This is a genomic window from Nostoc sp. NOS(2021), assembly GCF_017115025.1.
GTDB lineage: Bacteria > Cyanobacteriota > Cyanobacteriia > Cyanobacteriales > Nostocaceae > Nostoc.
The window spans coordinates 1-56,511 of record NZ_JABXKM010000053.1; the positions used below are offsets into that span (position 1 = coordinate 1).

General features: G+C 42.5%; 61 protein-coding genes (1 of these 61 only partly in view). 40 read left to right on the top strand and 21 right to left on the bottom strand.

Annotation, left to right across the window (positions count from 1 at the left end; all coding sequences use genetic code 11):
• Positions 1-128 precede the first annotated feature (128 nt).
• The 3 genes from glp to HWQ41_RS06055 form a co-directional block, all read right to left on the bottom strand.
• Positions 129-1,370, bottom strand: coding sequence for a gephyrin-like molybdotransferase Glp (glp, locus tag HWQ41_RS06045; RefSeq protein ID WP_292760684.1), 1,242 nt, complete (start codon positions 1,368-1,370; stop codon positions 129-131).
• A gap of 166 nt (positions 1,371-1,536) precedes the next feature.
• Positions 1,537-1,857, bottom strand: coding sequence for a hypothetical protein (locus HWQ41_RS06050; RefSeq protein ID WP_292760686.1), 321 nt, complete (start codon positions 1,855-1,857; stop codon positions 1,537-1,539).
• A 174-nt stretch (positions 1,858-2,031) separates the two neighbouring features.
• Positions 2,032-4,494 carry a diguanylate cyclase gene (locus HWQ41_RS06055; protein WP_292760687.1) on the bottom strand — a complete coding sequence of 821 codons (2,463 nt, stop codon included), beginning with the start codon at positions 4,492-4,494 and terminating at the stop codon, positions 2,032-2,034.
• Positions 4,495-4,716: 222 nt separating this feature from the next.
• Here HWQ41_RS06055 and HWQ41_RS06060 point away from each other — a divergent pair, with 222 nt between their 5' ends.
• The 8 genes from HWQ41_RS06060 (at position 4,717) to HWQ41_RS06095 (ending at position 9,072) form a co-directional block, all read left to right on the top strand.
• Positions 4,717-4,866, top strand: a complete 150-nt coding sequence (locus HWQ41_RS06060) for a hypothetical protein (protein ID WP_292760689.1) — start codon at positions 4,717-4,719, stop codon at positions 4,864-4,866.
• A 136-nt stretch (positions 4,867-5,002) separates the two neighbouring features.
• The gene (locus HWQ41_RS06065) at positions 5,003-5,560 is read left to right on the top strand and encodes an RDD family protein (RefSeq protein WP_292760691.1); all 558 of its coding nucleotides are present in this window, start codon (positions 5,003-5,005) and stop codon (positions 5,558-5,560) included.
• Positions 5,561-5,603: 43 nt separating this feature from the next.
• Positions 5,604-5,798 (top strand): 50S ribosomal protein L33, encoded by a 195-nt coding sequence (gene rpmG / locus HWQ41_RS06070; protein WP_196524501.1) that lies wholly within the window; start codon positions 5,604-5,606, stop codon positions 5,796-5,798.
• Between the two features lie 2 nt (positions 5,799-5,800).
• A complete protein-coding gene (gene rpsR, locus HWQ41_RS06075; RefSeq protein WP_012411240.1) occupies positions 5,801-6,016 on the top strand; it encodes a 30S ribosomal protein S18 in 216 nt (71 codons plus the stop codon).
• A gap of 170 nt (positions 6,017-6,186) precedes the next feature.
• Positions 6,187-6,342: a hypothetical protein gene (locus HWQ41_RS06080; RefSeq protein ID WP_292760692.1), complete on the top strand. Its 156-nt coding sequence runs from the start codon at positions 6,187-6,189 to the stop codon at positions 6,340-6,342.
• A gap of 21 nt (positions 6,343-6,363) precedes the next feature.
• Positions 6,364-8,424, top strand: coding sequence for a ribonuclease catalytic domain-containing protein (locus HWQ41_RS06085; protein WP_292760693.1), 2,061 nt, complete (start codon positions 6,364-6,366; stop codon positions 8,422-8,424).
• Between the two features lie 68 nt (positions 8,425-8,492).
• A complete protein-coding gene (locus HWQ41_RS06090) occupies positions 8,493-8,786 on the top strand; it encodes a type II toxin-antitoxin system ParD family antitoxin (protein WP_292760694.1) in 294 nt (97 codons plus the stop codon).
• A gap of 124 nt (positions 8,787-8,910) precedes the next feature.
• Entirely contained in the window at positions 8,911-9,072 is a 162-nt protein-coding gene (locus tag HWQ41_RS06095; protein WP_292760695.1) for a type II toxin-antitoxin system RelE/ParE family toxin, read from the top strand.
• A 31-nt stretch (positions 9,073-9,103) separates the two neighbouring features.
• On the opposite strand, the gene HWQ41_RS06100 is transcribed toward HWQ41_RS06095, so the two are convergent.
• Entirely contained in the window at positions 9,104-9,637 is a 534-nt protein-coding gene (locus HWQ41_RS06100) for a GrpB family protein (protein WP_292760697.1), read from the bottom strand.
• Positions 9,638-9,752: 115 nt separating this feature from the next.
• Between HWQ41_RS06100 and rpmI the strand changes: the two genes are divergently transcribed.
• The 5 genes from rpmI (at position 9,753) to HWQ41_RS06125 (ending at position 14,052) form a co-directional block, all read left to right on the top strand.
• Entirely contained in the window at positions 9,753-9,950 is a 198-nt protein-coding gene (gene rpmI / locus HWQ41_RS06105; protein ID WP_292760699.1) for a 50S ribosomal protein L35, read from the top strand.
• 20 nt (positions 9,951-9,970) lie between these two features.
• Positions 9,971-10,327: a 50S ribosomal protein L20 gene (gene rplT / locus HWQ41_RS06110; protein ID WP_229545555.1), complete on the top strand. Its 357-nt coding sequence runs from the start codon at positions 9,971-9,973 to the stop codon at positions 10,325-10,327.
• A gap of 93 nt (positions 10,328-10,420) precedes the next feature.
• Complete coding sequence (locus HWQ41_RS06115) at positions 10,421-11,260, top strand: transporter substrate-binding domain-containing protein (protein ID WP_292760765.1); 840 nt, start codon at positions 10,421-10,423, stop codon at positions 11,258-11,260.
• 107 nt (positions 11,261-11,367) lie between these two features.
• Positions 11,368-11,892, top strand: a complete 525-nt coding sequence (locus HWQ41_RS06120; RefSeq protein WP_292760700.1) for a tetratricopeptide repeat protein — start codon at positions 11,368-11,370, stop codon at positions 11,890-11,892.
• 153 nt (positions 11,893-12,045) lie between these two features.
• A complete protein-coding gene (locus HWQ41_RS06125; RefSeq protein WP_292760701.1) occupies positions 12,046-14,052 on the top strand; it encodes a primary-amine oxidase in 2,007 nt (668 codons plus the stop codon).
• A 326-nt stretch (positions 14,053-14,378) separates the two neighbouring features.
• On the opposite strand, the gene HWQ41_RS34260 is transcribed toward HWQ41_RS06125, so the two are convergent.
• Both HWQ41_RS34260 and HWQ41_RS06130 read right to left on the bottom strand, forming a co-directional pair.
• Positions 14,379-14,480, bottom strand: coding sequence for a DpnII family type II restriction endonuclease (locus HWQ41_RS34260; RefSeq protein WP_366931639.1), 102 nt, complete (start codon positions 14,478-14,480; stop codon positions 14,379-14,381).
• Positions 14,462-15,517, bottom strand: a complete 1,056-nt coding sequence (locus HWQ41_RS06130) for a DNA adenine methylase (protein WP_366931638.1) — start codon at positions 15,515-15,517, stop codon at positions 14,462-14,464. Before HWQ41_RS06130 ends, HWQ41_RS34260 begins: the two co-directional genes overlap by 19 nt.
• A 72-nt stretch (positions 15,518-15,589) precedes the next feature.
• On the opposite strand from HWQ41_RS06130, the gene HWQ41_RS06135 reads away from it, so the two are divergent.
• Positions 15,590-15,733 (top strand): hypothetical protein, encoded by a 144-nt coding sequence (locus HWQ41_RS06135; protein ID WP_292760702.1) that lies wholly within the window; start codon positions 15,590-15,592, stop codon positions 15,731-15,733.
• 40 nt (positions 15,734-15,773) lie between these two features.
• Here HWQ41_RS06135 and HWQ41_RS06140 read toward each other — a convergent pair whose 3' ends face one another.
• The gene (locus HWQ41_RS06140; protein WP_292760704.1) at positions 15,774-16,463 is read right to left on the bottom strand and encodes a Uma2 family endonuclease; all 690 of its coding nucleotides are present in this window, start codon (positions 16,461-16,463) and stop codon (positions 15,774-15,776) included.
• 456 nt (positions 16,464-16,919) lie between these two features.
• Here HWQ41_RS06140 and bchB point away from each other — a divergent pair, with 456 nt between their 5' ends.
• The 6 genes from bchB to HWQ41_RS06170 all read left to right on the top strand — a co-directional run bounded on the left by bchB (position 16,920) and on the right by HWQ41_RS06170 (position 21,170).
• Positions 16,920-18,446, top strand: coding sequence for a ferredoxin:protochlorophyllide reductase (ATP-dependent) subunit B (bchB, locus tag HWQ41_RS06145; protein WP_292760706.1), 1,527 nt, complete (start codon positions 16,920-16,922; stop codon positions 18,444-18,446).
• 109 nt (positions 18,447-18,555) lie between these two features.
• Positions 18,556-18,801: a hypothetical protein gene (locus HWQ41_RS06150; protein WP_292760708.1), complete on the top strand. Its 246-nt coding sequence runs from the start codon at positions 18,556-18,558 to the stop codon at positions 18,799-18,801.
• A 379-nt stretch (positions 18,802-19,180) separates the two neighbouring features.
• Positions 19,181-19,555, top strand: a complete 375-nt coding sequence (locus HWQ41_RS06155) for a hypothetical protein (protein ID WP_292760709.1) — start codon at positions 19,181-19,183, stop codon at positions 19,553-19,555.
• A 15-nt stretch (positions 19,556-19,570) separates the two neighbouring features.
• Positions 19,571-19,927, top strand: a complete 357-nt coding sequence (locus HWQ41_RS06160) for a hypothetical protein (protein ID WP_292760710.1) — start codon at positions 19,571-19,573, stop codon at positions 19,925-19,927.
• A 26-nt stretch (positions 19,928-19,953) separates the two neighbouring features.
• Complete coding sequence (locus HWQ41_RS06165; protein ID WP_292760712.1) at positions 19,954-20,184, top strand: hypothetical protein; 231 nt, start codon at positions 19,954-19,956, stop codon at positions 20,182-20,184.
• A 155-nt stretch (positions 20,185-20,339) separates the two neighbouring features.
• A complete protein-coding gene (locus tag HWQ41_RS06170; protein WP_292760713.1) occupies positions 20,340-21,170 on the top strand; it encodes a DUF3825 domain-containing protein in 831 nt (276 codons plus the stop codon).
• 79 nt (positions 21,171-21,249) lie between these two features.
• Here the strand turns inward: HWQ41_RS06170 and HWQ41_RS06175 are convergent, their stop codons facing one another.
• Both HWQ41_RS06175 and HWQ41_RS06180 read right to left on the bottom strand, forming a co-directional pair.
• Positions 21,250-21,624 carry a type II toxin-antitoxin system PemK/MazF family toxin gene (locus HWQ41_RS06175; RefSeq protein WP_292760715.1) on the bottom strand — a complete coding sequence of 125 codons (375 nt, stop codon included), beginning with the start codon at positions 21,622-21,624 and terminating at the stop codon, positions 21,250-21,252.
• Positions 21,621-21,917, bottom strand: a complete 297-nt coding sequence (locus HWQ41_RS06180; protein WP_292760716.1) for a DUF2281 domain-containing protein — start codon at positions 21,915-21,917, stop codon at positions 21,621-21,623. Before HWQ41_RS06180 ends, HWQ41_RS06175 begins: the two co-directional genes overlap by 4 nt.
• 401 nt (positions 21,918-22,318) lie before the next feature.
• On the opposite strand from HWQ41_RS06180, the gene HWQ41_RS06185 reads away from it, so the two are divergent.
• Together HWQ41_RS06185 and HWQ41_RS06190 are read left to right on the top strand one after the other, a co-directional pair.
• Entirely contained in the window at positions 22,319-25,462 is a 3,144-nt protein-coding gene (locus HWQ41_RS06185) for a plasmid replication protein, CyRepA1 family (protein WP_292760717.1), read from the top strand.
• 475 nt (positions 25,463-25,937) lie between these two features.
• Positions 25,938-26,693 carry a metallophosphoesterase family protein gene (locus HWQ41_RS06190; RefSeq protein WP_292760718.1) on the top strand — a complete coding sequence of 252 codons (756 nt, stop codon included), beginning with the start codon at positions 25,938-25,940 and terminating at the stop codon, positions 26,691-26,693.
• Positions 26,694-26,985: 292 nt separating this feature from the next.
• Here HWQ41_RS06190 and HWQ41_RS06195 read toward each other — a convergent pair whose 3' ends face one another.
• A complete protein-coding gene (locus HWQ41_RS06195) occupies positions 26,986-27,849 on the bottom strand; it encodes a M48 family metallopeptidase (protein WP_292760719.1) in 864 nt (287 codons plus the stop codon).
• Between the two features lie 380 nt (positions 27,850-28,229).
• On the opposite strand from HWQ41_RS06195, the gene HWQ41_RS06200 reads away from it, so the two are divergent.
• Positions 28,230-28,760, top strand: coding sequence for a DUF4330 domain-containing protein (locus HWQ41_RS06200; RefSeq protein WP_292760720.1), 531 nt, complete (start codon positions 28,230-28,232; stop codon positions 28,758-28,760).
• Positions 28,761-28,892: 132 nt separating this feature from the next.
• On the opposite strand, the gene HWQ41_RS06205 is transcribed toward HWQ41_RS06200, so the two are convergent.
• Positions 28,893-29,885 carry a zinc ABC transporter substrate-binding protein gene (locus HWQ41_RS06205; RefSeq protein WP_292760722.1) on the bottom strand — a complete coding sequence of 331 codons (993 nt, stop codon included), beginning with the start codon at positions 29,883-29,885 and terminating at the stop codon, positions 28,893-28,895.
• A 730-nt stretch (positions 29,886-30,615) separates the two neighbouring features.
• Here HWQ41_RS06205 and HWQ41_RS06210 point away from each other — a divergent pair.
• The 7 genes from HWQ41_RS06210 to HWQ41_RS06240 all read left to right on the top strand — a co-directional run bounded on the left by HWQ41_RS06210 (position 30,616) and on the right by HWQ41_RS06240 (position 35,498).
• Positions 30,616-30,951: a hypothetical protein gene (locus HWQ41_RS06210; protein ID WP_292760724.1), complete on the top strand. Its 336-nt coding sequence runs from the start codon at positions 30,616-30,618 to the stop codon at positions 30,949-30,951.
• A gap of 308 nt (positions 30,952-31,259) precedes the next feature.
• A complete protein-coding gene (locus tag HWQ41_RS06215) occupies positions 31,260-31,610 on the top strand; it encodes a YtxH domain-containing protein (protein ID WP_292760725.1) in 351 nt (116 codons plus the stop codon).
• Positions 31,611-31,621: 11 nt separating this feature from the next.
• Positions 31,622-32,161, top strand: coding sequence for a DUF948 domain-containing protein (locus tag HWQ41_RS06220; protein WP_292760726.1), 540 nt, complete (start codon positions 31,622-31,624; stop codon positions 32,159-32,161).
• A gap of 288 nt (positions 32,162-32,449) precedes the next feature.
• The gene (locus HWQ41_RS06225) at positions 32,450-33,259 is read left to right on the top strand and encodes a TPM domain-containing protein (RefSeq protein ID WP_292760727.1); all 810 of its coding nucleotides are present in this window, start codon (positions 32,450-32,452) and stop codon (positions 33,257-33,259) included.
• Between the two features lie 138 nt (positions 33,260-33,397).
• Positions 33,398-34,024 carry a precorrin-8X methylmutase gene (locus HWQ41_RS06230; protein WP_292760729.1) on the top strand — a complete coding sequence of 209 codons (627 nt, stop codon included), beginning with the start codon at positions 33,398-33,400 and terminating at the stop codon, positions 34,022-34,024.
• A 563-nt stretch (positions 34,025-34,587) separates the two neighbouring features.
• The gene (locus HWQ41_RS06235) at positions 34,588-34,665 is read left to right on the top strand and encodes an HNH endonuclease signature motif containing protein (RefSeq protein ID WP_292760768.1); all 78 of its coding nucleotides are present in this window, start codon (positions 34,588-34,590) and stop codon (positions 34,663-34,665) included.
• A gap of 221 nt (positions 34,666-34,886) precedes the next feature.
• On the top strand, positions 34,887-35,498 hold the full coding sequence (locus HWQ41_RS06240) for a hypothetical protein (RefSeq protein ID WP_292760770.1): 612 nt from the start codon (positions 34,887-34,889) through the stop codon (positions 35,496-35,498).
• Between the two features lie 286 nt (positions 35,499-35,784).
• On the opposite strand, the gene HWQ41_RS06245 is transcribed toward HWQ41_RS06240, so the two are convergent.
• A complete protein-coding gene (locus tag HWQ41_RS06245; protein ID WP_292760731.1) occupies positions 35,785-36,153 on the bottom strand; it encodes a Dethiobiotin synthetase in 369 nt (122 codons plus the stop codon).
• Between the two features lie 205 nt (positions 36,154-36,358).
• On the opposite strand from HWQ41_RS06245, the gene HWQ41_RS06250 reads away from it, so the two are divergent.
• From HWQ41_RS06250 to HWQ41_RS06270, 5 genes are all read left to right on the top strand, one after another.
• Entirely contained in the window at positions 36,359-36,598 is a 240-nt protein-coding gene (locus tag HWQ41_RS06250; protein ID WP_292760733.1) for a hypothetical protein, read from the top strand.
• 681 nt (positions 36,599-37,279) lie between these two features.
• Positions 37,280-37,525 carry a photosystem I iron-sulfur center protein PsaC gene (gene psaC, locus HWQ41_RS06255; protein ID WP_012411495.1) on the top strand — a complete coding sequence of 82 codons (246 nt, stop codon included), beginning with the start codon at positions 37,280-37,282 and terminating at the stop codon, positions 37,523-37,525.
• A 586-nt stretch (positions 37,526-38,111) separates the two neighbouring features.
• Positions 38,112-39,992, top strand: a complete 1,881-nt coding sequence (gene glmS, locus HWQ41_RS06260; protein ID WP_292760735.1) for a glutamine--fructose-6-phosphate transaminase (isomerizing) — start codon at positions 38,112-38,114, stop codon at positions 39,990-39,992.
• Positions 39,993-40,078: 86 nt separating this feature from the next.
• Positions 40,079-40,699: a Uma2 family endonuclease gene (locus HWQ41_RS06265; RefSeq protein ID WP_292760737.1), complete on the top strand. Its 621-nt coding sequence runs from the start codon at positions 40,079-40,081 to the stop codon at positions 40,697-40,699.
• A 12-nt stretch (positions 40,700-40,711) separates the two neighbouring features.
• Entirely contained in the window at positions 40,712-40,924 is a 213-nt protein-coding gene (locus HWQ41_RS06270; protein ID WP_292760739.1) for a hypothetical protein, read from the top strand.
• 322 nt (positions 40,925-41,246) lie between these two features.
• Here HWQ41_RS06270 and HWQ41_RS06275 read toward each other — a convergent pair whose 3' ends face one another.
• From HWQ41_RS06275 to HWQ41_RS06290, 4 genes are all read right to left on the bottom strand, one after another.
• The gene (locus HWQ41_RS06275; protein ID WP_292760741.1) at positions 41,247-41,555 is read right to left on the bottom strand and encodes a hypothetical protein; all 309 of its coding nucleotides are present in this window, start codon (positions 41,553-41,555) and stop codon (positions 41,247-41,249) included.
• Positions 41,556-41,863: 308 nt separating this feature from the next.
• A complete protein-coding gene (locus tag HWQ41_RS06280; RefSeq protein WP_292760743.1) occupies positions 41,864-42,622 on the bottom strand; it encodes a YebC/PmpR family DNA-binding transcriptional regulator in 759 nt (252 codons plus the stop codon).
• A gap of 123 nt (positions 42,623-42,745) precedes the next feature.
• Entirely contained in the window at positions 42,746-42,967 is a 222-nt protein-coding gene (locus tag HWQ41_RS06285; protein WP_292760745.1) for a hypothetical protein, read from the bottom strand.
• 22 nt (positions 42,968-42,989) lie between these two features.
• On the bottom strand, positions 42,990-43,112 hold the full coding sequence (locus tag HWQ41_RS06290; protein ID WP_292760746.1) for a hypothetical protein: 123 nt from the start codon (positions 43,110-43,112) through the stop codon (positions 42,990-42,992).
• A gap of 150 nt (positions 43,113-43,262) precedes the next feature.
• Here HWQ41_RS06290 and HWQ41_RS06295 point away from each other — a divergent pair, with 150 nt between their 5' ends.
• Positions 43,263-44,609, top strand: a complete 1,347-nt coding sequence (locus HWQ41_RS06295) for an ABC transporter substrate-binding protein (protein ID WP_292760748.1) — start codon at positions 43,263-43,265, stop codon at positions 44,607-44,609.
• Between the two features lie 36 nt (positions 44,610-44,645).
• Here HWQ41_RS06295 and HWQ41_RS06300 read toward each other — a convergent pair whose 3' ends face one another.
• From HWQ41_RS06300 to HWQ41_RS06310, 3 genes are all read right to left on the bottom strand, one after another.
• Complete coding sequence (locus HWQ41_RS06300) at positions 44,646-45,344, bottom strand: DevA family ABC transporter ATP-binding protein (RefSeq protein WP_292760749.1); 699 nt, start codon at positions 45,342-45,344, stop codon at positions 44,646-44,648.
• 102 nt (positions 45,345-45,446) lie between these two features.
• The gene (devC, locus tag HWQ41_RS06305) at positions 45,447-46,622 is read right to left on the bottom strand and encodes an ABC transporter permease DevC (RefSeq protein ID WP_292760751.1); all 1,176 of its coding nucleotides are present in this window, start codon (positions 46,620-46,622) and stop codon (positions 45,447-45,449) included.
• A complete protein-coding gene (locus HWQ41_RS06310) occupies positions 46,619-47,926 on the bottom strand; it encodes an ABC exporter membrane fusion protein (protein ID WP_292760752.1) in 1,308 nt (435 codons plus the stop codon). The genes devC and HWQ41_RS06310 overlap by 4 nt, the downstream gene beginning before the upstream one ends.
• A 413-nt stretch (positions 47,927-48,339) precedes the next feature.
• On the opposite strand from HWQ41_RS06310, the gene HWQ41_RS06315 reads away from it, so the two are divergent.
• Positions 48,340-48,957 (top strand): TetR/AcrR family transcriptional regulator, encoded by a 618-nt coding sequence (locus HWQ41_RS06315; RefSeq protein ID WP_292760754.1) that lies wholly within the window; start codon positions 48,340-48,342, stop codon positions 48,955-48,957.
• Between the two features lie 206 nt (positions 48,958-49,163).
• Here HWQ41_RS06315 and infC read toward each other — a convergent pair whose 3' ends face one another.
• On the bottom strand, positions 49,164-49,655 hold the full coding sequence (gene infC, locus HWQ41_RS06320) for a translation initiation factor IF-3 (protein ID WP_292760771.1): 492 nt from the start codon (positions 49,653-49,655) through the stop codon (positions 49,164-49,166).
• Positions 49,656-49,898: 243 nt separating this feature from the next.
• On the opposite strand from infC, the gene HWQ41_RS06325 reads away from it, so the two are divergent.
• Positions 49,899-51,239 (top strand): DEAD/DEAH box helicase, encoded by a 1,341-nt coding sequence (locus tag HWQ41_RS06325; RefSeq protein ID WP_292760756.1) that lies wholly within the window; start codon positions 49,899-49,901, stop codon positions 51,237-51,239.
• A 375-nt stretch (positions 51,240-51,614) separates the two neighbouring features.
• On the opposite strand, the gene dnaG is transcribed toward HWQ41_RS06325, so the two are convergent.
• Complete coding sequence (gene dnaG, locus HWQ41_RS06330; protein WP_292760757.1) at positions 51,615-53,531, bottom strand: DNA primase; 1,917 nt, start codon at positions 53,529-53,531, stop codon at positions 51,615-51,617.
• Between the two features lie 165 nt (positions 53,532-53,696).
• Between dnaG and HWQ41_RS06335 the strand changes: the two genes are divergently transcribed.
• Both HWQ41_RS06335 and HWQ41_RS06340 read left to right on the top strand, forming a co-directional pair.
• On the top strand, positions 53,697-55,049 hold the full coding sequence (locus tag HWQ41_RS06335) for an N-acetylmuramoyl-L-alanine amidase (RefSeq protein WP_292760759.1): 1,353 nt from the start codon (positions 53,697-53,699) through the stop codon (positions 55,047-55,049).
• 944 nt (positions 55,050-55,993) lie between these two features.
• Positions 55,994-56,511, top strand: partial view of an iron uptake porin gene (locus HWQ41_RS06340; RefSeq protein WP_292760761.1) — the start only. The gene runs 1,291 nt beyond the window's last position; the window shows 518 of its 1,809 coding nt (coding positions 1-518); it begins with the start codon at positions 55,994-55,996; its stop codon lies beyond the right edge, outside the window.

Sequence of the window (56,511 nt, forward strand, 5' to 3'; positions counted from 1 at the left end):
GGGCATTGGGCATTGGGCATTGGGCATTGGGCATTGGGCATTGGGCATTGGGCATAAGGGAGAAACTTGTTCAATAATTCTCCCTCATCTCCCTCATCTCCCTCATCTCCCTCACTCCCCACTCCCCATTACCCGTTAACAAGCGGCAAAACTTGCACCTCTTCTTGTGGGGAAATTAATGTTTTACCCATCGGTAGAACAGCTAAGGCATTGGTTTGAGCTAAATTAATTAAATTGCCGGAACTGTGACTACCACCAGCTTTGTGAAATTCGTAAACACCATCAATTAAATGCAATTTACCCCAAAGGTAAGTTTCATTCTTGCCGTCCGATCGCAATTCATCATGCGATCGGACTTTCAAAAACACTGGTTCCCAACTTTCAGTAATTCCCGAAAGTTTCTTGATTGCTGGTAGCACAAATCGCCAAAATGTCACCAAGACAGCACCAGGGTTTCCTGGTAAACCAAAGTAGAGTGGGGAGTGGGGAGTGGGGAAGGTGGCGACAGTGAGGGGTTTTCCTGGCTTTATCTGTACAGCCCGAATGTGGATTTTTGCTCTTAGGGAGTCTAGAATTTTGTCAACATAATCATAATCTCCCACTGAGACACCACCAGAAGAGAGAACTATATCAGCGATCGCAACGGCGTGGGCAATGACTTTCTCCAGAGCAACTGGATCATCTTTCACAATGCCTAAAATTAACGGTTCTGCGCCACTTTGTCTTACTAAAGCTGCGATCGCATACTGATTAGAATCCACTATCTGCCCTGGTTGCAACGGTTGATCAACTGATACCAACTCATCACCAGTGGAAAAAATTGCCACACGCGGACGGCGGTAAACACTTAATTGTGGACATTGTGCTGCTGCCAATACGGCAATTTCTGGGGCATTTAACTTAATTCCTGCTGGTAGTAGTTGTCTTCCAGCTTGGTAAAAAGATGCTTTGTGTCTGACAAATTCTTGCGGCTTTGACGCAGCCAGGATAAATACGCGGTTTTCCTCCCGACGTGTCTTCTCTTGCATGACTATAGTATCTGCACCTGCTGGCATCACTGCACCCGTGAAAATCCGCGCGGCTTGCCCTGGTTGAATCGTAGACTTGGGCTGATACCCAGCCGGAATCTCTTCAACAATTTCTAAAATTGCTGGTTGTTCGGCGCTAGAGTGCTGTACATCTTCGTAGCGAACTGCGTAACCATCCATTGCCGAATTATCCCAATGGGGAAAATCTAGCGGGCTGGTGACAGGCACTGCCAAAATGCGACTATCGGCTGTCAATAAATCTACAACTTCTGTATCCCGTTGATCAGCCAACGGTTGTACTAAATTTAAAATAATTGCTTCTGCATCGCTGACTGATAACATAGCGATCGCCTCCGACTTTTTACATTTATTCCTGTAAAGTAACACTGACCACTCAATCAAGAAAGCATTTTGTTCTAATGATTCTAAGTTTTTGAAAGCTGCTTAATTTTATTGCTTGATTTTGGAGGTTGTTTTTTTGTCTTCTCTATACCCCTAAACGCTTACGTCAAGAGTAATTTGGCTCATCTCTACCAATACCTAATTCTCTTAGCTTGGCTTTGATACTTGCCCAGTCTTGACCACAGTAGTAGTATTTTTTCTCTCGTAAGTTTACCAAATAGTATCCTACCTTCCCGCCATTAATCCGAAATAATTCAATAACAACTTTCTGTTTAGTTGTACCGAACATGAATTCTATATCACCCTCATTTGGTAGATTCAGTGGGTTATAAAAGGTTTTACCTTTAATAAAATGCCAATAAGATAATTCTTTTGTAATTTTACGTTCGATAATTCGGTATTTAATAGGATGAATTATTTTTTCCATAGAAACTTCTTAAGAGTTAAACTGTAATAATAAGAAAAGCCCCTTCCTTATATCACCTCGTCGGTCAGGGACTGCAAATTTTTCGTAGCTCCCAAACCTGCTTCAGAAATGTGATCCTACTAGACACGTTTCATTCAAAAAGCGAATTTTATACCTCATTTATAGTGGGCTGTACTAAAAAGAAAGCCTATTCACAAATGAACGATTACGCCCTTGTGCTTTTGCTTGGTAGAGAGCTTGATCGGCTGCTTTGATTAAATCAAGAGTAACCAAATCAGTAACAGGTATTACTGTCACAATTCCTATACTCAGCGTGATACATTGCTTTACAGTCGATGCAGTATGCGAAATATTCATCTGTTGGATAGCTTCATGAATTTGTTGGGCAATATGAATAGCTCCATCCCTGTCAGTATCTGGTAAGATGACAGCAAATTCTTCTCCTCCGTAACGAGCAACCAAATCTGTCGAACGTTTAACAGTTCGTTTGATAGCTTGGGCAACGAGGGTTAAACAAGTATCTCCAGCAGCATGACCATAAGTATCGTTATATTGTTTGAAATAATCAATATCACATAAGAGTAATGAGATAAAATCTTTTTTCCGTAGGAGATCATGCCAGATGTGATTCAGGTAGATATCGAAAACTCGTCGATTGCCAACCTGAGTTAATTGATCAACCATTGCGAGGTTTTCCAACTGCTGATTGGCAAGCTGTAACTGTTCACAAAGTTGTGATTGCTGGATAGTGATCGCCACTTGTGTTGCTAATTGCTTAAGTAGTTCACTTTCCCAAAGTTGCCACTCACGAGGAGCGCGGCAATGATGTACAATTAACAAACCCCAAAGACTATCGCCTTGTAAAATTGGTACAACCAACTTGGCTCTCACTTGCAACTGTTTCAATAGCTCTAGATGACAAGCAGTTAATCCGGCGGTGTAGATGTCTGGAGTAACTTTGATCATACCCTGTTGATAGGATTGTCGTCCCTGCGTCTCCACAAAGTAGGTGTCTGTAATTTCCATATTCAGGATTGTCTTCCAGCCTTCTGCCACAGACTCCGTGACAACTATACCACTCCAATCGGCATTCATGCGGTAAATAATCACGCGATCAGTTTGCAAAAAATGTCGCACCTCGGCAACAGTTGTATTCAAAATTTCATCTAAATCTAACGACTGGCGGATGTGTTGAGTGATCGCAAAAACCATACGTTCTCGTTGTGTCTGGTTTTGCAGTGCAAGTTCAATCTGTTTCCGTGCTGTGATATCTGTAAATGAGGCAACCACTGCATAGGGTTTTAATTCATTGAGTCGAAACAATGGTTGAGAATTAATGGAAATCCAAGTTAAGCTGCCATCAGGTTTGTAAACCCCCATGACAACATTAAATTGTGGTTGTCCGGTGTGTAAAGTAACGATGGCGGGATGGGTTTCTCCTGGAAAAGGAGTACCATCTTCATGAATGGCTTTCCATAGCGGATCGATGGAAGTTCGCCCCATCATTTGCTCAGTAGTTAGCCCCAAAATTTTTTCTGCACTTTCGTTACAGGCGGTAATGCGTCCATCAGTTTGTTGCAGTACGATACCTTCTGCCATTGCTGTAATGACAGAACGATAACGTTCTTCGCTTTCTCTGAGTGCGATTTCTGTACGTAAGCGATTGCTGATGTCTTCAAAAATATATAACCTGCCAAAGTACTGATCTCGACTATCCCGAAGCTGGCTGGAGAAACGCCGAATTGTGCGCCCATCTACAAATAGAATTTCATTCTCAACTGTGGAACGATTCTGTTCAGACTGCAACGGTTTACAAGATTCAGCAAATGCTGTTAAATCTGCAATTAATGGTAGACAATCAGGAATGATGTCATTGTTTTTCAGTTCACAAATTCGCATCTGGGTTTTCAAGTGTTCAATACCCCAAATTTCACAGAAGCGATCATTAAAATAAAGAATTTTGTCTGTACGGTTGTCAACAACATAGAATCCTAACAAAGAAGTGTATGTCATGGAGCGCAGCAAAGCTTGTTGCCAGCGCAACTCGTCTTCCGCACGCTGGCGTTCTTTGAGAGCAGATTGCTGAAGGACGATTCCAAGTTGTGTTGCTACCAGTTGTACAAACTCAATTTCTAAACAACTCCATTGGCGGGGACTACCGCACTGGTGAGTAATTAGTAAACCCCACAATTGAGGAGATGAACTAGAAATTCCATACATCTCCTGATTATTTACTAAAATTGGCACTACTAAATTAGCTCGAATCTGCAACTTGGTTAATAGTTCTTTGTAACAGGGAACAAGTAGTTTAGTATCAATATCTTCAATCACACCAATTCGTCCCTGTTGATATTGCTCTACCCATTGGGCATTAAAGCAAGGATCGTAAATTAATTGCCCCTGAATCGGCATCCATTCTGGGCTGACAGATTCTTCAGCTACTACTCCATTTCCATCAGGTAGGAAGCGATAAATAATGGTGCGATCGCTCTCTAAAGTTTTCCTGACTTCTGTGACGATGATGTGGAGAATTTCAATCAATTCAAATGGCTGATTAATTTGCACAGTCAGCTTTCTAATTTGATGAAGGATTTGCTCTAAACTAATTTCAGCATCCGATAGACGATTAAAGGACATGGCAGTATGAAAATATTAACAAACAATACAAGTTAAATAATTTTCTATAATTAAAAAATTATTTAAAATTACCCATTTAACTAATTAATTCCAACATACTCGAAGCATAAATTAAATATGACTAAATTTTTGAAGATTTGCAGTAACTTTAAGATGTGGCATTATCCGATTGCTCACAAAGATAGAAAAAAGAGATTTCAGACATTTTGAAGCATTCAATTTATGACATTTGGGAATGCTTTCGGAAATACCACCAACATCACTGGTAGCGATCGCAATACTCAACTCAAAATGCTAGAGTCGTTAAATACCAACAGTTATCGCCGTCCTGAACCGAAAGGGCAGCTTTGGAAAAACCACTATCACCACTAATCTTTCTTGCTCATGCACAGCAAGCCAAATGGTTACTTTTCCATATCCCTTGAAAAGTTAACTCAATCCTCACCTTAAGATTAAAAACAGGAGCAATCATTATTCCCCAACCCCTAAATAAAAATACCTACTTTGTATGACTATCGAACGAGTTCCCCCAAAACACTATCCCAAAGCTGAAATTGGGCGGCGAGGTATGGCATTAGGACTAGATTTCCTTGGTGTCTGGTTAGTCAGTTCCCTACTCGGAAGCGCCAATATCGGTATTCAATTTGTTGAAATCTTCGTTTTCGTAATACTTTGGCTGGTTTTGCGGGTGCTGGTGCCATATAACAATCAAGGGCAAAGTTTAGGGCGTTGGGCGTTCGATTTAAAGGTATTGGAAGTCGAAGATGGGCAAGTAATGGGCAGAATTCCAGATTTGCTCTCATTGGTGAAGCGAGAGGCGATCATCGGCTTGGGTGCCCTTTTCGTGTCAATTGCCCTGAGCAATATTAGAGCCAATCCCACTGCTATACTGCTAATACTTCCCCTAGCAATTGATTGTGGGACTGCCTTCTCTGATACCCAGATGCAGCAGGCTTTACACGATCGCTATTGTGGAACTTTCATCGTTTCGTCGCGTCGTGGCTACTCGCTTGATATAAAAATCAAAAGATTAATTGAAAATATGCGGCGGAATGTGAGAAGATAGTCATTTGTGTTAATTCTCTTCAGGCTTCACTGTTTGTAAGATTATGGCTAAGAGTAAAGGTGCCCGCATAATTGTGACACTAGAGTGTACCGAGTGTCGGACAAATTCAAACAAGCGTTCTGCTGGTGTTTCACGTTATACCAGTACCAAGAATCGCCGCAACACCACTAACCGGCTAGAACTGAAAAAGTTCTGCACCCACTGCAATAAACATACCGTTCACAAGGAAATTAAGTAAAAATGAGTTATTTCCGTCGTCGTCTTTCTCCGATCAAGCCAGGAGAACCAATTGATTATAAAGATGTTGATTTATTGCGTAAGTTTGTCACCGAGCGGGGTAAAATACTGCCACGTCGGATTACTGGGCTGACGTCTCAGCAACAGCGAGAGTTGACATTAGCAATTAAACGTTCGCGGATTGTGGCTTTGTTGCCATTCATCAATGCGGAAGGCTAGAGCAAATTTGGATTTGGGATTTTGCGGAAAGTCTGAGCGGAGGTTTCCTCCGATCAGAGCTTTGCAAGACGGATTTTGGATTATATAAGAGAAGCTGTATCTAAAGAAATGTTGAGCTTTGTCTATGTGAGTTCAAAATCTCAAATCTGAATCAGAGAGTGTAAAATAGATTGCTGAATGAAAAACGGTTGGATTTAGGATTTAATACCAGTTATGAAATCCCTTCGGGTTCAGCAGTGGCTCATGGGGGAAACCCCCAAGACCTCGCTGCTTCACCAAAATCCAAGTTGCGCTTCCAGCGCACCAAAGGTGTGACTAAAATCTAAAATTATTAGAGTGCGAGAGTTGTGGAGAAGGGGACGCTAGTTGAATTTAGGGTTCAAGGCGATCGCCGTCTGGGCATCGTAGAACGTCCAGACGGTAAAACTCGCTGGTTTGTGGTAGACGAACGTGGTCAATCCCACAGCCTCGCGCCTAGACAAATAACCTATACATTTATCGGACAGACTTACAAGCCATCTGAGATTGCCAGCTTTTTGGAGCAGGTCAAGCCTTATTTAGACCCATCTAGCTTGGAAGTAGCTTGGGAATTACTGGTTGAAGATGGGGAAACAGTCACCCCAGACCAAATGGCGAATCTGCTATTTTCAGAATCAGCCGCGCCTTATTGTTACGCCGCCTATTGCTTGTTATCAGACGACAAACTTTATTTCAAGCAAAAAGGAGACGCTTACGAAGCCAGAACTGCTGCTCAAGTGGCAGAACGCAAACACCAACTGGAAGTAGAGGCACTAAAAGCTAAGGGACAGCAGGAATTTTTAACTCGCGTAGAGCAGGCGCTCAAAGGTGAAGTAATAGAGTGGGGGCGTCACGATCGCCAGCGCTTAGAAGGACTAGAAAAATACGCAGCACTGCTTGCTGACACCGTGCGGACAGGGGTCAATTATGACTCCTTGGCTCGCGCTTATCCGCCAAGCGCTCCAGTATTAGAAACTATGACCATGCTGGGACGGCCCACAACACCCCAAGGGGCCTTTCAACTGTTGGTAGATTTGGGTTGCTGGAGTCCTAATGAAAACTTGTTCCTGCGTCGTTCTTCAATTCCAATTCAATTTCCTAATAAGGTATTAGAAGTGGCGCAACAGCGTTTGGATTTCCCGCCGATTGACTCAGATACCAACCGCCTGGATCTGACTCACCTAAAGGTCTACACCATTGATGATGAAACTACCACAGAGATCGACGATGGTCTGAGTTGGGAAGTACTCGCCGATGGACGGGAACGCCTGTGGGTGCATATCGCCGATCCCACTCGATGGTTAGTGCCGGAAGATGAATTAGATTTGGAAGCGAGAAAACGGGGTAGTACAGTCTATTTACCTACGGGGATGATTCCCATGTTTCCAGAAGTATTGGCAACTGGGCCAATGAGTCTGATACAAGGAAGGGTTTGTTGCGCCCTCAGTTTCGGGATTGTTTTAGGTACAACTGGGGTAGTAGAAGATTACAGCATTCATACCAGCTTGATTAAGCCGACTTATCGCCTCACCTACGAAGATGTAGATGAAATGCTGCAATTACGGGTACAAGCAGAACCTGAAATTGCTGCGATCGCTACTTGGGCAAAGAGGCGCAAAGCTTGGCGTTACGATCAAGGGGCAATTAGCATCACTATGCCCGAAGCGATGATCAAAGTCAAAGGTGATGAGATCCACATTGACATTTTGGACGATTCCCCATCGCGGCAAGTGGTAGCAGAAATGATGATTCTTGCCGGTGAAGTTGCGGCTCGTTATGGTAAAGCTCATAATATACCTTTGCCCTTTCGCGGTCAACCGCAACCAGAATTACCTCCAGATGAAGAATTGCTTCTACTTCCGGCTGGATTCGTTCGCGCTTGCGCCATGCGTCGTTGTATGCCCAAGAGTGAAATGAGCATTACGCCTTTGCGTCATGCTGGTTTGGGTTTGGATACCTATACTCAAGCAACCTCTCCCATCCGTCGCTACAGTGACTTACTCACCCACTTTCAACTTAAAGCCCATTTGCGGGGTGAAGTTTTACCATTTTCCGCAGAACAACTTAAAGAAGTAATGATCACTGTCACCAGCATTACCCAAGAGGTGACGATGGTAGAACGGCAAACTAATAGATATTACGCTCTAGAGTATTTACGCCGTCATCCAGAGGAAACTTGGGATGTGACAGTGTTGATGTGGCTGCGGGAAGACAGCAACTTGGCACTAATTTTGTTAGAAGATTTGGGCTTGCAGTTACCAATGGTTTTCAAACGTTCTGTGAACTTGGGCGAACAGATATTGGTGAAAGTTAGCCACGCCGATCCCCAAAAAGATATGATCCAGTTTCAAGAAATAATTTATCAAGAAGCTCAAACAGCCGCGAATTAACCTTGCTCCAACCCCTTTCGGTTAACATATAAAGTAAATCGAATGAGGTAATAGTTATCAATATATCTTTGACTCCAGAACTAGAGCAGTTGGTTAAGGATAAGGTTAATACTGGTCGATATCACTCAGTGAGTGAAGTGATGGGTGAAGCATTGAGATTGCTAGATGAACGCGATGCCTGCGGCGGGCTACGCCAACGCATTCGAGAGCAGCGTCTCGCAGAATTGAAAGCTAAAATTCAAGTTGGTATTGAAGAACTCGAACGTGGCGAAGGAATTGATGGCGAAGAGGTATTTGCTGAAATTGAGGAAGATATCCGACGCGCTGAAGCCCAAATGCAACAAGTAGAGGCTGCTAAATAATGAGTAGGTGTATTTTAGCGCCTTCAGCTAGATTAGATTTGAAAGAAATTAGCAGCTATATTACCCGCTTTAATCCTGATGCGGCTCGAAGACTCAACAAAAAATTATACAGCAATGTAAACTGTTGGCTGATTTTCCTAATATGGGGCAAAGTTCCGATAATTTTGGCAACGGTTTACGGAGTTTCCCGGTAGAAGATTACTTGGTATTTTATCGTCCCATTGATGGTGGTGTGGAAGTTGCAGGTATTATCAGTGGTTATCGGGATTTAGAGACAGTTTTCTGAAGTGAGGATATTCCTTAAAATTGCATTTGATCTAAACGATTTTCCCCATCTCCTCACACCGTGCTTTTGACATCACAGCCTGGATATAGTCATTTTTACCATTGGTATAAGCCTCGCGATCGCTCCGAAAACTTGCTGCCAAATCGCGTTTTAAAGCTTCATATCGTTTCGCCTCTTCAGGATGCCTTCTTAGATAGTCGCAAAATAGCTTGCGTTCCCAAAATTCGCTCTTCACCTCGACTATGTGAACATGATGAGTACGTTGCTTTCCGTATGGTGGCATTCCTTTCACAAAAAACATCCGTCCAGGATGCGGGTTTTCACGCCAATAAACGTATCCCAAAGATTCTAATATCGGAACAGCAGATTTCGCATCTACTAAGGAACGTACTCCTACCATGATGTCAATAACTGGTTTGGCTGCCATTCCTGGTACTGCCGTACTGCCAATATGTTCAACTTCCACAACTAAGTCATTGCCTAGTGCCTGCCAAATATCTGCTGCTTCTTGTGCAAACAAAGTCTGCCAATGTGGGTCATATTCGACTATATTGACTTCATCCATCGGTGAAATTAATTTGATCTACAGCGATCGTGGTTAGTTAAATCGTTTATTTAGTTGCCATTGGAGCAATTTTAATAGTATATAATAATGGATCGTGTCGAATTAAAGTTAGACTATGCCTAAACTAAAGACTCGTAAAGCCGCAGCGAAGCGATTCCGTGCCACCGGCACCGGCAAAATCGTCCGTCGGAAAGCGTTCAAAAGCCACCTTTTAGAGCACAAATCTTCCAACAAGAAGCGTAGCCTGCGCCAGAGTACACTTGTACATGAACGCGATGAACTTAACGTGCGCTTGATGCTCCCATATTTGTAAGTATTTCAGGATAATAAGTTATGACACGGGTAAAACGCGGTAATGTAGCTCGGAAGCGCCGCAATAAAATTCTCAAACTAGCTAAAGGTTTTCGCGGTTCCCACTCAACTCTGTTTAGAACCGCCAACCAACAAGTGATGAAGGCACTACGGAGTGCCTACCGCGATCGCAAAAAGAAAAAGCGCGATTTCCGTCGCCTCTGGATCACCCGCATCAACGCTGCTGCAAGGCAACACGGCTTGAGTTACAGCCAGTTGATCGGTAATCTGAAAAAAGCTGATATCCTACTAAATCGCAAGATGTTGGCGCAATTGGCAGTCCTCGATCCAGCTAGCTTCGGCAAAGTTGCGGAATTGGCAAATCAAGCTAAAGGATAAAGGTGGCGACGGATGTATATAGCGGTTCTCGCTTGAGTGAGGTACAAGAACCCCACCCCCAACCCCCTCCCCGCAAGCGAGGAGGGGACTATGATGTACCTTATTATGATTAGGAAACGCTATAACGGATGTAGCAGATGGAAAGTAATTACTCGGTTACATCTGGTATTATCCGCCACTATTTTTTGGATTTTTTGCTTTTCCATAGTAGGGACGGGATTAACTGTATCTGCTGCCGAAATGCCAGAAATTCAGCAGCGAGGCTATCTAACTGTTGCCGTTAAGGATAACTTGCGTCCCTTGGGATTTAGAGATGCTAGTGGCAATTTGCAAGGCTTAGAAATTGACTTGGCCCAGCGTTTGGCAGTTGATTTGGTTGGTAAAGCCGAAGCTGTCAAATTTAAACCAGTAGCGAATCGCGATCGCCTGTCTGTAGTCTTAGACAAGAAAGTTGATTTTGCGATCGCTAGGGTGACAGCAACTGAATCTCGCAGCCGCATAGTTAGTTTCAGTGTTCCCTACTATTTGGATAGCACTGTATTAGTTACAAAAGATGCCTCTGTGCAGCAGTTGAGTGATTTGGCAAAGCGCAAAATTGCCGTACTCAACAACTCCAGCACCATTGCGAAAGTGCGGTACTATGTGCCAAATGCCGAGTTGGTAGGAGTGAATTCCTATGACGAAGCGCGAGAGGAAATAGAAAATAATGCCGCAGTAGCCTTTGCCGCAGATGCTAGCGTTCTGAGCGGTTGGGTGCAACAATATCCCCAATATCGGCTACTGCCAACCAAGCTATCAACTGAACCCTTATCTGTAGTCATGCCCAAGGGATTGCAGTACGATGAGTTAAGACGAAATGTGAATGGAGCGATCGCTCGTTACTTAGAAGAAGGTTGGCTCCAGCAACGCTCTCAATATTGGGGTTTACCGTAAGTTTGTCATTAGTCATTAGTCATTAGTGAATAACAAAGGACAAAGGACAAATGACAATAGGCTGATAATAGATACAGAAACAACTTTTAATATTTGTATTTGCAGCAATGGATAACAGTCTAGCCGTTGTTTATCTCTCAATTTTGGTAGGTTTGCTCACACTTGCAGCCGTGGGTGTTTTTCGCCAGATTTTCAAAACTCGCAAGATTGAAGGCTCCTTTGCAAGGTTGCGAAAGAAGTTAGAGAAAGAAAAGGGTACGACTCAAGAATATTATGAGTTAGGCAGTATTTATTCAGAAAAAAAAATGTATTCCCAAGCGATCGCGCTGTTTCAAAAAGCTCTTAAAGCTGCCGAAGACGAGGGAGAAGAAAATATCGCCCCCATTTACAACGGGCTAGGCTATGTTTATTTTACCCAAGAGCAATATGACTTAGCAATTCGTCAGTATAAAGAAGCCCTGAAATCTAAACCAGACTACGTGACAGGGTTGAATAATCTCGGTCACGCCTACGAGAAGAAAAAATTAACTACTCAGGCATTACAAACTTACGAAGAAGCACTAAAACTTGCTCCAAATAACTCTATCGCTAAACGTCGTGCTGAATCTTTACGCCGTTTAGTTTCTGCATAAATAGCGCATTGCGTATGGGGTATTGCTTATTTATTCCTCATCCCGACTCCCCAACTATTAATAAATTAATTTGGCTTTAGTCTCTTAATTTATCGGTTTTCAATCTTAGGCTTGGAAATAGATAACTATAAGTCTTTTGTAAAAATGTAAAAGATGACTAAGCGGCTAAAGCGTTTTTTGTGGCTAGCTATTCCCATCATTGTCGTCATTTCTATCTCACTCGGATTAATGGAAATATTGACGGCTCAACAGCCTTCGATTTCCCATCCACTCACTTCGCTAACAGAGGGAGAAATTAGTACAGCTGTTTCGGTCATCAAAAGAGAAAAAACTTTGAGCGAAATCGCAGCTTTTCCAATTATTGCTTTACAAGAACCAGATAAAGAAGAAGTTCTGAAATTTATACCTGGTAAAGCTTTCCAGCGAAAAGTTTTTTTGGTAATTTATGAGCGATCGCTAAATAAAACCTATGAGGGAATTGTTGATCTGACAAGCAAAACCTTAAGTTCTTGGAAAGAAATACCGTCTGTACAACCTGCGATCGTCAATTCAGAATATGAACTGGCAATTCAGATAGTCAAAGCCGATCCACGATGGCAAAAAGCGATGCAAAGGCGGGGAATTACCGATTTCGATCAAGTCAAAATCAGTTCGTGGGCACCCGGAATCCTCAGTCAACAGGAAGAAGCAACAGGTAATCGTTTTTGTCGGAGCTTATCTTACTATAAAGGCAAAGCCTGGAACTATTACGGTAGTCCGATTGAAGGAGTAGTAGCAACGGTCAACTTGAACACAGGTAAAATTGCCAGTTTTGTTGACAGAGGAAACGTACCTTTCTCTCAAGAAAACTGGAACTACGATATCAAATCTTTGGGCAAATTACTTTCACCACTTAAAGCATTAAAGATTCTGCAACCAAATGGTGCAAGTTTCCAGATCAAAAACAATGAAATTAGCTGGCAAGGTTGGAAGTTTCGCTATTTAATGCATCCTCGTAATGGATTAATGCTATACCAAGTGACGCACAAGGACGGGGAAAATATTCGATCAGTTTTATACCGCGCTAGCCTATCAGAAATGGTAGTACCTTATGGCGATCCTGAGCCTACTTGGTCATTTAGGAATGCCTTTGATGTTGGAGAATATAACCTTGGTTTGTTAGCAAATACGATGGAGTTAGGTAAGGAAATTCCTGAAAACGGCCTGTTGCTAAATGCTGTATTTGCTAATGAGCAGGGAGAACCTTATGTAATGCCAGGGGTTATCGGTATCTACGAGCGCGATAACGGAATGCTGTGGAAGCACTATGAGTATAATACTCAGCGCAATGATGTCCGTCGCAGTCGAGAATTAGTAATGACGATGACTGCGGCAGTTGACAACTATGATTACAGCATCAATTGGATCTTTCACCAGGATGGGACTTTGGAAGTCCAAAATGAATTAACGGGTATCGTACTGGCGCAGGGAACGGCTGCCCAAAAGCAATCTGAGGATGATTCCTATGGTCGGTTAATTGCTAAGAATATCTTTGGAGTAAATCACCAGCACTTTTTCAACTACCGCCTAGATTTCGATGTAGATGGTCAAGCAAATTCCGTGATGGAAATGAATGTGAAAGCTTTGCCGATGGATGAGAAAAATCCTTTAGGAAATGCGATCGCAGTTGCAGAAACCCCACTAACAAAAGAAACTACTGCTGTGCGCGATTTGGATATCAAACACAGTCGAGAATGGATGATTGTTAGTGCAGACAAAAAGAATGCTTTAGGGGCTGCACCTGGATATATGCTGATGCCTGGTGGAAACTCGATATTTTTCCCTGTGGAAGGCTCAAAAATCCGTCAACGGGCAGAATTTGCGACTCACCACGTCTGGGTAACAAAATATAAACCTGCTGAACTCTATGCTGGGGGAGATTATCCCAACCAGACTCAACCTGGACAGGGTTTGTCAAAATATATTGCAGACGATGAGTCCTTGATGGGTGAAGATATCGTACTGTGGTACACAATGGGCATAACTCATATTCCGCGATCGGAAGATTGGCCTGTGATGCCTGTTCACCGAGTTGGCTTTAAGCTAGTCCCTAGAGGATTCTTTAGTCGTAATCCCGCTATCAATTTGCCTGAGTCGATACATACAGCGTATTTCAGGTAAATGAAGTACACGGGTAGGGGCACAACATGTTGTGCCCCTACGATTATCTGTACCTCATTAAGTTGCAATCTGCTGTAATAACTAACGTAAGAAAACCTAAATACCTGTTACTTGTTGCCAGGTTAAGCCTGGTAACACATTCCTTTGATATCGCATTATTTTCTGTTTTCAGCCTTTGCAAAAAATGTACCTGCTGCAAATTACTTCTACTACTCTGCTGCTTGAATAAAGAAAAAAAATTATAGATTTTGTGTTATCAGTTCCGCAAGTAATCCCCTGACAACCATATTGAGATTTAAAGTGTAATCAATATATCTAAAAGTCTCTTATAAAGGGCGTAAAGTGGTTTTCCAACCAAGCCCATCCGTTACCCAAATAAATTTATGCCCTTGTCTTGATATAAAGTTATCTAATAATTCATAATTAATAGTTCATTTATTGAGTTTCGCTTTAACGCATTGCTATTTATATTTCGTGTGGCTCTAACCCTCTCTATTTGGTAACCAGCATAAGCATTTTCAAAAAAATGATCATTTATATTTTCATTTTTAGGGTCGGAGTTACTAATCATGATTAATGCGCCTTTATTATCTAGTTTTTTAAAATAATCTCGTAACTTTAATTGTTCAGAATCATTAAATGGCAGTTGTGAATAAGATGTAAAGTTAGATGTATTACTAATTGGTCTATAGGGTGGGTCAAAATAGACGAATGTTTTCTCATCAACAAATCTTTCACATTCAGTAAAATCTCCATGATAAATTTGAGTATTTTGTAGAATTTGAGCAACAGATTTCAAGTTGTCTGGATTGTAAATACTCGGTTTTTTATATTTGCCTGCTGGAACATTAAAATCACCTTTAGAATTGACACGAAAAAGTCCATTAAAACAAGTTTTGTTCAAAAAAATAAGTTGGGCAGTTCTTTCTATCCATTCAAAATGGTAATTATCCAAGTTTATGTGTTTTCTTCGGCTGTTAAATTGTGTTCTCATTTGATAGAAATATTTGCTTTTATCACTTTCATCAAAAGACAAATATTTAGTTCTAATTTCAGATAAAATTTTAATTAAATCATCTACATTCTCTTGAATTGTCTTGTATGCTATGACTAATTCTGCATTTATATCAGAAATAAATAATTCTTGAATATCATATTTATGTGCGATGTAGAAAAAGACTGCACCACCTCCTATAAAAGGTTCGATGTACCTTTTGATTGAGCCGTTAAATAATTCATTTGGAAAAAAATTGTTTATTTGCTCGATTAACTGGCTTTTACCACCAGCCCATTTCAAAAAAGGCTTTGGAACTGTTGGAATCGTTGAGAGAGTTAGAACCATTAGCTTAACCTGTACAGATGTAGCAAACTCTTTTAATATTAGTTCATGCGTACTAAAATTTTGTTTAATTAACATAGCACAAATTAAAGCAATTAGTAGAAATAATTGAGACCAAGCGCCCAATTCTCAGATTTGTCTGTATTTTTAGGGACAAAAAGCAATGACAGAATCACAATTAACAATGACTTGATAGGTATGCTTACTGCTATAGCTAACCGAGACTATTTGAGGTTCCAAGAACTAGAAAAAGCTTTTGTCTGCCAACAAGGTGAGGAAGTTTGGCAAGAAGTTTTTAATTTTCGTGTTCTACCAGCATTGAATAAGCCAGTTAGTCAGTAGCCATGTTGTTAAAATCAGAAGCTAGATCCCTAGTTGCGGGTTAATCACTACCTAATTTGTTGATAAAATCCTCATGTTCAGCAGACTGCAAACCTGCTTGTAAAACCTTCAAAACACCCTGCATATTACCTGCTAATAACTCCGTCGCCGCTAACCACAACCCTGGAAATACCCGACTTCGCAAAACGCCTTCATTGTCAGGTACTAATTCCAGATATTCACCCTGTTCAAGAGAAAACCAAGTCAATTTTTGGTCTAAAACTTGCCAAACAATATATTCTTTGACACCGTTGCGACGATAAGCCTGTTTTTTGCCATGAAGATCAATAGCAGCACTACTAGCAGCAATTTCCACAACTAACTCTGGCGCACCTTCAATATAATCATCTTCACTCAGCCGCGTTTGACCACCTGCTTCCGGTTGAATCAGGAGAACAGCATCGGGTTGAGGTTCGTTATCTAAGTCTAAGCGGACGGTAGGTTCAACTCCCAACGCTACACCAGGAGTTGCAACTTCGTAAGTACCAAGCCATGTCAAAATCCAACCATGCGGTTGACCGTGACTTCGGAAACGCAGAGCAGCAGGCATAATATAGACAATCCCTTCGGTTAATTCAGCTTTTTTCAGGTTAGGGGTGGCATTATAGCGACGCTCAAATTCGTAGCGGGTGAGTTTGTCGCCATTTTCCAGAGGAGGAATTGTCGAAGGCTGGGAGGGTGTTTTCACCATAATTTTTGTACTGAAAATGAGCTTGTGTATATCCTAGCGAATTAGGTAAAAACGCAACCGACTAGGGAGTGAGAGATTAATAAACAAATTTACCCGAACATTAAGATTTTTTTACAAAAACAACAGGCATATTGTTTAAATAGATAGCCGCATCCCAAGCATTAACTAGGTTTCAGCCATATCGCCTCCCCTACAACCCGCAACAAACCTTATTTTTTATCAGCCAGCAGGTTTGAGAAAATCAGAAACGATTTAATAATCAAGGACTTATAAGTAGATGGGCTGAATTAAATATAAAACCTCTCCTCTTGCAAGGGGAGAGGCTTTAATCCTACTCCCCTTCTCTGTCAACGGCACGCTGCGCGATCGCACCGAAGGGGTTGATGGTAAGCTCTATCTTATATTTTTTTACGCCCACTTACTTAGTTATTTGAGTTGAAAAGGGAGAACACAAGCATGAAATTAGCTTACTGGATGTATGCAGGCCCAGCCCACATCGGCACTCTGCGAATCGCTAGTTCTTTTAAAAATGTTCATGCGATCATGCACGCCCCAATTGGCGATGACTACTTTAACGTCATGCGCTCCATGCTATCGCGGGAGAGGGATTTTACCCCAGTGACAACCAGTGTCGTCGATCGCAACGTTTTGGCACGCGGTTCTCAAGAGAAGGTGGTAGATAACATCATCCGCAAGGATGCCGAAGAACACCCAGATTTGATTGTGTTAACTCCCACCTGCACCTCTAGCATTTTGCAAGAGGATTTGCACAACTTTGTGGAGCGATCGCAGTTGGAAGCGAAAGGGGATGTAATGCTGGCGGATGTGAACCACTACCGCTACAACGAACTGCAAGCCGCCGATCGCACTTTGGATCAAATCGTTCAATACTACATTGAAAAAGCTCGGAAGCGGGGCGAATTACCAGAGGGCAAAACTGCAAAGCCCTCAGTTAACATTATCGGTACTACTACCCTTGGTTTCCACAATAATCACGACTGCACCGAACTGAAACGGCTAATGGCTGACTTGGGAATTGAGGTAAATACCTTAATTCCCGAAGGTGCTTCGGTGAATGACTTGAAAAAGATGTCCCAAGCCTGGTTTAACCTGGTGCCTTACCGTGAACTCGGTTTAACCACCGCCCGTTACCTGGAAGAACAATTTGGCACACCTTATATAGACATTACTCCAATGGGTGTAGTGGAAACTGCCCGTTGTATTCGCAAGATTCAGCAGGTAATTAATGCTCAAGGTGCAGAAGTTGACTACGAAAACTTCATCAATGAGCAAACCTTGCATGTATCTCAGGCTGCTTGGTTCTCCCGTTCGATTGACTGTCAAAACTTGACTGGCAAAAAAGCTGTGGTCTTTGGTGACAACACCCACGCCGCCGCCATTACCAAGATTCTGGCGCGAGAGATGGGGATTCATGTTGTTTGGGCTGGAACCTACTGTAAATATGATGCAGACTGGTTCCGCGAACAGGTGAGCGAGTATTGCGATGAAGTGCTAATCTCCGAAGATCATGGTGCAATTGGGGATGCGATCGCTCGTGTCGAACCCTCCGCCATTTTCGGCACCCAAATGGAACGCCATGTTGGTAAGCGTTTGGATATTCCCTGCGGCGTAATTGCTGCACCAATCCACGTCCAAAACTTCCCCATTGGTTACAAACCATTTATGGGTTACGAAGGCACGAATCAGATTACAGATCTGATCTACAATTCCTTCACTTTGGGAATGGAAGATCACCTGTTAGAAATCTTCGGTGGTCATGATACCAAAGAAGTAATTACTAGGGGAATTTCTGCTGATTCTGATTTGAATTGGACAAAAGATGGTCAAGCAGAATTGAATAAGATTCCGGGATTTGTGCGCGGTAAAGTGAAGCGTAATACTGAAAAATTTGCCCGCGATCGCGGTTTCAAGGAAATCAATGCTGAGGTCTTGTACGCCGCAAAGGAAGCTGTCGGGGCGTAGATTAGCGGTTAATCGAGAAGATTGAGGGGGTGAGGATATGTATACTCTTTACCCCCATTTTTTTGCTTTAGTGATAAAAATTAAATACCATAATTCTACCTGAATATCTATGGCAGTAAAGATAAAACTAATGGCTGATTATGGGTGCGATCCTTTATGGTGGGCAGATGCTGATAAAGTTGGTAATATCGATCCAGCCAGACTGCCCCTCAGTCAAGAAACCATTAGCCATTTGAGAAAATGGGCGGCTAATTATAATGCAATATTAAATTGGCAAGATCCTGCTAACTCACCAGATTTGAGTGAAGAAGCTGAAGCGGCTTTTGAAGAAGAAGGAATTAGTCTGTGGAAGTAACTACAAACAGAACTTGCACCTAATTATCAAGTTGTTTATTTCAGCGAACCATTAGGCAAGGTTTTAACTGATCCTAGTGAATTAGAAGTTTTACGTGCTATTCAACAATGATTTCACGTAACAGAATATAAATCTAGTGCAGCACCAAGAAAATTAATTGCGATCGCGGTTTCAAGGAAATCAATGCTGAGGTATTGTGCGCCGCGAAGGAGTCGGTTGGAGCGTAGATTTGAAGGTTAATTAAGAAGATTAAGGGGTAAAGATTTGTTGAGGATCTTTACCCTCATTTTTATTAACTAAAAGGCTTGACAAGCAGCTTGAATCTGAGATATTATTAAATTAATTATATAAATTATTATTTAAAATAACCAAATTAAATATGAATCAAGATACAGCGGCATTACTTGCGGCGCTCCTTGATGCTGGCGTTAACCACAGTCCTGAGAAAATTGTGCGGATTGCCAAGCAAACTGATGGCAAAATCATATTTTTAGAAAAGGGAAATCCTGAAGCAGGACTGCAACACATATTGGAAGAACATTCTTTAGAGTTTGCAGATAAGGGAATCGAGCCAAACCAGATACCAGATGCAATTATCACCGCAGTAACCCAAGGTAAAATAATTGGTTATCAAGGAAGAAAAAAAACTCGCCCTATTTATGAAGTTAATTTTAATGGCAAAACCCAATACATCAGTGTGACTGTAAGCGATAATGGATATATAGTGGGTGCTAATCCCAGAACTTCCTCATAATTCGCTGAAGTGACTATGGCAGAAAAAATCAAACTTATGGCTGATTATGGATGCTACCCGCTATGGTGGGCTAGTTCCGATAAAGCTGGAGATATTGATCCAGAGATAATGCCATTAAGTCAAGAAACTATTAGCCGTTTGGAAAAATGGGCAGAAGTTTATGATGCAAAGTTAAACTGGGAAGATCCTAATTCTTCAGGTTTTCCCAGTTTAGAGGCTAAAACGGCTTTTGAAGCAGAAGGAATTAGCTTGTGGAAGCGACTGCAAAAAGAACTTGCAGCCAACTATGAAGTTTTCTATTTCAGTGAAACATTACGTAAAGTTGTAACTGATACTAATGAATTAGACTCTTTGCGTACTATCTATGCTTAACTGATAGTCCACGAAAAAATTAAGCAATGACAACAGCTAGCTTATTTCAGTGGGTAGAACTGAAGCAGGATGTTCCTAACAGTCCTGTAAAAGCTGGTAATAGGGGGGTTGTATTGGATCATCTACGTCCTACTAAAACTCAGCAAGAGTCAGGATATATTTTAGAAATCTTTAAAGACGGTGAAACTCTAGATGTAGTTTCTGTGCCTATTTCCTGGGTCAACCCTCTACCTGAAACCTGGGGAAGTTTCAAATAAATCAATGCTGAAGTGTTGTACGCCGCGAAGGAAACTGTCGGGGCGTAGATTTAGGAGTTAGCGATTAAAAAATTTAGGGGCATTCCTTGAAAATACCTTTTAGCTATGTCTATTATTGAAGAGTATTTAGTAATACTAGTAATTTAGGTAATTTTATGCATTCAAAAGAAGATTTGTTAGAACAGTACGGTTCAGTCAGAACAAGCCGTGTCTTACAACAGCTTTATAATTTTGCATTTATTACTCCAACTGCCATCGATAACCTCAACAGGCAAGCCTTAGATGAGGCCTGGGGAAGGGAACTAAATGTTTTAAAAAAATACATAGCAATAACTCTGTATTGGAGCATAGAACAAGGTAGATTTATAGAAGTTACAGATGGCTTTATTGTGACTGCGGGCTTACTGAGAAATAGGTATAGCGTACCAATCTATCTGAAGTTTGAACAAAATAAAAATACCCGTTCGATAAATCAACCGTGGGCATTGACCTTTGCAGGTTTAGGACACGATATTGATGATGTATCTGAGTTTCCAGCAGCTCCAGAGGTTCCTAAATCACCAGAAATTGCTATTGGTAATGAGATAGTTGTCAGGGATGAGCATATATTAGGAGAACGTTCTGAGAGAGTACCTTTTCTCCAAGGTATAGGAACTGTAGCTCAAATTTGTGCTTTAACTGGTGCTATCCAATGGTCAATTTATAGAGGGCTTCAACAACCGTGCTGGTACTTTGGAAAAGTACAATATTACGTTCCTATTTACCTTCAGAATCAAGAAAATATTACAGCTACTCCTGATTTAGTAGTACCTATTGAAATTGGTCAAGATAACCTACCTATATTTGTTCGTACTGCATTAAACCCTGAAAGTCAGACTACCTACTACAGCAATATACGACCAGTTGTAGCAAGAGCTGATCAGCTTAAACCTTGGGTAGTTAGTAGCTGGGCTGCAAAAGTAGTATCAGTCGATGAGGTCGAGTAATGGAAGTTTCAGAGTGTTGGGTTAAAAATACTTATAGAGTATGAAGCAAAAGTAAATAAGCGATCGCCCTATTCTAAAATCAAGGATTAATCATACGCTGAAGTCCAATCAAAATAGGCTCATACTCGTCAGGTGTCAAACTCCCTCGATAATCAACAAGACGGTTAACATCTAAAACCCTAACCTGATCTAATAAAGCAATAGATGGCGAACTTAATCCACCAACTCCTGCTGCAAAACGTGGATATAAATCTGGTGAAGCGATTGCCCACATTTGCCCTCTATCAGTAGTCATGGGAATTACAACTATTAACGAAAAGCGAGGTATCCCCAAGCGGTTTGGGAACCCGACAACAATTGCAGGTCTATAACATTCTTGCTCACGACCTTGAGGGTTTTGTTGAGGAAAACGTGCTGTTACAACATCCCCAAACTGTAAAGAACGAGTAGTCATTGCTCAACAATGACTACTCCCATTCCAGGAACATACTTAACAGGCAAACCCTTATCTAGTTCACCGGGTTGCCAATCATAAGGTTCATAGCTACCCAAATTCGATAAGTCAGTCTCTAGCCATCCTGCATCAGATTCTTCACTGACTACAGATAACTGAGATTCTTGACGATTCTCCTTTCGCCACTCTAGAAACTGTAAGAAATCTAGAACTTCCTGCTGTGCATTTTCTGGAAGGCGTTCTAGTTTCTCCAAAATCTTTTCTTTGAGAGAATCCATGTTTACAGACACCATCTTTGCTTAATAGTGTAACTCATTGCTTCTAGCCAGAATAATAGGCTTTTATCCCAAAAGTAATATCTGACGACAACCTACTGTGCATCTATGAATCCTGACAAAGCTTGTCTTGCAAAATGTTACCCTATAGCGATCGCTGCTGCAACCCCTCTAGCGATCGCATTCCTTAACCAATAAATCTACTGATAAATAAAAATTAATAGCGAACAAATATCACAATACAAAATTATTACTTCGGGGATCTAATAGGCAGAATAACCCACTAAAGTCTTAACCGATGTGTCTCCTGTAACGAAGTAAAAAAAGCATCATTAAAGCCTCGCAATATCTCTTATAGAAAAAAAGCAGATGCGTGTTAATGTTTTAATCTCATTGACTTTCCCTTAGCGTCTTTCCCTATGCATCTGCACTATTTACACCCCCAACACCTTGAAGAATTAGTCAAGAGCAGTGGTATAGACTTACACTTAGTGCAACTGAATTTTAGGTCACTCCAAGGCGTAACAGCTTATGAGTACTTATTGATTTCTGAGCTACTCCCCCGCACCAATACCGGAATGGTGAAAAGTAGTTGGTTGCAGCGTTATGCTCATATCACTGAAGGTGGTTGGTGGTGTTCGGGGCTAGACCCTTTGAATAATTGGCAAATGATGGAATGGGGATGCTTTAAGCCAAGCCAACCCCGACAGAATCACAATGGTAAGTCCATCAAATACGAGCATCCGCCCAGCACTCCAACGCGGGTATTTTGTTTGCGGGTAACGCTGCAAGTGTGGCAGCAAGTCGCTGGACGTTACAATCTGGTCATGCCTGACAATATCACCATTACTTCTGATGGTGAAGCTGAAGGCTTTTGGCAATGGGTGATGCAACAGAACATTCCCCTCGTTATCTGCGAGGGTGTGAAGAAAGCAGCCACACTGTTGACGCAAGGATATGTAGCTATTGCCATTCCCGGAATTACCAGTGGTTATCGAGTTGTTAAAGATGAATTTGGCAAAGTTACTCGTCGTCAGCTAATTCCCGATTTAGGCGCGTTTGCGATTACAAAGCGCAGCTTTTACATTTGCTTTGATTTTGAAACTCAACCCAAGACAATTGCTGCTGTAAATAATGCTATTTCTCAACTTGGTTGTTTATTTCAGCAAAAAAATTGCACTGTTAAAGTCATTGAACTTCCAGGAATCGAAAAAGGAGTTGATGAGTTTATTACTGCTAAAGGTGCAAGTAGTTTTGATAAAGTTTATCGCCAAAGTGTTGATTTAGAAATTTATCTTGCTCAAACTAAACCCCACACTGAGTTAAGCATTCCGGCTGCACTCACATTCAACCGTCCTTACATAGGTGAAATACCTTTCCCCACTTCTGGATTAGTAGGAGTAAAGTCAGCAAAAGGAACAGGAAAAACTACAGCACTGCAAGGCGTTGTTCAACAAGCGAAAAGTAGAAATCAACCCGTTTTGTTAATTACTCACAGAATCTTGCTAGGACGATTTTTGTGTGAAAAAATTGGTATTCAATGGGGAACACATAAAGAAGATGGGGAGAAAAGGATTGATAAAACACTTACCCCGGCTCCTCCCATCCTCCGCTCTCTCTTTCCTCAATACTCCCTTGGATTGTGTGTTGATTCGATTTGGAAACTGAACCCGGAAAATTGGCGGGGAGCAATAGTAATTTTAGATGAAGTCGAGCAATCTTTGTGGCATCTATTAAACAGTAATACTTGTAAACACAAGCGTGTAAAAATATTAAAATTATTCCAGCAACTAATTTCCACAGTTTTAACAACTGGAGGGTTAGTAATTGCCCAAGATGCTGATTTATCAGATGTGTCACTTGAATATTTACAGGGATTAGTAGGAATTAAATTAACACCTTGGGTAGTTCTCAACCAGTGGAAACCTCAGCATGGTTGGGACGTAACTTTTTATGATTCGCCGAACCCAACACCGCTAATTCACCAACTTGAATTGGATTTACTTGCTGGACGTAAATGTTACGTTACTACCGATAGTCGCGCTGGGCGTTATAGTTGTGAAACCATTGAACGTTATCTGAAAGAGCGGTTACAAAAATTCCGACGGCAATTTCCTAAAACCTTGGTAGTTAGTAGCCACACTACAAACACACCTGGACACGAAGCGGTTGATTTTATCGCCGCTATCAATCAAAAAATCTCTGAATATGACGGCGTTTTTGTTACCCCTAGCCTTGGTACAGGAATTAGTATTGATGTCCAGCATTTCGACCGAGTTTATGGCATTTTTCAAGGGGTAATTCCTGACTCGGAAGCAAGACAAGCATTAGCGAGAGTGCGGGATGATGTTCCGCGTGTTGTCTGGTGCGCTAAACGAGGTATTGGCTTAATTGGTAGTGGTAGTACAAATTATCGCTTGCTATCTGATTGGTATCAAGAAAATCAAAAAGAAAATTTAGCTTTGCTTAGTCCACTACATAAAATAGATGTAGATTTACCTTTAGTTCATGACCCGATTCATTTGCGAACTTGGGCTAAATTATCTGCACGGGTAAATGCTTCTATCCGCCTATACCGTCAATCGATGCAAGATGGTTTGATTGCTGATGGTCATCAAATTCAGTTGCGGAGTAATGCTGTTCACAATAATATTATTCGAGATTTACGCCTGGCCTTTTTGGCAACTGATGCTGATGATTTAGCTACTCGCAGAAGATTAGTTTTAGAAATTGTTAAAGTTCAAAAAGATTGGACGCAAAGCCGTCAAAAAGCTAAAGAGATTAAACGCAAAATTAAAGATATTAAGCAGCAAAATCAACTATCGCTAGCAACTGCTGTCGCTAATGCTCAAGATATCGATTATGTAGAATATGAGCAGCTATTAGTGAAGCATTCCCTGACTGATGGAGAGCGCAACCAAATCAATAAATATGTTCTCAGACAAAGGTATGTTGTAGAAATTACTCCTTGGCTAAAATTGCAGGATGACCACGGATATTATCGTCAACTGTTAATTCATTATTATCTAACTCACGAAAGCGAGTATTTTCACGTCAGAGACCAGCAAGAATGGCATCAGCAATTGTCTTGGGGTGAAGGGAAAGTTTTTCTACCAGATTTAAAAACTTACACGCTGAAAGTTGAGGCGATGAGAGCCTTGGGAATGCTTCAGTTTCTCGAAGCAGAACGAGAATTTACCGAGAGTCATACAGATTTGATATTGCTTAAAAATATTGTTTTTCAGCATAGTAAGCATATTAAAAGAGCGCTTGGTATTAACTTAGTCGGGGAGAAAGAGCAGGTTTCGGCAATAAAAATACTCAGCCGACTGTTAAATTTGTTGGGCTTGAAACTAAAGCGAGTAAATGAGGTTTATCAAATCGACCTAGAAACGCTTTATGATGGCAGGGAGAGAATATTTGCAGTTTGGCATCAACGGGATGAGTTGATGTTGGCTCATGTTAAGAGTGTTGGCTATGAGTTGCCTGATTATTCTTCAGACTGGAAGCTTGAAATTATCCAAACCAAGCCTTATGCCGCAGTGGTTAATATCATACCCTAATATCTAAGTAGATAGGCGTGAGGAATTAAAGGTTTGTAGTGAGGGACTCACCCCGATTTTAAGGGCTGGAGCCTTTACTATGAGCAAATTTAATTAATTTTAGATTGTATAAAATCCCACATTCCGCACTTCAAAATGTCATACTTTAATGCTTCAAAAAATCTTAATTATTAAGTATTAACACTGATATTTACTAGGCTTTTGGCGTAGGCGTAGCCCGTCGTAGACATCGCTATTCAACTACCATTAGCCCAAAATTTGTAATATCAGCATATTAGAAAAGGAAGTGCGGAATGTGGGTTTTAGCACTCAAAACTATACATTCTACCCCATTGTCATCATAGATTAATTTTATTACTGGGAGAATAATTAAATTAAAATAAAACTTGTTCAGTATTTTTACCTTTAATTGCGGAAACCAGAAAGCTTAAACTGTAGCAGAAGTATTAGCCAAAACTATTGAAGCTAAGAGACAATGAGCGAAATTAGCCCCAGACGAATTGTAATTGGGGATGTGCATGGTCACTATGAAGGTTTGATGACATTGTTGGAGGCGATCGCCCCCACCTCAGAGGATCAAGTCTATTTTCTGGGAGACTTAATTGATCGCGGGCCTCATAGTGCACAAGTAGTTAATTTTGTCAAGCGAAATAACTACCCATGTTTGCTGGGAAATCATGAGCAGATGTTATTAAACATTCTGACCAATGAAAGAACCTCCTCCCCGACGATGCAAGCATGGCTGTATGGTGGAGGACAAGCTACCGTGGACAGTTACCACCAAGACACAATCCCTGATGACCATCTGGATTGGTTCAAGAGTTTGCCTACATATCTCGACTTAGGGGATATTTGGTTAACTCATGCTGGTGTTGACCCTTCCAAGTCGGTGGCAGAACAAACTGCCGATCAACTGTGTTGGATACGAGAGGAATTTCATAGTATTGAAAAACCCTACTTCCCAGATAAGCAAATTATCATCGGTCACACCATTACTTTTACTCTGCCGGGTGTTTCTCCTGGTAAACTGGCACAAGGACAGGGATGGCTAGACATAGATACTGGTGCTTATCATCCCAAGAGTGGCTGGTTAACTGGACTAGATGTCACGAATAACTTAGTTTATCAAGTTAACATCTTTAAAAACTATCTCCGTGTCCTGCCCTTAGAAGATGTAGTGATCAGAGTTGATCCAGCCAAAATCAAAGTCGATCGCCGCAATAAGAATTGAGCAATATTCGAGATGAAAGGGAGTGGGGAGAAATCAATTCAAAATTCAAAATGACGCTCTCTACGAGACGCTAAAAGCGAACGTGGACTCGCTCTAAGCGTTCGCGTAGCGTCTCGTAGAGAAGCTATGCCGAAGGCGTTGCCTCTCGAACGCGAGTGCATCTCCCCTTGGGAGAAGAGAAGGCTTTACGCTGCGCTAACAAAATTCAAAATTGAAGAAAAAGACTGAGGGAGATGTAGCTTTAGCTTCCCGCAGGGTGGGAGATAAGGGTAATAACCAATGCCCAATACCCTCAAGACTTCGCTAATGGTCGAATATTAGCTTTATAACTAGCTTTATCCAAGCCATAATCTCCATTACTAGGTTGAGAGTTAATTGCAAGTCTGAGGGCATCAATGCGATCGCTGGTTCCGGGGTGCGTACTCAAAAATGTCGGAGCAGAACCACCCTTTTTCAGCAGCTTTTGCATAAAGGAAACCATTGCAGACTGAGCATAACCAGTACGTGTCAAAGTTCTTAATCCTCTTTGATCAGCCTCAAATTCATTTTTACGACTGCGTGGCAAGTCTCGCGCTAACTGTACACCAATTTGCACCGCCGTACTCCGGTCTAAGCCAGCAGCTGTTAATAGGCCACTTTCGAGCGCTTTTTGCTGCATCTGTTTGACTACGTGTTTCCCGCCAATGTGACCAATTTCATGGGCGAGTACACTTGCTAGTTGCGCCTCATTGTCTGCGGTTTTCAGCAAACCCGTGTGGACATATACATAGCCGCCCAAGGTAGCAAAAGCATTAATAGTGTCATCCTGAACTACTTGGAAGGTATAGGGGAGATCGGGGCGATCGCTATTAGCTGCTAAACGCCGACCAACTTGTTGCACATAACGATTAACTTCGGGATTGCGGTTAAGCCGGACTTGACTGCCGACTAATTCCTGATTAATCTGCTTACCAAGATCAACTTCTTGGTTAGGGGATATATTAGAAAGCTGAAATGCCTGAAATCCTTGGAGTAGAAGAGGCAAGAAGTCTAAAGTTCTTCCAGGCAAGGGTGTACTCAGACACAGACTCAGGGCGACTACCACCGAAATTAAAGGATAAAACCAGCGACGCGGCCACACACGGTAATTTGCAACAAAACTTTTCCAATTCAACATAATCTGCACTGAAGATAATTTTCGGAGAACATAAAATGATGGGACAAATTATGAGACGGTTTTAGATCATTCTAAGTTGCATTCTTAACTCAAGACCAAAGGGGTTGTTATACAGCCAATGCTTACGCAAATCTACCGAATTGTGGGGGGCTAGGGATAGGCTTAAACACTAGATTTTACCTTCTGGGTGCGTCAGTCTTAACAGGCAAAAGTTTGAGAGTCATCTGCCGCCACTCCGAACTTACGAACTCGTGATAAACTGTCGCATAACTGCAACGCCCAGCCGGTTTGAGTTATTACTAAATAGGGAAAATTGCTATTCCCATCGAAAACCTTCTTGCTACAATCAATTACTTTGCTATTACCTCGGAAAACTTCTTATGGCTATTTTAGATTCAAAAGGTCGTTTGTTCGGCAAAATCAACCTCTTAGATTTAGGTGCTGCGCTGGTAATTCTGCTAGTTATATTTGGCATCTTTGTCTTCCCTGGCACTTCTGGTTCTGTTGCCCAAGTCGGTGCGAAAACAGTACCCATAGAAGTAGACTTAATAGTTCGTGGTTTGAATGTACGTGATCCTGAGCAATTGTTTGACAACGGCTTAAAAAAAGGCGGAAAAACTAATGTAATTATCCGCAATCAACCCTATGGAGAAATAGGGATTAAATCCATTCAACAGCTACCTAGAACAGTCAATGTTTTCCAACCTGATGGCACTGTTAAAGAATTGCCAGATCCAAAGACTAATAATTTTAGTACAGATATGGTTTTAACCTTAGAAGGTAAAGCCCAACGCACTGAAAGCGGACTAGTTCTAGGTAGCAGTAAAGTGAAAATTGGTATGCCATTTGAGTTGGAAGGCTTTAACTACAACTTCAATGCAACTGTTATTGATATCAGATTTGAGAAATAGCATTCACATTTTCTTTGATATATTTCCCCGTCTCTGACAGGATAAGCAATAAAGAGGCTGATAAATCGAGTTTTCTGTAATCTAGAAAAACTCGGTTTATCAGATTAATTAATTGATGTTATTTGCGTTTACCTACTTAGCAGCTTTCGCTTCAAACATTAAATACGTCCCTCCTAACCCTTCTACAATTGTGCGTGTATTGGCAATCATCATTTTCTGATAAGTGTCCCCCTCGCTTCCTGGTTCACCAAGCCCCTTAGCATATAACTTCCTGTCAGAAATTTTCACTTCAGATTCTCTAGCTACAGATTGAAGCAAATTAGGGTTAATTGTCGCCTCAGTAAAAATTGTTGACACTTTAGCCCGTTTAATATTTGTCACCAAATTTTTCATTCGTGCATCTGTTAGGTTTTCGTCAGTACTAATACCTTGCAATCCCCCTGCTAATGAAAGACCGTATGCTTTGGCGTAATAACTCAGCGCATCAGAGGTTGTAACTAACTTGCGTTCTTTGGGAGGAATACTGACAATTCTTGACTTAATCCAGTTATCTAGTTGAGTGAGTTCATTTGTGATTTTTTTGGTATTGCTGGTATAAACCTCGGCATCACTAGATTCTAATTTTCTCAGGTTACTATTAATTACCTCCACCATCCTGATAGCATTTTTGGTATTGTGCCAAAGATGAGGGTCAGTTACATTTTTACTACCTTTCTGAAATTTTTGTGGTTTAGACACCGCAAGTTGTCCGACGGCTATTTTCGGTGCAGTGTTTTTAGTCGCTTTAATTAACTTGATCAGATTTGGTTCTAAATTATAGCCACTATAAAGAATAAGATTAGCTTGCTCAATGGCTTTACGATCTTCTGGTTTTGGTTTATAAAATTGGGGGTCGGCTGTAGGGGAAATTAAGCAGGTGAGGTTAACTGTATTCCCGGCAACCTGTCTGGTTAAGTCACACAGTACGCTTGTAGTCGCTACGACTTGGGGAAGATTCTCATTTATCTGAGTGGTAGTCTGAGTGAATGCGGTTCTTGCAGCTTGATTTGCACACCCAACAAATCCAATCGTCAAGGCAACAAGAATAGCTCGGAAGGAATTATTTGATGGTAACTTTTTTGACATCCTCAACTCCTACTGGATGTATTGAAAAAATAATCATTATCAGTAACGGATTAGTGAAATACCAGGGGGAAGCCTTCGGCTGGGAAAAGTGTAAAAGTTAAGGGAAGAGGAATTAATAGACTCTCTCCTTTCCCACTCTCTCCAGCCCACATCCAGCAATTTTTGCTTGGTGAACCACTAGTGAGGTTTTTGCAGGCAAAATGTTAGTTAACTTCACGCGACAGACTCGAAAACTGGTAGAGGTAGAAGCACAATAATAAAGGCGATGCTGGGGAGCCTCCGGTAAGGAGTGTAGTGTAGTTCTCTCATCGTCTGTTGAAGGGGCTATGCCATTGTGCTTACATGCCACAAAGGTCGCAAATTGACTAGGGTTATCAGGTTAAGGAGTGGAACTTAGCCATGCTGGGGCTTATTGAGCATACGGGTTGATTTCGCAAACCTAGTCGTGAATCTAAGGCAATTGTAGCTGTGGTTTTGCGAGGTGTGGGCATATGGTTGTGACAAAATTGGCGAGTTGGCGATTTTTTAGCCATCAGCCTTTGTTACACTAATTTTCATCTAGTAAAGCCTTTCAATAGCGCTCAGAGCATCATCTAACTGCTCTATATTGCCATAATCCCGGCTGTACTTTGTGTCATAAATTTTATCCTTTAGTTTCTTCATCATTAAATAAGAGCCAAGTCAAGTATATAGAACAATTCCTCAAAGCTGATATTGGTGAAGATAAACAATGGTAATTTTAGTTATCCTCGTTAACATCCTGATTTCGCTGATACTACTCTATGTGGCTTGGCGGGTGTGGCAACTCAAGCAGCAGCTAGCATACATAGCAGATAGGTTAACCGTCTATGAAAGTTGTACCCATGCAGCACTGAATAAAGCACCCGAAAATATTTATCTCAGTCAGGAGAATATTTATAAGTTACGGCAGAAAAATCAAGTGCTACAAATGCAAATCCAACAAATCCGGCAAATTATCAGTCTACTTTTGTTAGGACGGCAAATCTGGCAGCGTTATTTTCGGAGGCTAGAGTTAACATCTGGGAAAAGAACTGTTCCAAAATGATTTATGTCAGGTTTATGAACATTTATAATCAGGGCTGATGCGAGGACACCGGGATGTGGTGACACAAAGAGAAGTCTAAACGCCGATTTGGGACTTAGAAGCCCGCGAGAAGGCTTACCGGAGGCATAAAAACTTTGACAGACACGGGGAGTTTTGAATTATAAGTAATTAATAGTTTTGATATTTAATGAATAAAAGCAACTTTTCTGGCTGATATTTTGTCACGATAGATTAACTGAATAAAATCGGTGGAGTCTTACAAGGAGAGAAAACCCACCTAAAATGGGTGTAAGGAGAGAAACAACAAGATGTCTAATAACCGTTCTGGAGTATTTATTGGCGGTTTTATGCTGGGAGCTACCATCGGTGCTTTGACCGGTTTGCTCGTGGCTCCGCGCACAGGGCGCGAAACGCGTAAAATTTTGAAAAAATCTGCCAATGCTATCCCAGAGTTGGCAGAAGATTTATCAACGAGTGTGCAAATCCAGGCAGATCGTCTCTCTGCCAGCGCACTGCGAAACTGGGATGATACTTTAGATAGATTACGGGAAGCGATCGCAGCAGGTGTAGATGCCAGTCAGCGGGAAAGCCAAGTCTTAAAGCGGCAAACATCTGTTGAAGACTCAGATTCTCTTCCCCAGCAATTAGAACGCTCATAAATGACATAACCGTGATTGACCCCCTGTTTTGGTTGGGACTTTCCTTACTCTTAGTCGCCACAAGTTTGACTGCGGTTTTAGTGGCGGCAATACCGGCTTTGCAGGAGTTAGCACGCGCGGCTCGCAGTGCAGAAAAGCTATTTGATACCCTCTCACGGGAGTTACCGCCGACTCTAGAAGCTATCCGCGTGACTGGTTTGGAAATCACTGACTTAACTGATGATGTCAGTGAAGGTGTAAAAAGTGCCAGTCAAGTCGTGAAACAAGTTGACCAAAGTCTTGATAGTGCCAGAATTCAGGCTCAAAATTTGCAAGTAGGTACACGCAGCATCTTTGTTGGCGCGAAAGCCGCTTGGAGAAACTTCACGCGCCAAAAACCCACGAGGCGAACAGGCGATCGCTTACCAAGCAATGAAAAACCACCTCTAACGTTGCGAGAACGAGAAGTGCTCAGGCAAGAAAATCGTCGGAGCAAAGCAGAGGTATACCGCCTTAATGACGGTTATAACGATGCCACTAGCTGGGAAAACAATTTTGATGAGGAAGATTGAATTAGGGCATGGGGCATTGGGCATTGGTTATTTCTCTTCATCTGTTTCACTCCCCAACTCACCCTGCGTGAAGCTAAAGCTACATTTTTCCTAGTCTTTTTGTTCAATTTTGAATTTTGAATTTTGAATTTTGAATTTTGAATTGATTTCTCCCCACTCCCCAAAAACGCTTTGCTTTGATCCCTTAGATTAGAGTAAAGTAAACAAGTGTAAAGAACTATCACTTTTCCAGTACTCTTTTAAAACAACTTGTTGATTTCTACCGTTGATATTTATATAAAAACGTCCATGCAATCTTGTTTTTGGCGACGAATTCTGCTATCTATTGCAGTATTTTTCCTGGTTGGGTCAATTTGGGTCATGCATTCTCCCCCAGCACTGGCTTATGACAATCCTGAGTTACTCCCTGACACCTTTACCCCAGTTGTAGACTTAGCAAAATCTCTTCCTGTGCTGCAAGAAGAAAAGCTTGTCAAAGAATTAGAGCAGTTTGAAGCCGATACGGGCTGGAAACTGCGAGTATTGACGCAGTATGACCGCACCCCAGGTCGGGCAGTCATAAAATATTGGGGTTTGGATGACAAAAGCATTCTACTAGTTGCTGATTCTCGTGGCGGTAACATCCTCAGTTTTAGCGTCGGCGATGCTGTTTATGAACTTTTACCCCGGACTTTCTGGATAGAACTGCAAACCCGCTTCGGTAATTTGTACTTTGTCCGCGAACAAGGCGAAGACCAAGCCATTCTGCAAGCCTTAGAATCGGTTAAAGGGTGTTTACTTAAGGGTGGTTGCAATGTTGTCCCCGGATTGCCACGAGAGCAATGGATTCTCACCTTGATTTCCTCAGTTATTGGTGGGGTGATTTGTGGATTTGCAGCTCAACCCCGCGATAAAGGACAAGTTTTCGCTTGGCAATGGGCTTTAATTTTCTCACCTTTGTGGGGAATCTTGTTTATTGCCTTTGGTATTGGGCCAGTGGTGACACGCACAAGCGACTGGTTACCTCTAGTTCGCAATATCTCTGGGTTTCTCATTGGCGTCTTGGTTGCCTACTTATCTCCTGTTTTCAGTCGGCCTTCTTCTAGTAATGAGTTATGAGTACCGAAGATTTGAGCGGCCCAAACAGCCGCTCAAACTTCTCGCTGAGTTATGAGTTAATTAAAAACTTATAACTCCTAACTCCTAACTCTCTGAAGCTGATAAGCTGAAAGCTAATATTTGAGAAGCTCAACAAAAATGGAATGGCACGTAACTGATGCTCAAAGTTTAGCAATCATTGATAGTGAAATTGACAATCATATCTTTTCACCCGCAGAGTATGAGATTGTGCGTCGGGTAATATACTCTACAGCTGACTTTGAGTATAAGTCTTTGATTCGTTTCTCTGAGCGTGCCTTGCAAGCTGGAGCAGCAGCACTAGCCGCGCGTACCACGATTGTGGTAGATGTGCCGATGGTACAAGTAGGTATTGCCTACGAGATTCAAAACACCTTTGCCAATCCGGTGTATTGCAGCATGGAAGCTCTGACACGCCCTCAAAAAGAAAAAACTCGGGCAGCATGGGGAATAGAAACCTTAGCAAAGCGTTATCCAGAGGGCATTTTTGTGGTGGGTCAAGCGCAAACAGCACTAACAGCACTGGTGGATTTAATTGAAGCTGAGGAAATTAGACCTGCTTTAATAATTGCGACTCCAGTGGGATTTGTTGTTGATGAAGCGAAGGGGCGCTTACAAGACTCTCTAGTGCCTCACATTACAATTGACAGTCGCAAAGGTAATGCAGTTGTAGCAGCTGCGATCGTCGATGGATTGGTAGATTTGGCTTGGCAAGCCTATGGACAAGATGGAAATTGGGGAAGTTGAAAATAGTGAAAACTAAACCTAAATCTCGCTTACAAGCTCGAACACGGGTTGTTGCTACATGATATTAGATACCTACAGATAACCTTTCTGTACTTCTAAGTAAGTCGGCAAGAAAATTTCAATGTATGTAAACAAATATAAATTAACGTCGGGTGTGTTAGACGAGAGTAGGGCATCATCCATAATTCAAGGTGCCGTACTTTCCGCTCTAACGCACCCTACTTTTTGCTCTGTGATTCGTTGGTCATCCTTGAGTATAAATACTCAAGGATGACCGCAAGGATTAACAATTCAAAATTCAAAATTCTTGCATTAAAGACATTTTCAGACGGGGATTTAAACCCCGACTGAAACTGATCGGAGGCGGAGTGGCTCCGACTCCGCGCTACCTGTAGAGCTAGGGGTCTTAAACCCTTTGATTTACGATAAAGAAGGGATTATTTCCAACTGAACCCTGACAACTTGACAACCATGAGGTTCAAGGGTTGCAAAACTCTTGAAAAAGCAAAAAGGAAAATGCACTCACTGCGAATTGTTCTTTAAAAAATGGAGATTTACTGGAGATAGATCACAAAAAACCGCGTTCAAAAGGCGGGAAGAATACACAAGATAATCTCCAATTACTTCATCAACACTGTTAAATCTACCTGTTGCTAGTACAACTTGAATTATTTGTTCTTGCTCTGGGCTGAACGTAATGCTCATAAGATTCTATCCTTGGCTTTTTCTATGATAGAGCGTTTATGAGTAAGATCCTTAATGTCTTAAGTTGGGTTGACGCTTGAAGTAATCTTCCTGAAAACGGGAAAACTATGGTTACTCCACTAATGGGGAAATTTCCATGAAAGTCCTGAATAGGAAAATGCTCAAAAAATCTCTGCTTAACTGTTTGATTTTGCCTTTTTCTCTAGCGCCCTGGCTGTGCGTGGGAACGCTTTTTGATGCCAAAGTTAATGCTTTACCAGGGCAAAGTACAGAGGAAGTAGGCACCTGGATTAAAGCACATCCCACACTCCGCCCCAGGAGTGGTGAGCAATTGTTTGTGCAAAAGACTGATACTGCTGCTCAAAGATTCACTTTTCAAGCGTCGGTATTGCCTCCCGGTAGAGTAGAATTTTCTAAAGACCGTGGCAGAATTCGCACTGAGCGCATTGCTATGTATGATGCCATTAACGGCATGACATTTGCGCGTCTCCAGGAATCCTTGCGGGTGATTTATGGCTTGGAGATTTATCAAGACTACGATCGCGCCCAAGTCGTGTACCAGTATCCCAACCAGAGCGTAATTAACTCGGCGCGTTTTGCCAAAACTCCGATTCGGGAAGCTTTAAAGGGAGAATTACGAGTAGGCGATCGCTATGTATATTGGGTGGAAATTGCTCAACCCAAGACTGGCAAAGCTTTTACCGGTCAAATGACGGTTTTGCTCAAAACTGACCTAGACAAGTTAGAAAGTGAACTGAAAATTCGTTAATGGGCATGGGGCATGGGGCATTGGGCATTGGAGAGAGGAGGCAGGAGGCAGAAGTTCTTTAATGCAAGAATTTTGTTAGCGTAGCGTAAAGCCTTCTCTTCTCCCAAGGGGAGACGCACTCGCGTTCGAGAGGCAATGCCTTCGGCATAGCTTCTCTACGAGACGCTACGCGAACGCTTAGAGCGAGTCTGCGTTCGCTTTTAGCGTCTCGTAGAGAGCGTCATTTTGAATTTTGAATTGATTTCTCCCTCATCTTTTCTCGTTTAAAGATTACTGAATTGGTGTTCTACAACTTCCCCAACCTTACAGAAGCTAGGGTTTGCCATATACCCGAAAAGATACTTTCAGATGCTAAGGAAATTCGTAGCAAATCTTCTTTCAGTAGTGGCGGCCAATCAACCCCGGCTTTACGCCCTGCGGCAAATAGCTGTTGCGCCTTAATGCTTAACTGATAAAGGGCCAAAGCCAGTTCTCGGTCTAGGCTCTTTGCATCTTTGAGGGCTTCAAACACCACTTTCAATGCCAACAAAATCGAGGTGATCTGACCGGGTATCGGCGGTTTCCCCTGTTTCATACGCGTTAACAGCGCATCTGGGTTTTCCTCGGTTGTGATTGTCTGATCTATGAGGAGTTTCCGAGCTGTTTCGTAATTCATGTAGTCAGTTTAGCCTAAATTTTGCTTCAGCATGAATACCTAATTAAAAAGTCATAAAACTGGCTCTGAGTTATTTAGAGCAATCTGATTTGATTTGTGAAAAGATAGGTGTGGGAAAAATGAGGGGGAATTTGCGATGCGGTTAACCAGATAGACTGAATATAATGGTTTGGAAAAATACACCTTCCTGGGAATCAAAAGTAAAATGATATCACCGAATTTACTAGAAATTGAGCGCTCCGTCCTTGCCTTATCTGTGGAAGAACAACTTTGGCTGCTAGAAAGTATTGCTCGACAAATCCGAGAAAGTGAGTATACAAAAGATAAATTGGCTGATGCCAAAAATCCCGAAGAACAACTGGAAGTGATGGTTAGTGAGCCAAAAATTCCAACAGAAATTGCTGCTCTGAAAAATGATGAATTTGCGATTTCTGAAATCCTCTGAAATGTAAAAATTATGAGATTGCCAGACTTAAAAAGTCAAATATACAAGTTATCGGTGAGCGATCGCTTAGAATTGCTGACTGCGATCGCCCGTTCACAGCAACATGCTCATAAAAAGCAGTCTCTAAATTGATCATCTGTGGTGTTTGGCAGTAATAGCGATCGTATTCATCAGATTCTTACCAGCATAATTAATTTGGTAATTTTGATGGAAAGTGAACATGACTTTATAAATTGGCTCTATTTGACGATATAGGAATCCGGTTTGATTCCTGAATTTACTTGCGAGGGAATAGGGAACAGGGAACAGGGAACAGGGAACAGGGAATAGATCCGTACTGAGTCTTGTTCAAAAATCAAATAGGAGTCCTAATATATAGTTGCCAATCAATAAGTACCATAGATAACTTCTGCATCTATTCTTGTAGATTTACTTTTGTTTCATTTGTCTTTACGATTCAACCCCCTTATGGTATATCAGTGGGGTAAATACGCTGCGATGATGTTGCTAATTAATTGGGCAATAGGGACGATCTCGCAAAAACAACTGAATCAAGGGTGCTCATTACATTGTTTGAAGTTATGTAGCCTTTTGATTACGGCCTATCAACCACTGCGGTAAACTATGCGTTGATTATGATTCTTTCGCAGAGAAGAACACTCGAAAGGAGCGGTTTTTTCAATGTCTCATACCGTAAAAATCTACGATACCTGCATTGGCTGCACCCAATGCGTCCGCGCTTGCCCTACTGATGTACTGGAGATGGTTCCTTGGGATGGCTGCAAAGCTGCTCAAATTGCCTCTTCGCCCCGTACAGAAGACTGCGTGGGCTGTAAGCGCTGCGAAACCGCTTGTCCCACCGACTTTTTGAGCATCCGGGTTTACCTGGGCGCTGAAACAACTCGCAGTATGGGTCTGGCTTACTAAAAAGCTCAGTGCTAAGTCACCGAACTTCTGATCGCGATGTGGGTCTACTGCCCAACCGTTCTTTCTAGAACGGTTGCCTTGTCTCCTTTGGACGCAAGGGAGAGGCGCAAGCCTTTGCGCCTCTGGGCAGTGATATAGACCATCAAAGAAAGCCTCCGTTCAGAGTTCTCGCTGAGTCCTGGGTTTTGAGGCAAAAGAAGTAAATCAAAAAAACACTTTCTTGATTCTTCACTCAGAACTCAGAACTCAGTGTTTAAGAATTTTAACAAAATATAAATATTGGCGTCAGTCGCCAAAATTCTCCAATTCAATTGGAGTGTGACTGATGAGCCAACGCGCAGAACAGGGAGTTTCCCCATGAGCAATTGGCGTTAGCTGCCGCTCCAACTTTCCGGGCTCATTACCCACTATATTGATTCTGAATTCTGGCTTCTGAATTCTTCTTTAAAGTTTCTCAATAGAAAGCACCTTTAGCAATACCTAGTGGTAGAGGGAGTAATTTACTCCCTTTTTTCTTTGCAAAACGTCGAGTTTGTGCTAGGAACTATACTGGATTTAATCATCCTGAAAAAAAGCGGTGTGAACAATGTGCGGAATCGTTGGATATATAGGCACTCAAGCGGCGACAGACATTTTATTGGCTGGGCTGGAAAAACTAGAGTACAGGGGCTACGATTCTGCTGGAATCGCCACTATTTGGGAAGGTGAGGTTAATTGTGTGCGGGCAAAGGGCAAACTGCATAACCTGCGTTCTAAACTGGAACTAATAGAAACCCCTAGCCAAATTGGTATTGGTCACACTCGCTGGGCAACTCATGGTAAACCAGAAGAGTACAACGCCCATCCCCACATGGATACGGCAAAGCGAGTGGCGGTGGTGCAAAATGGCATTATCGAAAATTACCGCGAGTTGCGCGAGGAACTCAAAGGAAAAGGACACGAATTTCGTTCTGAAACCGATACCGAAGTTATTCCCCATCTCATAGCCGAATTTTTAAAGAATCTTCCCCCCTCATCTTCCTCATCTGGCTTCCTAGAGGCAATTCGCCAAGCTGTTAACCACTTGCGCGGGGCATTTGCGATCGCAGTTATTTCTGCTGACTACCCCGATGAATTGATTGTTGTCCGCCAACAAGCACCTTTGGTAATTGGTTTTGGACAAGGGGAGTTCTTTTGTGCATCTGACACGCTAGCGATCGCTGCCTACACCCGTGCAGTGCTACCTCTGGAAAATGGCGAAATTGCCCGCCTCACACCTTTGGGCGTTGAGATTTACAATTTTGCTGGCGACAGGTTGAAAAAACAACCCCGGCTGCTCAACTTCAATCCGGCAATGGTAGAAAAGCAGGGATTCAAACACTTCATGCTCAAAGAAATCCATGAGCAACCAGGGGTAGTAAGAGCTAGTTTAGACGCTTACTTTAATCCCGCCGAATCTACCGAATCGCCAATCAATCTTGGTTTACCTGCGGATTTCTACAACGATTTAGAACAAATTCAGATTGTCGCCTGTGGTACCAGTTGGCACGCAGCATTAATCGGAAAATATTTAATCGAACAACTAGCAGGAATTTCAACTCAGGTACATTACGCTTCTGAGTATCGCTATGCACCATCACCCGTGACGGCTAACACGTTGATCATTGGTGTTACCCAATCAGGTGAAACCGCCGATACCCTAGCAGCTTTGGCGATGGAAAAAGAACGTCGCCAGGGGAAAGAACCCAAATATCAAGCGCGACTACTGGGAATTACCAATCGCCCCGAAAGCAGCCTCGGTCATCTGGTACCGCATATCATTAGTACTCTAGCGGGAATTGAAATTGGGGTAGCGGCGACGAAAACTTTTACTGCTCAACTGATGGCCTTTTATGCTTTGGCATTGGATTTGGCAGCTCGTCGTCAGACAGTTTCAAAAGATATTTTAGAGAAAATTATTAACGGGTTGCGACAAATTCCCAAAGAAATTGAGGCAACTTTGGAAAGTCAGGAACGTTTAACTGAACAGCTAGCCCACGAATTCGCCGAAACCCAAGATTTCATTTTTGTGGGTAGGGGAATTAACTTTCCTATTGCTTTAGAAGGGGCGTTGAAATTAAAAGAAATCAGCTACATTCACGCCGAAGGGTATCCGGCTGGAGAAATGAAACACGGCCCGATCGCTCTATTAGATGCAAAAGTACCAGTAGTTGCGATCGCAATACCTGGTAGTGTTTACGAAAAAGTTATTTCCAATGCCCAAGAAGCCAAAGCCAGAGATTCTCGGTTAATTGGCGTGACTCCCGTCAACGATGGCGAAGCTGCGGAAATCTTTAACGATCTTCTTCCTGTCTCTCATGTGGACGAGTTACTTTCTCCCCTTCTCACAGTAGTTCCCTTACAATTGTTGGCTTATCATATTGCCGCCCGTCGCGGTTTGGATGTCGATCAGCCAAGGAATTTGGCAAAATCAGTAACGGTTGAGTAAAATTATACAAACAGTTCAGTAATATTGTGGGTAAATCTAAATTGTCTCACTATTAGCCTATTGCATAATTATGAGGAAAAATCATCATGGTTCAATCAGCCTCAAAACTTATCACCGTTAATGAATTTATTACTCAGTACGGCGATAGCGATCGCTATGAACTTATTGATGGGGAATTAATCGACATGGAACCAACAGGGCCCCATGAGCAGGTATCATCTTTAGTTGGGCGAAAACTAAATGTAGAAATTGACCGCCAGGACTTGCCATATTTTATCCCCCATCGCTGCTTGATTAGACTGTTGGGAACAAACACAGCCTTTCGTCCCAATGTGATTGTGTTAGACCAAACGCAACTGGTCAATGAACCATTGTGGCAACAAGAACCCGTAATTACATCAGGAAGCTCTATTAAACTAATTGCTGAAGTTGTCAGTACAAACTGGCAGAACGACTACGCCCGCAAAGTTGAAGATTACGCCCTATTAGCTGTACCTAAGTATTGGATTGTCGATTATTTGGGCATTGGTGGCAGAGAATATATTGGCAAACCCAAGCAGCCAACGGTTACAATTTGTACATTAGTAGAGGATGAGTATCAAAAGCGATTGTTTCAAAACAACGATCAACTCGTTTCCTCAATCTTTCCTAATTTGCAACTAACAGCAAAACAACTCTTTGCGGCTGGGGGTGCTGTGGCCATGTAGTTTCTCTAAACTATGCCTAACTTTCTCTCTGAAGATGATATTGAAAAAGGGGTACTTGCCAAATTAAAGCAGCACGGCTTTAAATTACTCAACTGCTTCACCTCCAACCCCGACGATCTCAACGACAGATCCAACCGCACAGATAAAAGCGAGGTTATTTTTAGCGATCGCCTGAAAGCAGCAGCAATTCGCCTCAACCCCAACTTACCAGCAGAAGCGACTTAATTCTTAGACTAAGTAAGGGTGATTCTATTGTTTTAAATAAATTTACCAACTTCAAAAAAAACCTGCTGTGGATCGCAGCAGGTCTAAATGGTATGGTATGTAGTTAGAGAGTAGTAGAAAATAAACGTAGTTTTTCACTACTACAAAATATGAAAGTTAACAGCAACTATAGGAGTCATATTTGAGGAGTAAGACACTCATGAATAACCGTCTATAGTCTACGTTTGCTGCCAGCTTAACCATTATTAAGCAGATATCAAGGAAACGTCTGGCGGCTTTGCAAAAGATGAGTGTAGAAACAGCTATCTACTTTCATCAATAATTAGTTGTTTGGGGTGGTTGGTGTAGCTGCGGGTGGTGTAGCTGCGGGTGTTGTAGTTGCACCTGTTGGAGTAACGTGTTTTTTAACTGCGGATTGTTTAACTACGGATTTACTTCTAACAGCTTTGTTAGAGTTGTGATGTTTGTGTTTATGATGCTTCCGTTTTGCAGTCTTGGATTTGGCAACTTTAGCAGTTGCGTAAGTTGCTGTCGGGGTAGAAGTAGTTTTGGCTTGAACAGTAGATGCAGAAACGGCTACAGGGGCAGCAAACATTAGAGCCAATAGTAAGGCTTTAGCGAATTTATTCACTTGAAACTCCTCATCAAATAACCAATTGCCTAACTATCTACTAGCCGTATGTCATTAGTTTGTAATTTGTGTGAATCTTAGGTGTGATTTTTTAATTATCTCTATTCCAAGATAGATGACTTTAAGCAAATACTTTGCTAAGTGATACTCTTTGCCATCAGATGATCTGCCATTTCCAAGTTAAATGTAATATTTTACACATTACATAGGTTTTCTAGGTGTCGATTAACTTGAGAGCGATGTCTACGACGGGCGTAGCTGCGGCGCCTAAATAGCTTGATAGGTTATAATTGCTGTGTTGATTTTGATTAAGAAATGCTCAGAGCTATCAATTCTTCTGCTATTTCAAAGTTAGCTGTGACATTTTGCACATCATCCAAGCCTTCTAGAGTATCAATTAACTTGAAAAGCGATCGCGCCTGATCCGGATCAGTAACTTCTACACTATTACTAGGAATCCAGCGCAATTCGGCATCAATTACCTTAATACCTTGATCTTTGAGTGTTTGACTAAGGGTTTCTAAATTTGCAATGTCAGTAAATACCTCAGCCATCTCATCTTCAATCATCTCATAAGACTGGGCACCGCCTTCGAGGGATGCTTCTAAAAGCTGTTCTTCATCAACCATACCCTGCACCACACAAACGCCTTTTTGGTCAAACATCCAGCTAACGCAACCGACTTCACCAAGATTGCCACCATTTTTACTAAAAGCTACACGCAAGTCAGCAGCAGTGCGATTGCGATTATCTGTGAGGGCTTCGATTAAAATCGCTACACCACCGGGGCCGTAACCTTCGTAGCGAATCGCTTCAAAGATAGCATTATCACCGCCATTCGTGCCTGCACCTTTAGCGATCGCTCGTTCAATATTATCATTGGGGATACTCGCAGCCTTGGCCTTGTCAATTGCCGTGCGAAGTTGAAAATTCAGCGCCGGATCTGGTACGCCGCTTCTAGCTGCAACAATAATCGCCCTAGATAACTGAGTGAAGGTTTTTCCCTTCCTTGCATCTACTACGGCCTTCTGGCGCTTAATATTTGCCCATTTACTGTGTCCTGCCATAATCTTAAATTATCAAAACTCTATTCAAGATTAGGATATACCTAGCTTTTGCCCAGATGCAAAGGTGCGGTTGTTAAAGAGTTAAACTCCATCCCTTTAGAGGTGGAGTTCTTCTGACTCCTTTCATTCAAAAACCATCATTCCAGGATGATTGATAGGTAGTATCCAACTCGTAGGTTTAGTGTATGTACCTGCTGGGTATGGCGCTATCCATGCGTTAGGTCTACACCCAGGAAGGCACAGGCATACATGAGTATCAGACAGCCACCATACTTGGTATTGATCCGCCCAGTAAAATATCAGTTTACCGGACATCAGATCATCTACGGTTGCCCGCCTAGTCATTTTTATCGCCCTCCCCTTTGTCCTATTCCTGCCACTGTTCTACGGTTTCTTCTATTTCTTCTTGTGTGGACTCTCTTGTTGTACCGTCGTCCTCTTCTGTTACAAAATCACCAGGGTTTTCTGGATCGCCATAAGTCCTTGGCATACTCTGTTAGACCTCCTTTTGTAATTGAATGTATTGCTTAATCGCTGACGGGGAGAACGTCAATTAAGATCATTGTGCAACGCTACATCAGAGTTGCTTTCTTTGTAGTAGCTGAATTACGAGAACTGATCAATCATTTTAATCAACATCATGCACGATTTTTTTTCGTCTTCCCGCTATGCCAAGCGAAAAAGAAAGAAAGTGTCACACTATCTTAGGAACTCGCTGCTTGTATTGTTGGTGGGGATGCTAGCTTTAGTTGGATGTCAAAGTATCTTCCCTGGTCTTAAAGAAGATAAAGTAATTCATTTAAGCCTGTGGCAAGGTGTAAATCCGCCGCCAAATCGGGATGTACTGCAAAAGCTGGTAGACAAATTCAATCAATCCCACCCAGATATTCAAGTAGAGTCGCTTTATGTTGGGCAACAGGATCAGCAAACGCCTAAGATTTTAGCGGCGGTGGTAGGAAATGCACCCCCAGATTTGTTGTGGTATAATCCAACGATCGCAGGTCAATTGGTGGAACTCGGTGCTATTCTACCTTTGGATGAAATGCTCGAAAAATCTCCAGTAAAAGCCGAAATTGACCCCGCTTTATATGCATCAATGAAATACAACGGTAAGATTTGGTCTGTGCCCTTTGCTACAAATAATGTTGGTATTTTTTACCGTCCGAGTTTGTTTAAGGCAGCAGGGATTACTGAATTACCCCGCACTTGGCAGGAGTTTGGGCAAGTTGCGAAGAAATTAACTCGTGATACCAATGGTGATGGACGAACAGATCAATATGGGATGTTTCTGCCTTTGGGGAAGGGAGAATTTACAGTATTTACTTGGCTACCGTTTATGTGGAGTGGTGGCGGCGAGTTGGTGAGTGGTGATTCACAGAATGCGGCAGCAGTAAATTTGCAAGATAATCAAGGTGCGATCGCGGCTTTGCAATTCTGGCGCAATTTAATTACAGATGGTGCCGCTATTTTATCTGGGCCAGAACGGGGTTATGAGACAGATGACTTGCTAGCTGGTAAAGTTGCAATGCAATTAAATGGCCCTTGGACTCTGGGGCAATTTCAAGAGACTGGTGTCGATTTTGATGTTTTTCCAATTCCAGTTGGGCAAAAACCTGCTACTGTTATTGGTGGTGAGAATCTCTTCTTTTTCAAAACCACGCTAGAACGTGAAAGAGCAGCCTTTAAGTTTGTCGAATATACTTTGAGTGAAGAATTTCAGACAGAATTAGCATTGGGAACTGGCTATTTACCGGTGAATTTAAAGTCTCGTGAAAGTCCAAAATATCAGGATTTTGTGAAAAAAATACCACAGGTGAAGGTATTCTTAGATCAAGCTAAATATGGGCGATCGCGTCCGATATTTCCTGGTTACAATCGGATTTCCGACAGTGTAGGTCGGGCGATTGAATCTGTATTATTGGGTAAAAGTTCGCCAACAGAATCACTCAAAGCAACCCAGCAACGCTTAGATTTGATTTTCAAGTGATTAAGGCGCTTAGGTGGCAAGTTGGGGAGAACCAGCCTAACTGGCTGCAACAACAGCACGGTCATTTACTAATTTCCCATCTTCCATATAGACGATGCGATCGGCAATATCTAGAATGCGATTGTCATGAGTAACCAAGAGAATGGTACAATCCTGTTCTTTCGCTAGTTTTTGCATCAGGTTGACCACATCTCGTCCCGATTTACTGTCAAGGGCGGCGGTGGGTTCATCCGCTAAGACAATTTTAGGACGACCAACTAAAGCACGAGCGATCGCAACCCGTTGTTTTTGTCCCCCAGACAAATCATCAGGATAATAATTCAGGCGATGCCCTAATCCTACCTCCTCTAACATTTGGGCTGACCGGGTTTTCATTTCTGCCGGCGAAATATTATTATGCACTTCCAAGCCCATTCTGACGTTCTGGAGTACTGTCAGGCTACCGTGCAAGTTGTGCGCTTGGAAAATATAACCGTTATTGCGTCGCACCTGGGTAAGTTGTCCTGTACTAGCGCCACAAAGTTCTTGTCCCAATATCTGCAAACTGCCGGATTGGGCAGAACGCAAGCCCCCTGATAAGGTGAGAAGTGTAGTTTTACCAGAACCAGAAGGCCCAGTCATGATAATAATTTCGCCAGCGTTAATATCCAGGTTGATATCAAAGAGAACTTGCTTGCGGAGTTGACCATGACCAAAGTAATGGTCAAGATTTTTAACAGAGATGACAGGAAGCATACCAATTTTAGATTTTAGATTTTAGATTTTGGATTTTAGATTGGGAATTGAATAATTATCTTTATGCCCAATGCCCAATGCCCAATGCCCAATGCCCATTTTCTAAAACATATCTGCGGGATCAGCAGACTGTAATTTACGAGTAGCGATCGCACCAGAAATTATGCACATAATCATAGTCAGCGTTAATACCGTCAAGGCTCGTGCTAGGGTCATGTAAACTGGTAAATTGGTGGCCTTACGAGTTAAATGATAAAGTCCTAAAGGTGCGATCGCTCCTGGAATAAAGCCCAAGATTGCCAAAATTATCGCCTCTTCAAACACCACACCTAATAAGTAGAGATTGTTATAACCCATTGCTTTGAAAGTGGCGTATTCTTTCATGTGGGAATTCACATCTGTAGAAAGAACTTGATAGACGATAATCACGCCCACCATAAACCCCATTCCTACACCCAGGCTAAAAATAAACCCAATCGCTGTATTTTTTTTCCAATAATCTGTTTCAAATTCGATAAATTCTGCTTTGGTCAACACTTTAACATCATCATCTAGATGAGATTCTAAAGCTGCTTTCACCTGTTTTAGGTCATAGCCTGGTTCTAGTTGAACCAAACCTAAACTGACACTGCTGGCTTCTCGCTTCGGAAATAGCCGCAAGAAATTCTGGTCGCTGGTAATCAGATTCCCATCAGCCGCAAAGGAAGCCCCGATTGAAAATAAGCCGCTAATGGTAATCGTCCGGCGATCAATTTCAGTCGTCACAGGTTTCCCTTGTGCAACTTGAGCGATCGCTTCTTTATAATCTCCTCTGGAGGCGCGATCGAACAGGACTGTATCTGGTAGCTTCACCAGATTTATCTGGCTGTTCACATCCGCCAAATCAAATGCTGGCTTTTCAGGATTAATCCCAATAACTAATACAGATGTCTTTTGCTGTGTTTGGGGATTCTTCCAATCAACAATGCTGATATACATTGCTTCTGCTGACTTCACCCCCTGTACATCCATTGCCTGATACAGTCGCCGCCGCGTAAAGGTGGATGCATTTAACAGGTTACGGGCTTGAGGACTAACTAGGAAAATATCAGCCTGTATACTGTGGTGCAGCTTAGTATTACTTTCAAACAAGGCGGTCTGAAACCCTAGCTGCATGAACATGAGAACATCAGCGAAAGCAATGCCTCCCAATGCCACCAACAGACGGCTTTTTTCATGACTCAGTTGCAGCCATCCCAAGGGGGTTCGCTGCCGCAGTTGTTGAATAAATCCAATCATAGTTCAATCACCGCCTTTACTTGCAGATTGGTAAACTTGGCAGCTTTGGTGCTGGAAGCCTGATCTAGTCGCACATGAACTTCCACTACTCTGCCGTCAATATTGCTTGAGGGGTCACTGTTGATCAGATTTTGTCGCTGCACCTGCATCCCCAGCCAATCGACGGTTCCCTGTAATTCTCCGGGAAGGGAATCGCTAATTATCTTGACCGATTGCCCCGATCGCACTTTGTTAACATCACTTTGATAAACTTCTGCAACTGCATACATCTGATCGGTTCGACCTAGTTCCACAATCCCGTCATTAGAAACGGTTTCTCCAGCTCGTGTATTAATCTTCATGATTTGCCCCGCTTCAGGTGCGCGGACGTATGCCTGATCCAGTTGTGCTTGCATTTTTGCCACAGTAGCTTGAGCGCCCTCAACCTGTGCTTGGGCGTTTGCAACATCTGTAGGACGGACTTCAGCCGTTTGGTTAAGGGTGGCTTTGGCTTCGTTAATCTGTTGTTGCAAGCTAGCGAGGGTTTGGCTGCGGTTAGCTTTGGCTTCTTTAATCTGCTGTTCTAAAGTCGCAACAGTTCTGGTTTTGTTGGCTTGGTTTTCGATTACCTGCTGAGTAGAAGTTTCTGCACTCAAGCGTTTTTGATCGGCTTGCTGACTGGAAATTGCCCCTTCTTTATATAAAGCTTCGTAGCGTTGCACTTCTACTTGAGCGTTCCGCTTTTCGGCGGCGACGCGATCCACCGTTGCTTGTAAGCTTTGTCTTTGTCCTTGCAAATCTGCTTCTAGGCGATCAATTGTGGCTTGCTGGGTTTTGATATTTCCCTCTAGTTCGACTTGCAGACGGCTTACAGCAGCTTGCTTTGCTCCAATTTCTCCCTGTTTTGCTCCCGCTTTTACCTTGTCAAGGCTGGATTTGGCAACTTGAACTTGTTTTTGGGCTTCAACCAAACTTGCTTGCAAGCGATCGCGGCTATCCATAATTGCAATTACCTGCCCAGCTTTGACGCGATCGCCTTCTTTCACCAATAGTTTCTGAAGCAGACTCCCCTCAGTAGAAGAAGTTGCAGACAGTTTTATAACTTCTCCATTTGGTTCTAAGCGTCCCAATGCTGTGACTGTTTTGACTACTGGCTGAACAGCTACCGGCGCTATTTGCTTTTCATTAGCGGTAGCCTGAAACTTTAGCACCGTATAAACACTAGCTCCACCTATTGCCAAGGATGCAATTATTGCTAGTGTAGTGGGCGATCGCCAAAGATTTTGGGGAGACTTGAAATCCTCTAATTTCCAGTTTTGCACCATAGTGTTCACCTTTTCCCATTAGCAACTTATACTAAACTGTTCAGTTCAATTTATGCTAAACTAAACGGAGTAGTTTAGTCAATAGCCCAAAGCTAAAATTCTCAATTTCACAAACAGTAGGACTTACAGGTAACGGAAAATCGAACCACAGAGGCACAGAAAAGCCAGTGCGTTGCGGGGGTGGAGGAGTTTGTAGCAACTGGCGCGACACGGAGGAATAAGAGTTTGAGAGGTATTTTGCGTAAGTCGTGAACAGAATAAAGACGTAAGTCGCCTGAATTCTGACTCCTGAATTCTTATTCAATAAGTTTGCCCGGAGTTATGCACCAGAATGCTTGTCACAACTGGGATTAATGGCGTAGGGTATTTTGCAGCATCTATTAAAATTGTTTATAAGAGAGGATGATTAATAAATGGTACGGCTTAAAACTGACGAAGTTGATCGAGATAATTCTGTTGATAAAGTGGAGCAAATTCTGCAAGGGGCAATGCAGCAGTTCATGCAAAATGGCTATGCTGGTACAAGTATGGATCGGGTAGCAGTAGCAGCTGGTGTTTCTAAAGCGACAGTCTACAGCCACTTTCAAGATAAAGAAGGACTTTTTAAAGTACTCATAGAGAACTTGGCACATCAGAAGTTTAACTCTCTCTTTGGCATGGAACCTATGCAGGGAGAACCAAAAATCGTACTGCGCCAATTCGGAACCAAATTATTAGAACAGATGAATAACGACCAGGAACACTGTGCATTTTGGCGAGTGCTAATTGGGGAATCTGGTCGTTTTCCAGAATTAACTCAGATTTGTGTTCGGGCGATGATTAAACCAATGCTGGAAACGATCACTCAATACTTGGCTGCTCACCCGGAACTAAATATTACTGATCCAGAGGCAACAGCGAGGATTCTTTTAGGCACATTAGTTAATTTTCATGTGACTCAAGATGTGATGCATGGGAAGGATATTATACCAATGGAAAGCGATCGCTTAATTGATGCCTTGACACATCTAATCACCAATTGCGCCGATTGATTGGCTATATATCGGCGCTTGGCGCTTGTTCGGTGGTAAAGTCAAAATAATTCATAATTATAATCAGTGGTAGCTCACTACTCTTCACTGTCTTATTGACCACTAAATTTTTGATTTAGTCTGGGCTGCTGTACAGTGTCTTTAATTATGAATTATGAATTAGTAATTATTTGGTCAAATGCATCCTCCAGCGATCGCCAGATTAACTAGGCAGGAATAACTTGAACAATTAGTGAGCGTTTATCCAGTGACTGGACTTTACCTACTTGACTGAGATCATTTGCAATTCGGTCTAGCAGTTCTCCCGCTTGGTCACGATATTGATGTTCTCGGCCTCGTAAACGAATGGCAAACTTCACTGAATCGCCTTTACTCAACCACTGAACGGCTTTCTCAATGCGTAAATTGTAATCAGCCACACCCACGTTTAGACCGAACCGGACTTCCTTTACCGTGGGTCTAGCACTCTGGCTCTGACGTTTTTTCTTTTGATACTGAAGCTTGCCATAGTTGAGAATCTTGGCGATTGGAGCGTCTTTGCCTTCGGAGACTACAACTAAGTCAAGCTCTAAGCTTTCGGCTAGCTGTAGCGCCTCATTGGTGTCGATCAGACCACGATTGTTATTCTCATGGTCAATCAAGAACACATGAGGTGACTTGATTTGCGAATTAATCAGTTGCTTTTGGATTGCGATAATGAATTTCTCCTAATTGTTCAACACTTTACTTTGTAAGCAAGTAATGCTAATGCTAATTTAACACAACACTGAATCAGAGCAACTTTAACGACACAATGAATTGCAATCTGTTAGAATGCATAACTGCGGCACACGCTCTCAGTCTTGGCGCTACTGCCCATCCAGCCTTTCAATGATTTTTTATCCGTCCGCCTAAGACTGACGCCACCATTGGCGACAGGCCGATGTTATTTTTGGAGTTTTATGTCTTTTTCTACTCTCGGCTTGTCCAATGAAATTATCCGTGCCGTTACCGAGCGAGGGTACACCGAACCCACGCCAATTCAGATGCAGGCGATTCCTGCCGTCTTGTCGGGTAGCGATTTGCTAGCTGGGGCACAAACTGGCACTGGAAAGACCGCTAGTTTTACCCTGCCGCTCTTGCATCGGTTGTCGTCCGACAAGAGCAAAGGTACGTCTAATGGATACCCGCCGATCCGGGCGCTGATTCTCACCCCGACTCGTGAACTCGCCGCACAGGTGGAAGAAAGCGTGCGCGAGTACGGGAAGTATTTGAAGCTAAACTCGATGGTGATGTTTGGCGGAGTCAGTATTCATCTGCAAAAACAGCGTTTGAGGGGTCGAGTGGATATTCTGGTCGCTACTCCAGGGCGACTGCTAGACCACGTACAGCAGGGCACGGTGAATTTATCGCATATTGAGGTTTTGGTGCTGGATGAAGCAGATCGGATGCTGGACATGGGCTTTATTAATGATATTCGCCGCATCCTCTCACTCCTGCCCAAACAGCGACAGAATTTGCTATTCTTCGCTACCTTCTCGGACAAAATTAAAACACTGGCCGCCGGACTGCTCAATCACCCGACGATGATTGAGGTAGCACGCCGCAACGTTACCGCCGACACGATCGCACAGAAGGTTTATCAGGTAGACCGTGACAAGAAACGCCAATTACTTGCTCACCTGATTCGGCGAGATAATTGGTATCAAGTGCTAGTGTTCACTCGCACTAAATATGGCGCTGATCGTTTGGTGAAGCAGTTGGCCGAAGACCGCATTCAAGCACTGGCAATCCACGGTAATAAGAGCCAGCCGGTGCGTACCAACGCTCTGGCAAAGTTCAAGAATGGCAGCTTACAAGTACTGGTAGCGACGGATATTGCTGCTAGGGGTCTTGACATCAGCGAACTGCCCCATGTAGTCAACTTCGATTTGCCCAATGTACCGGAAGATTATGTTCATCGCATTGGTCGCACCGGTCGCGCTGGCGCATCAGGTGAAGCCGTATCGCTGGTGTGCGTCGATGAATACCCTCTATTGAAAGATATCGAAAAACTGATCGAGCAGCGCTTGCCGAGGGAAGTAGTCGCTGGTTTTGCGCTCAACCCCGACATTGAGCCAGAAGCAATCCCAAATGGACGGCAACACAGACCCAAGCCCGGAGGTGACAAGCGTCCGACTCGTACTGCTAAACTGTCACCACAGATATCAGCTAAAGGTAAGGCAGCGCCACCTGCCACCAATGGCGATAAACCTGGCGCTCGTTCCTCTGCATCCCGCCGTTCTGCTAAACGCGAGCGCTGATCTTCGTTCTTAGCCATTACCAAGAAATAAATTACCCCATCTGATGGGGTGGACAGCGTTCAACTGACTTGTACTGCACGTTATTGAAGTAGCGTTAAATACAAGTATTCTCCGCCTTTGCTTACTGGGCGGGCGAGATGCCATTGGTGTCAACTTAAGCCAAAACCCTTTTAAAACCTCATTTCCAGCCTCTGGCTGGAAATGCACCTCATTGCGGCTCTGCCGCAAGTCTTGAGGCGGCAGCCCTCTCGGAATGCATTCCCAGTCGGAGACTGGGAACGAGACAATCTCCTGTGGGTTTTGATACCTTTCTTTGATTTCTTCTGAAAAGCGTGCAGGACATAAATAAAAGTTAGGTTGGGCGTGAGTCCGAAACTACAACAACTCGGTGATGGAAAATAAGCGTTGTCGATCTATTTTCTGAAGCTTGATTTTTTCAGCGTAGAAAGCCTGATAATAAGATTGATACCGCTCTGGTTCAGTTTCTGGATCAGTTTGTTGCCATAGTTCCAAAAAGTGACGATAGCGTTTTTCCAGCATCACCAAATCCATGCAAGCGATCGCGGCTTGAACCACTTGCGGAGTCCGAGGTATTTCTATCTTCCATTTCTCGTTCAGATGAAACAGATGCGACACTAATCCCAAGTCTTCTGATAATTCTAAATATATGTTTTCCAGAGTTGAAATTAAATCTACCTGTTCCACTGGTGTATCTAAAATCTGTTGCCATAAAAATCGGTGATGGGAAAGGCTAAATTGCAAATCTCGCTCCTCTAGTTCGTCAATAATCGCTTGACGTTGTTCAGGACAATGCAAGTAAATTCGTAGTAATAACGCCTCTGCATGTCCTAAAAGGCTGCGTTCCGTAGGGAGTGGAGAGTGGGAAACTTTGCCATCTCCCCATGCTTTCTTCGCTGATACGGGCTTAGAGTATGTAGCCGCAGGGGGAGCAATTTGAGTTAACAGATTTTCGACTCGTAGGGGTATAAGTCTGGTATCTCCCAAGCTGAGTATTTCTGCACAGTAAGAAACGTAATAGTTGCGTGTATCGCTGTTAGCTATATTTTTAAGTAATTTGACTAATTGCTGAGTTACTTGTTGAAAATCAGTAGCCTGTTTTAAGTCGCGGTCTTTAATAATTTCTTGAATCTGCCAATCTAACCAAAGTGGCGCATTTTTTAGCAGTTCTCCATAATCTTCTGGAGTGTGGCTATGCAAATATTCATCAGCATCTTTACCATTGGGTAAATTGAGAATCTTTAGTTGAACTTCGCCTTTATATGCTAATTCGGCAATTTCACCGATCGCACGTTCGGTGGCATTGGTTCCGGCTTTATCAGCATCAAAGTTGAGTACTAATTGTTTCGATTCGGTGTAGCGTAATATTAACCGGACTTGTTCTAAGCTTAAGGCAGTACCGAGTGAGGCGACGGCGTTATTAATACCAACGGCGTGGAGAGCGATCGCATCAAAATATCCCTCTACCACCACCGCTTGATCGAGTTGAGAAATCCCACCTTTAGCTTGATCGAGGGCAAATAATGTTTTACCTTTACTAAAAAGTTCCGTTTCTGGTGAATTCAGATATTTAGGCTGTTCATCAGTCAGGGTTCTACCACCAAAGGCAATGACGCGCCCTTGCACATCGCGGATGGGAATCATCAAGCGATCGCGAAATACATCATAATAACCGCCTCCTTCCTTGCGTGGCTTAATCAATCCCGCTTTTTCCAGTATTTGCGCTGGGTAATGTTTATCTTCCACTAGATAACGATAGAGAGTTTCCCAACCTGCGGGGGCATAACCTAAACCAAATTGCTGTATAGTTTCTTCTTTGAGTTTGCGGTTAGATTGCAAATATTGAATTGCCTGTTGGCCTGGGGATTGTCTCAGGGCGTGTTGATAAAACTGTGCGGACGTTGCCAGAACTTCATACAACTGCTCACGCAAAGATAGCTGACGCTGTAATTCTTGGCGTTGTTCGGGTTCGAGAGTTTGCACAGGTACTTGGTAACGCCGTGCTAAATCCAGCACCACGTCAGGAAAAGAACGCTTTCCCAACTCCATCACAAACTTAATCGCATTTCCCCCAGCTTGACAGCCAAAGCAATAGTACATTTGCTTGGTCTGACTGACGGTGAAGCTAGGAGATTTTTCGTCATGGAAAGGGCACAAACCGACAAAATCCTTTCCACGTTTACGTAAAACGACGTATTCCGATACGACATCTACAATATCAGCCCGTAGTTTAACTTCCTCAATTGTGTCTGGGTGCAAGCGGGGGATTTGCATATATTAGTCATTAGTCATTGGTCATTGGTCATTGGTCATGAACTTTGAAAAAAGGACAAAGGACAAATGACTTTGGGCTTCTGATGGCTATTATATTCTTGTTGCTAGACGAAGAATGATGTATAGAATTGCTTACACTTAATTTTATCAGAGGAAATACTGAAAATGGGACGTATTTTTATATCAGCGGCTCATGGAGGCAAAGAAACTGGAGGAATCGATCCAGGTGCGATCGCAGGTGGTACAAGTGAAGCTAAAGAAATGATTCTGCTGCGAGATTTAATTGTCACGGAACTGAGAGCGCGTAATCTGGAAATTTTGGCGGTTCCTGATGACTTGAGTGCCGCCCAAACTATCGCCTGGATTAATTCCCGCGGCCGTCGGGGTGATATCGCCTTAGAAATTGAATCTAATGCGGCTAACAGCCCTTCTGTGCGTGGGGCTAGCGTCTTCTACATTGCTAATAATAGCGATCGCAAGAGCAATGCTGAACAGTTACTAATCGGGTTATTGCGCCGCGTACCCCAATTACCGAACCGGGGAGTCAAGCCAGATACAGATAGTGGATTGGGTAGTTTAGTATTCTGTCGCCAGACAACGCTTCCAGCTTTGGTGATGCAAGTGGGGTTTCTCAGCAATCCAGAGGATCGGGCTTTGCTGCAAACTCGTCGCCGCGATTTTGCTTTGGGAATTGTCGATGGACTGGTAACTTGGAGTCGTGTGATTGACCCCACTCCTGGAACTCCAGCAGAACCAAATTATCCGCCCATTAATATTAATATTAATGGGCAAAGTTACTCAGAGCAAGGAGTTTTAGTTAATGGTAATGCTTACATCCCCATTGATTTAGTAGACCTTCTACGGATTGACCTTTCAAAAGCAGCTAATGTCAATCGGATTACCTATCACAAAGTAGTTTATGTCAAAGCGATCGAACTGCGAGATTTTAATGTTGCAGTCAGTTGGGATGCTGCAACTAGTACTGTCAGCTTGCGATCGAATTTGATAGTTTGCCCTGGTCAATTTGAGCGGGTGATGTCGAAGGGTAATACTTCAGAAGTACAGTTACAATTATTCCTCAAAAACAATAATGAAAATGCTTTGGTAAAGTTTCCTGACATCCCAAAACTTTATCGTGAAGAAGCAGGTATAGAGGGAGTGAACTATGATATTGCCTTTTGCCAAATGTGTGTAGAAACTGGATTTTTACGGTTTGGTGGTGATATTAAACCTGAGCAAAATAACTTTGCCGGCTTAGGTGCGATCGGTGGCGGTTCGGAGGCTGCATCTTTTGCAAGTGCCAGAATTGGAGTGAGGGCGCACATCCAACATTTGAAAGCTTATGCCAGTTTAGAACCTTTGGTACAAGAAGTAGTAGATCCCAGGTTTCGCTTTGTCACACGCGGGATTGCACCATTAATTGATCAGCTATCAGGGCGGTGGTCAGCAGATTTGGATTATGGTACGAAGATTTCAGCAATGCTCAAACGATTATATGAATCGGCAGGACTTCTTTGAGTATGGGAGCATCCCAGTTTGAACATAGCACCTTCTGTCGTGCCTTGTTACAGGTCAATTACGAGGATGTTATTAACCCTTCATTTGTATGAAGGGTTTTAAAATTAAGTTTCACTTACCCTGAATATGGAGCGTGCCTTGCCAAGTTATTTAAAATACAACCAGTCTGCGGAGAAACGATGGGGTTGGATGGCAAGGTCATCAAAGGTTCATATTCAATCGAAGAAGATAATCCAAATTCCCATTCCCACCCAGCAATAATGTTAGTTAGCAAAGTTTTGGGTGGGTGCGCTTATATTTGATGTACATCAATCGCCGTAAAGCTTTGGAGTTTCGCACTACTGACTAGTCTAAACTCCAGTAGAGTTGCGATACTTGCATTTTATAAATCTCTATGCAAAGATAAGTTTGCACAAATTACTGCAAATCGATAGGTTTACAGTATTTAAATAAATGTTAATAGTATTTTTAGTTATTTGAGCGCAAATTATGATATCTAGCCATGTCAATTTGCCCAGAAATAACTAGAACACAAATCAACTTTTAGTCGTTGAAGTCGCCAATGATCAACTGACTACGCCATCACCAATCAAATAGGATGTCAGAAGATGTTTCCGAAATCTTTGTTCACATAGCATCTATTTAATATTATTTTCTTTAGCTCGATAAAAAAGGGCTTGAAGAAGATATCCGATGAAGCAGCATCATAAATAAGATGTTTGAAATATTCTCGAATGAGTTCAGAAATCAGAATTTAGACGATTTTCTGGATTTCATATTCAATCAATGTATTGCTGGTTTGAGAACCTGAGATTTCAGATATCTAACCAGTAAAATCCTTGCTAGTAATCTCATCTGGCATTTTTGCAGAAGTATTGTCAGAAATATTTCTGCGGCTTTTTATGTTCTCTAGTCAGTTCTTTCGCTTTTAAGGTTGAGGAGTCATGTCGATTGTTCGCTGGAATTCTAGATTTACATTCTGGTTACTTTTTTTGCTAGATATCTCAATTATCTTAGTTATGAATCCGGCAAAAAGTCAGGCTAATATACCTGAATCTACTGCATCTACTGTGAGTAATACCACCCTTGTTCCAGCTTCTGGGCAGTCGCCTGTATTTTTTGCCGATCGCAACAATTCTGTAGTTGAGCAAGTTACGCCTGTTTCACAATTACTCTCACCAGTACCTAAGACTAGCGCTAGCCCAGTCAGCAACCATCAAGTGCGATCGCTAGATGATAATGCCGCAATGGGGCAGGTAAATTCTGTTTCACAGTTATCAGATATCAAACCTACTGACTGGGCGTTTCAAGCTTTGCAATCTTTAGTAGAACGGTATGGTGTGATTGCAGGCTACCCCAACCAAACCTTTCAGGGGAATCGGGCAATGACTCGTTACGAGTTTGCGGCCGGACTAAATGCAGCGCTGGTGAGAATCAATGAACTGGTGAGTGCGGGAACCAG

What these genes read in the sequence shown, in the direction of transcription:
- HWQ41_RS06060 (WP_292760689.1), top strand. Translation starts at nt 4,717, where the DNA reads ATGACATTTGGGAATGCTTTCGGAAATACCACCAACATCACTGGTAGC.
- HWQ41_RS06310 (WP_292760752.1), bottom strand. Translation starts at nt 47,926, where the DNA reads ATGGTGCAAAACTGGAAATTAGAGGATTTCAAGTCTCCCCAAAATCTT.
- HWQ41_RS06175 (WP_292760715.1), bottom strand. Translation starts at nt 21,624, where the DNA reads ATGACTACTCGTTCTTTACAGTTTGGGGATGTTGTAACAGCACGTTTT.
- HWQ41_RS06300 (WP_292760749.1), bottom strand. Translation starts at nt 45,344, where the DNA reads ATGCTTCCTGTCATCTCTGTTAAAAATCTTGACCATTACTTTGGTCAT.
- HWQ41_RS06335 (WP_292760759.1), top strand. Translation starts at nt 53,697, where the DNA reads ATGGGACGTATTTTTATATCAGCGGCTCATGGAGGCAAAGAAACTGGA.
- HWQ41_RS06230 (WP_292760729.1), top strand. Translation starts at nt 33,398, where the DNA reads ATGGAATGGCACGTAACTGATGCTCAAAGTTTAGCAATCATTGATAGT.
- HWQ41_RS06065 (WP_292760691.1), top strand. Translation starts at nt 5,003, where the DNA reads ATGACTATCGAACGAGTTCCCCCAAAACACTATCCCAAAGCTGAAATT.
- HWQ41_RS06160 (WP_292760710.1), top strand. Translation starts at nt 19,571, where the DNA reads ATGGCAGAAAAAATCAAACTTATGGCTGATTATGGATGCTACCCGCTA.
- HWQ41_RS06155 (WP_292760709.1), top strand. Translation starts at nt 19,181, where the DNA reads ATGAATCAAGATACAGCGGCATTACTTGCGGCGCTCCTTGATGCTGGC.
- HWQ41_RS06100 (WP_292760697.1), bottom strand. Translation starts at nt 9,637, where the DNA reads ATGGATGAAGTCAATATAGTCGAATATGACCCACATTGGCAGACTTTG.
- rplT (WP_229545555.1), top strand. Translation starts at nt 9,971, where the DNA reads ATGACACGGGTAAAACGCGGTAATGTAGCTCGGAAGCGCCGCAATAAA.
- HWQ41_RS06135 (WP_292760702.1), top strand. Translation starts at nt 15,590, where the DNA reads ATGCTTACTGCTATAGCTAACCGAGACTATTTGAGGTTCCAAGAACTA.
- dnaG (WP_292760757.1), bottom strand. Translation starts at nt 53,531, where the DNA reads ATGCAAATCCCCCGCTTGCACCCAGACACAATTGAGGAAGTTAAACTA.
- rpmI (WP_292760699.1), top strand. Translation starts at nt 9,753, where the DNA reads ATGCCTAAACTAAAGACTCGTAAAGCCGCAGCGAAGCGATTCCGTGCC.
- HWQ41_RS06050 (WP_292760686.1), bottom strand. Translation starts at nt 1,857, where the DNA reads ATGGAAAAAATAATTCATCCTATTAAATACCGAATTATCGAACGTAAA.
- glp (WP_292760684.1), bottom strand. Translation starts at nt 1,370, where the DNA reads ATGTTATCAGTCAGCGATGCAGAAGCAATTATTTTAAATTTAGTACAA.
- devC (WP_292760751.1), bottom strand. Translation starts at nt 46,622, where the DNA reads ATGATTGGATTTATTCAACAACTGCGGCAGCGAACCCCCTTGGGATGG.
- rpmG (WP_196524501.1), top strand. Translation starts at nt 5,604, where the DNA reads ATGGCTAAGAGTAAAGGTGCCCGCATAATTGTGACACTAGAGTGTACC.
- glmS (WP_292760735.1), top strand. Translation starts at nt 38,112, where the DNA reads ATGTGCGGAATCGTTGGATATATAGGCACTCAAGCGGCGACAGACATT.
- HWQ41_RS06205 (WP_292760722.1), bottom strand. Translation starts at nt 29,885, where the DNA reads ATGTCAAAAAAGTTACCATCAAATAATTCCTTCCGAGCTATTCTTGTT.
- HWQ41_RS06195 (WP_292760719.1), bottom strand. Translation starts at nt 27,849, where the DNA reads ATGTTGAATTGGAAAAGTTTTGTTGCAAATTACCGTGTGTGGCCGCGT.
- HWQ41_RS06250 (WP_292760733.1), top strand. Translation starts at nt 36,359, where the DNA reads ATGATATCACCGAATTTACTAGAAATTGAGCGCTCCGTCCTTGCCTTA.
- HWQ41_RS06270 (WP_292760739.1), top strand. Translation starts at nt 40,712, where the DNA reads ATGCCTAACTTTCTCTCTGAAGATGATATTGAAAAAGGGGTACTTGCC.
- HWQ41_RS06185 (WP_292760717.1), top strand. Translation starts at nt 22,319, where the DNA reads ATGCATCTGCACTATTTACACCCCCAACACCTTGAAGAATTAGTCAAG.
- HWQ41_RS06055 (WP_292760687.1), bottom strand. Translation starts at nt 4,494, where the DNA reads ATGTCCTTTAATCGTCTATCGGATGCTGAAATTAGTTTAGAGCAAATC.
- HWQ41_RS06140 (WP_292760704.1), bottom strand. Translation starts at nt 16,463, where the DNA reads ATGGTGAAAACACCCTCCCAGCCTTCGACAATTCCTCCTCTGGAAAAT.
- HWQ41_RS06215 (WP_292760725.1), top strand. Translation starts at nt 31,260, where the DNA reads ATGTCTAATAACCGTTCTGGAGTATTTATTGGCGGTTTTATGCTGGGA.
- HWQ41_RS06315 (WP_292760754.1), top strand. Translation starts at nt 48,340, where the DNA reads ATGGTACGGCTTAAAACTGACGAAGTTGATCGAGATAATTCTGTTGAT.
- HWQ41_RS06290 (WP_292760746.1), bottom strand. Translation starts at nt 43,112, where the DNA reads ATGCCAAGGACTTATGGCGATCCAGAAAACCCTGGTGATTTTGTAACA.
- HWQ41_RS06120 (WP_292760700.1), top strand. Translation starts at nt 11,368, where the DNA reads ATGGATAACAGTCTAGCCGTTGTTTATCTCTCAATTTTGGTAGGTTTG.
- HWQ41_RS06280 (WP_292760743.1), bottom strand. Translation starts at nt 42,622, where the DNA reads ATGGCAGGACACAGTAAATGGGCAAATATTAAGCGCCAGAAGGCCGTA.
- HWQ41_RS06190 (WP_292760718.1), top strand. Translation starts at nt 25,938, where the DNA reads ATGAGCGAAATTAGCCCCAGACGAATTGTAATTGGGGATGTGCATGGT.
- HWQ41_RS06245 (WP_292760731.1), bottom strand. Translation starts at nt 36,153, where the DNA reads ATGAATTACGAAACAGCTCGGAAACTCCTCATAGATCAGACAATCACA.
- HWQ41_RS06225 (WP_292760727.1), top strand. Translation starts at nt 32,450, where the DNA reads ATGCAATCTTGTTTTTGGCGACGAATTCTGCTATCTATTGCAGTATTT.
- HWQ41_RS06240 (WP_292760770.1), top strand. Translation starts at nt 34,887, where the DNA reads ATGCTCAAAAAATCTCTGCTTAACTGTTTGATTTTGCCTTTTTCTCTA.
- HWQ41_RS06125 (WP_292760701.1), top strand. Translation starts at nt 12,046, where the DNA reads ATGACTAAGCGGCTAAAGCGTTTTTTGTGGCTAGCTATTCCCATCATT.
- HWQ41_RS06180 (WP_292760716.1), bottom strand. Translation starts at nt 21,917, where the DNA reads ATGGTGTCTGTAAACATGGATTCTCTCAAAGAAAAGATTTTGGAGAAA.
- HWQ41_RS06165 (WP_292760712.1), top strand. Translation starts at nt 19,954, where the DNA reads ATGACAACAGCTAGCTTATTTCAGTGGGTAGAACTGAAGCAGGATGTT.
- HWQ41_RS06210 (WP_292760724.1), top strand. Translation starts at nt 30,616, where the DNA reads ATGGTAATTTTAGTTATCCTCGTTAACATCCTGATTTCGCTGATACTA.
- HWQ41_RS06115 (WP_292760765.1), top strand. Translation starts at nt 10,421, where the DNA reads ATGTACCTTATTATGATTAGGAAACGCTATAACGGATGTAGCAGATGG.
- HWQ41_RS06265 (WP_292760737.1), top strand. Translation starts at nt 40,079, where the DNA reads ATGGTTCAATCAGCCTCAAAACTTATCACCGTTAATGAATTTATTACT.
- HWQ41_RS06170 (WP_292760713.1), top strand. Translation starts at nt 20,340, where the DNA reads ATGCATTCAAAAGAAGATTTGTTAGAACAGTACGGTTCAGTCAGAACA.
- rpsR (WP_012411240.1), top strand. Translation starts at nt 5,801, where the DNA reads ATGAGTTATTTCCGTCGTCGTCTTTCTCCGATCAAGCCAGGAGAACCA.
- HWQ41_RS06325 (WP_292760756.1), top strand. Translation starts at nt 49,899, where the DNA reads ATGTCTTTTTCTACTCTCGGCTTGTCCAATGAAATTATCCGTGCCGTT.
- HWQ41_RS06150 (WP_292760708.1), top strand. Translation starts at nt 18,556, where the DNA reads ATGGCAGTAAAGATAAAACTAATGGCTGATTATGGGTGCGATCCTTTA.
- psaC (WP_012411495.1), top strand. Translation starts at nt 37,280, where the DNA reads ATGTCTCATACCGTAAAAATCTACGATACCTGCATTGGCTGCACCCAA.
- HWQ41_RS06295 (WP_292760748.1), top strand. Translation starts at nt 43,263, where the DNA reads ATGCACGATTTTTTTTCGTCTTCCCGCTATGCCAAGCGAAAAAGAAAG.
- HWQ41_RS06285 (WP_292760745.1), bottom strand. Translation starts at nt 42,967, where the DNA reads ATGACTAGGCGGGCAACCGTAGATGATCTGATGTCCGGTAAACTGATA.
- bchB (WP_292760706.1), top strand. Translation starts at nt 16,920, where the DNA reads ATGAAATTAGCTTACTGGATGTATGCAGGCCCAGCCCACATCGGCACT.
- HWQ41_RS06200 (WP_292760720.1), top strand. Translation starts at nt 28,230, where the DNA reads ATGGCTATTTTAGATTCAAAAGGTCGTTTGTTCGGCAAAATCAACCTC.